Below are 57,671 nucleotides of genomic sequence, written 5' to 3'. Positions count from 1 at the left end.
AGTCTGACAAAAATGAGAACAAAGAGCTTTTCGAATACATGACGAACTTGTTGTCTGGCAAAGTATCCAATGTGAAAGCATCCAAACGGTTGAAAACACACCCGGTCTGCTTATCCACAGATGGCGATGTCACCATTGAGATGGAAAAAATATTAAATGCGATGCCAAACAATCCGAATGTAAAAGCCGAGAAAGTGCTCGAAATCAACGTTCATCATGAAGTGTTTGCTTCGCTGAAGGACGCTCTTGCCAAAGATAAAGAGAAGCTGAACCTCTATACGGCTCTTCTCTACAACCAAGCGCTCTTAATCGAAGGCTTGCCTTTGCAGGATCCCGTAGAATTTACGAACGATATTTGTAAAATCATGGTTTAAGCCTTGACTTAAATTTAGATCTATCAAGCACAAAAGAACCTTGGCTTCCATGTGAATGAACATGTGAATCAGGGTTCTTTTTTTACAATCCTCTTTTCACGGCCCATCACCCCTGAATATCGGGAGAAATATCCTTTTCATCGCAGCTTTTCATCGTTTCAGCATTTGCATAGACATAAGCCAATAGACGAACATGATCAATTCCGAGAAAATAAGCAACCTTAACAATGTCTAACTCATAAGAAATGCTTGGAATTTGATTGGACTTGACGGACATTTGCTTCAACCATCCTTCGAATAAATGTAATTAATGGATACGTGATCCGTAAATGTGATATAGTTTTGATACAAGCATGAATCGGTACGATAAAGGCAAAACCATTGAAAAGTGGTGACGCAAAGCTATAGGGACTAAATTGGCATTATCCAATGCTCAAAATGTCAGCCAGCTACCGGTATAGCCTCCGTCCGATTCATAGAGAAGCATTAGGAGGAGATAAAAGATGGTAGAAAAAATTATGGTAGATGGGACAATGAGTTTAGACGTTAAACAATTGATTGACAATTTACATCTTCCGGAAGACGATATTCTGAATATGTTCTCCTTTAAGTTTGATAACAACATTCTGTCACCCGAGGAAGCTATTCGATTTATTCATTTTCTGCGAAGCGAGTTGGACAATCGTACTCAATAAAAGAATTATGCATCAAAGCATACAAAAATACAGTCGGTTGATGTCTGATAAATTATTTTTTTTCAAACCTCGCTAACTCACGGAATGCCAGCATTTACAGGGCATAAACAAAAAAAGACAACGGAAAATCCGCTGTCTTTTTTTTATTTTCTGTCAAATTTCGTGATTATATGTACAAAACGTATGCCTCTCAGCGTATTCCGCTAATCGTTCTTTCCCAAGATTTGCGTAAGCTCTTTCAAAAACATATTAATGTCTTTGAACTGTCGATAGACGGAGGCGAAGCGAATGTACGCCACTTCATCGACGGGATACAATTGCTCCATTACGATTTCTCCAATGCCCAAACTTTCAACTTCGGCATGAGCTGTGGTGCGCAGCTGCATTTCGACTTCAGACACGACCATTTCCAGTCTCTCCATCGAAACAGGTCGCTTCTCACAAGCACGAATCAGGCCTCTCATGATCTTCTCTCGACTAAATTCTTCCCGACTTCCATCCTTTTTAATCACAATAAGCGGAGTTTCTTCCACCATCTCAAAAGTCGTGAATCTTCTTGCGCATTTCTCACACTCGCGACGCCGACGGATTGATTTATTTTCATTGGCTGAACGGGAATCAAGCACTTTCGTACCGGAATAGTCACAGAACGGACACTTCATTCGCTATCACTCCTTTCTCTTGGGTTTGCAGGATTACCATATGTTACAAGTTATGAAGTTTGAAGTTCTGCGCACAATACTAGTACCAACCGACAAGGAGGTGAACAGACATGAGCGCAGGACAATCCCGCAGCAGCAACACTTTAGTCGTTCCTCAAGCTAACGCAGCGTTGGATCAGTTAAAATACGAAGTAGCTCAAGAGCTAGGTATCTCTATCCCACAAGATGGATACTACGGTAATATGGCTACTCGTGACACTGGTGCCATCGGTGGTCACATTACTCGTCGCCTGGTACAAATCGCAGAACAATCTTTGGCTGGTCAATTCAAGTAATCTTGAAGATTAGCTTCTGAATCTGCCAAACAGGAAGTATTGGACTTTAGGCCCCCAAAAGGAGCTAGTCCAATGCTTCTTTGTTTTGTACGGATGCGGAGCCCTCTGTGCCCCATCGGTCAGAGTAGAGGTTCGTATATTTTTCGTAATAATATAAGACACGCGAAACGTAATGACGCGTTTCTCCGAATGGAATTTGATTAATATTCGCTTGGGAGCCATCCCAAATGTCATTTTGCTTCCACTTATTCACGTTACCTTGCCCCGCATTGTAAGCCGCAATCGTATAGAACAGATTTCCATTGTAATGCTTATTGAGCCAACTCAAATACCAAGATCCTAGATTGATGTTCACATCCACTTTAAGCAAATCTTCTTGCGCATGCGGCTCCAGATTCGTCGATTGCACAATCCAATCGGCCGTATCCGGCATAAGCTGCATAAGACCCAGAGCCCCTTTTTTGGACTCCAGATGATGCCTGTAGTTCGTTTCTACGCGGATGATAGCGGCAATAAGAAAAGGATCTACCTTATGTTTCGCCGCGCTCTGCTTGATTTCCTGCTCAAAGTAGATGGGATACAGCTTTCTTCCTATAAAAGAGCTATTCATAAAGAGGACGAGAAGAAAACCAATAAGCAAAAGGGCAAAAACACGTTTTTTGCGCAAAAACGTCATGAGAGCCCCTTCTCCTGCCAAAATCGCTCCACCTCGGCATTGGTTTCTTCCCAAGATCCGCTGTTGTCGACAACAATATTCGCCAAACTTCGCTTCTCTTCAATGGGCATTTGCGCATTAATCCTTTTGTTAGCTTCCAGCTCCGTTAGCCCGTCTCTTTGCATAAGCCGTTCCAGTTGGATGTGACGGGGCACATATACGACCAAGACCTCTTCAAACATATAGCTTAAATTAGATTCTATCAATAAAGGGACATCAACGACAACAAGCTTATTCGGAAATTGCTTCTCGTAGGCTTCCATCTGTTCCCGCATTTGCTTCCGGATAGGGGGGTGCAATAAACTTTCGAGCTGTTTCCGCGCTTCTGTCTGACCAAAGATGATCTCGCCTAGCTTCTTGCGATGAAGAGAACCATCTGGGTGTAGAACAGCTTGTCCAAAGTGGGCTGCAACCTGTTCAAGAACAGGGCTGCCGGGCTCGACAACATCGCGGGCAATTTGATCCGCATCTACCAATAGAGCGCCGCGGCTAACCAGCATGGCACTAACCGTGCTTTTGCCGCAAGCGATTCCTCCTGTTAACCCGATATTCATGACCATTCTCTCCTAATTCGACTATAACATTTTCAATAAGCCCATCAGAATAAGTACACATCCTGGGAGAATCGACAACTTCTTCATCCAATTCATCTCTGCATAACGAAATCCAACTCTTAAGCCTAAGGCAATAAAAGAACCGCTGGAGATAGAGATCACCGAAGCCGTCATGAGAGGGACAAAACCAATTAAAGCCGCGCCAATCCCGGCACCAAAGGCATCCAGTGAAAGAGCAAGCCCCAGCAGCGTCGCTTCTGAAGCCGAAATATTCCCGGATTTGTCGACATCTGCAATCGACGGTGTTCTCAAAATTTGAATAACGAGACCAAAGCGTTTCAATTCAATATTCAGAATCTCTTTTGTTCTTTGCAGTGTGTCCAACGCAATAAGCTCGGAAGCTTCAGCTGAATTTGCAGCTTGATGTGGTTGAATACTGCTCACAGATACTTGATCCAACGTCTTCCCGGCATCTTGCTGCTCCAAGGACTTCCGTTGTCTCATTTGGACTAACGCCCAGACGCCTATTCCAATCAAGATGAGCGCACCGATACGCTGAGCAACCATCGGTGACAGGAAAGAGGACATCAGCACGCCAATTTGCATTGAACAGTAAATAATGATACCAGACCATAGCGATATAATACCAATGGATAGGAACGGAATACGTATTTTGCGCAGCCCATACATCACACCAACACCGAAACCGTCCAACGAAACAGCAAAAGCCAAAATGAGCAAAGAAAGTACAGGAAGCATAATACCCCTCCTAAGAGTGTTACCCCGCAAACACAGCCGTGTTTATCTGGGCTAAGTACTCCTTATCATATGGAGAGGGTGCACTTCACGTGCCTACTTCTCTAACTTCTTTCGAATCCTCTGACGTTTGAGCGGCTGACAGACGGGGCAGATATGTGTGCCTCTGCCGCCAACAACCGTTTTGTAGATCTCTGTTCCGCATTTGTTGCAGGCTTGCGACTGTCGGCCGTAAATGTTCAACTGGTGCTGGAACATGCCAATTTCACCTTGTCCGTTCACATACGATTTAATCGAAGATCCTCCAACTTCCACGGAATCCGCTAGTGTCTTAATAATCGCAGCGTGAAGCAGCATGAGCTCCTTCTTGCTGAGCGACGAAGCTTCCCTTTCTGGATGAATGCCCGCCAGAAATAGAGACTCGTCTACATAAATATTCCCGATGCCAACAATATATTCTTGATTCAGCAGCAGCGGCTTAATCTTCGTGGACCGATGAGCAATCCGGTCACGGAAAGCTTCGAAGGTAAAGCCTTCATCCAGCGGCTCCAGGCCCAGCTTATGGAGCGGAGGCTGTGTAAGCTCTTCTCCTCTGGGGAATAGATGCATCGTTCCAAACTGGCGAACATCTTTGTAGCGGAGCTCGCTGTCGTCTGTGAATCGGAATAAGACATGGGTATGAAGCTCGAGCGGATCGCTCGTGTCATACACCCCATATCGGCCTTCCATACGCAAATGAGAGACCATAACATAATCGGTCAGGATGAATCGCAGAAACTTCCCGCGACGCTCAATGCTTTCAATCGTTTGTCCTTGCAGCAGCACTTCAAAAAGCTGGATATCATCCGGTTTCTGGATAATGCGCGGCAATCTGACCTGAACCTGCGCAATCGTTTTTCCGGTGATTAAATTGTTCAGCGTCCGTTTGACCGTTTCGACTTCGGGTAGTTCAGGCACGGATGTTCACCTCTTTTATGAGTTGGTTGTAAGCAGCTTACTTGGCATCATACCAAGTAAGGCCGAAATCAACGTCCGCACTAAGCGGAACGTCCAGCTGAAGGGCAGCCGCCATCACTTCAGGAACGATGCGGCGCATCGTCTCCAGCTCCTCTTCCGGAACTTCGAAGACGAGCTCATCGTGAACTTGCAGCAGCATGCGGCTCTTCAGCCCTTCTTGCTTCAAGCGGTCGGCCATCTGCACCATCGCAAGCTTGATAATGTCAGCCGCCGTCCCTTGAATCGGCGTATTCATCGCCGTGCGTTCTGCAAAGGAGCGCAGATTGAAGTTCGAAGCCGTAATCTCTGGAAGATAACGGCGGCGCTGCAGCAAGGTGGTGACATACCCATCTCGGCGAGCGTCCTTCACGATATCGTCCATATATTTGCGAACCCCTTGGAAGACAGCGAAATATTGTTCAATGAATTGCGCTGCGTCCTTGCGGGTAATATCTAAGTTCTGCGACAAGCCATAGTCGCTGATCCCGTAAACGATGCCGAAGTTAACGGCTTTGGCTTGACGGCGCATGTTGGCGTCAACAGCGCTCTCCGCCACGCCGAAGACGTCCATCGCCGTCTTCGTGTGGATGTCCATGTTCTGAAGGAACGCTTCCTTCAGCTTCTCATCCTGCGAGATGTGCGCAAGCACGCGCAGCTCGATCTGCGAGTAATCCGCAGCAAGAATGTACCATCCAGGCTCGGATGGAACGAAGACCTTGCGGATCTTCCGACCTTCCTCCAGACGAATCGGGATGTTCTGGAGGTTCGGGAACTGGCTGCTGAGCCGGCCTGTGGCGGCAATGGTCTGCCGGTAATAGGTGTGCACCTTGCCGGTCTCCGGCCGCACCTCTTTCAGCAGCCCCTCGACATATGTCGATTGCAGCTTCGCGAGCTGACGGTAGTGCAGGATCTGCCCTACGATTTCGTTGTAGGGCGCAAGACGCTCCAGCACCTCGGCATCGGTCGAGTAGCCGGTCTTGGTCTTCTTCCAAGCTGGCAGCCCCAGCTTCTCGAACAGGATCTCGCCGAGCTGCTTCGGCGAGTTGATGTTGAATTCGACGCCAGCCAGCTTGTAGATGCTGGTCATGATCGTGTCCAGCTGCTTCACAAGCTCGACACCAAGCGCTTTAAGGCCTTCGGCATCCACATGGATGCCGCGCAGCTCCATCTCCGCAAGCACGCCTGCAAGGGGCTGCTCAAGCTCGTAGAAGAGGCTTTGCATCTCACTCTTCTCGAGTTCATCGCGCAACACCGGTACGATGCGCGCAATCGCCATCGCTTTGCGGCCCAAGTGGTCGCTAAGCGCGGCAAGGTCAGGCAGGCGGAACTTCGCTCCTTTGCCGAATACTTCTTCGTCGGTCTTAACGCCAGGCAGCCCGTACTTGAAGGTCAGACCGCTCAAGCTGAGATTCGATTCCGTCGGATCGAGCAAATAAGCGGCCAAGAGTGCGTCGAAATCCACGCCCGCGAGCGTGATGCCTTGCCATGCCAACACTAACCGTGCACGGTGGAGGTCGAAGAGCTGCTTTTTCTTGGCTTCATCGCCAAGCCAAACGCGCAGCGGCTCCCCGGCAGCACTCTTGAGAAGCTCAGACGGTACATAGTAGGAGACATTCGCGGCGCCATCATCAACAAACCAGACCACACCGACAAGTGAGGCTTGATGCGGATTCTCGCCTACAGCCTCTACATGAATTGCAGCGCTATCCGTGAGTTTGGCGATCAGCTCTCCCAGATTCTCCTCTGAGACAGCTACAGCTTCCAGAGTCTCAACCTGTTCCTCGTTGACAGCCCCAGGACCGAAATCCATCTTCTCCAGCAGTGATTTAAATTCTAATTTGCGGAACATGCCTGACAAAGCTTGTCCATCAAAGCCGTCATAACGGAACGTATCCCACTGCGTTTCCATCGGTACTTCACGGAAAATTGTCGCGAGCTCTTTACTCATTATCGCGTCTTTCGCGTGCTCTTCGACCTTCTCCTTCATTTTGCCTTTCAGATTAGCCGAATTCGCCAGCACTTCTTCCACGGAACCATACTCGTGAAGCATTTTCAGTGCCGTTTTCTCCCCAACGCCAGGTATGCCCGGAATATTATCCGAGGTATCGCCCATTAACCCTTTAAGATCAATGATTTGCCCAGGGGTGAGGCCATATCTCTCTTTGATTTCTTGCGGATTGTACAGCTCAACCTCGCTAATCCCTTTGCGGGTAATCGCAACAGTGACATGGTCGGAAGCTAGCTGCAGCATATCCTTATCTCCGGAGACGAGCAGTACTTTCTCTCCCTTCTCATCAGCGGCTTTGGTCAAAGTCCCGATAATATCATCGGCTTCATAGCCCGAAAGCTCGAACTGCGGAATTTTGAAAGCCGTCAGAAGCTCTTTGATCAATGGAAACTGCTCGGAAAGCTCTGGCGGCGTTTTGGCGCGTCCACCTTTGTATTCGGCATATTCTTTATGTCTAAACGTAATTTTCCCCGCATCAAAAGCAACGAGAAAATGTGTCGGTTTTTCCTCTTCAATCAATTTGAGCAGCATCGTTGTAAAGCCATACACAGCATTCGTATGCAAGCCGTTGGAATTGCTGAGCAGCGGCAAGGCATAGAACGCTCGATTCGCAATAGAGTTACCATCAATAATAATAAGCTTATCCATAAGTTCGCACCCCGATTTTTGACATACTTCCTTCATCATAGCATACGAAATTAAAATAAAAAAACGGTTCCGCACATAAACATAAAAGGAAGGCATGATTCGATGGCCAGGACTTCAGAAGGAGGTTCTCCGTATGAGCCCTTTTTTCTCACCAGCACGCAAAAAGGTCATCTTTTTTGATATGAATAATACGATACTGGATCGTAGACAGTGCTTTGATTCGGCATTCCTGGAAGTTATGAACGACTACACGGCGAGGTGGGAGCCGGACGAATCGCTCTTCTCCGCTCAAGATGTGCTGCAAAGCTACAAGATGGAATGGAGCCGTCACCGAAAGGCACCGATTCGAAGCCCAATTTCACCGGATGAGCTGCGCCACATCTGCTTGCGCAAAGCACTCCATGCTTTGCCCGTAAGCGTTAATCCTGCTTTTACGCGCGCTTTTTTTGAACAGGTTGAAGAACAGGAGGATCACTTTGTCGCGCTCTTCCCCGGTGTGGAAGACACGCTGGATGCCCTGTCTCAAAACTATCAGCTTGCGATCATCAGTAATGGAAATCGAAGGCGGCTGCAAAACAATTTGGAGAAAATGAAACTAACCCCTTGGATTGACCAAGAGCGTTTATTCAGCTCAGAGAAGGATGGTCCGCGTAAACCGCACCCAGCGATCTTCGAACGTGCCTTGAAATCGATGAACGCGGTTCCTAACCAATGTGTGATGGTTGGCAATTCGTGGCGTAATGATGTGGTAGGGGCTGCCTCAAGCGGCATGGACGCGATCTGGATACATCCCGGGAATATCAAAAAAATATCCGAGCGCCGAATCGGAAAGCAGAAGGTCATTATTATTCGTTCTTTTAAACAGTTGGTGTACACTTTCTAAGTAAGTTTGCTAGCCAATATTTTGAAAATAATAAATACTGCCTTGATGCGCTTTGGCTTTCTTCTTAAGAAGCGCCGCTGTGTGTGAAATGTGTTCGAGTGAAATGGGAGATTCACAACTGCATACGACAAGCGAAAGGGACAATGTGACTCCCTCGCTCTTCACTTTATTCCCGCTCCGATCCCACACGTACTCCCATTCCTCCTCTTCATAGAACATCTGGACACCTTGTTCAAATCGGCGAATCATCTCCTTGCACAATTGCTCCGGTGCCTGCGTTCCAGAAATCGCGATAAAATCGTCGCCCCCCACATGCCCCACAAAATCATACGGCGTTCCGCAAACAGCGATGGCTTGCTGCATGACATCCGCTGTATATTGAATCAATTGATCCCCTTTTTGAAAACCAAACCGATCGTTGAACCATTTGAAGTAATCCAGATCCGCATACACCACATGGAATGGCTTGCTGTCGCTGATCCGTTTATTCAATTCCCGATTAATTTGCAGATTGCCCGGAAGTCCAGTCAGCGGGTTCGCTACACGCGCAGATTCCATCCGCACATTCGTAATGCTCTCAAGGATCGTCCGAATCGAAGCCGCGCCTGCCATTTTGCCATGGCTTGTAATGATCACAAGATCATACAAATGATGAATGGAGCGAGAAGTCGCCATCTGAGAAACCTGCTCGACATAGGTGAACTCGTCCACGATAAGCGGCGCTTCGTCCATGATCCCGTCGATCGTACGATTCCAGAACAAGGAAAACGCATATTGCCCGGCCAAGTGCTGAAATAGGCGTTCACGCATCACAAGACCCACCGGTACGTCCTCATCCACAATGACCACACCAACAGCTTCTTGATGTTTCTTGAAATGGTCCGCTACAACTGAAATCAGCACCCTCTTGTCAAATACTTGAACAGGGGTGCTCAAGTCTCCAATGTTCCATGTCATGCTGCCGCCTTGCACTTTGCGATGCTGCCAGATTAACATGCTCAAATTGTCCGCCAGCTTAGCAGCAGCTTCATTCGGTTTACCTAACAAAAACCCTTGCGCGTAATGGACACCGAGCCGGGTTAATTTAATCAGTTCATCCTCATGCTCGATGCCTTCAGCAATAAGAGAGATATTCATTTTCAGCGCAAACGTAACGAAGGTTTCGAGAATGTACTCTTTCACTTTGCTTTTATGTATATTTTCTATCAGCGACCTGTCGATTTTGATAAAATCAGGCTGCAGCTCGGCAATTGCTTGCAAAGAGGAATATCCCGCTCCTGCATCGTCAATGGCAATCCGGTATCCTTGTTTGCGGTAATGCTCGAGAATCTTCTTAGCCAGAGAGAAATCCTCAATCGAGCTTCTTTCCGTGATTTCAAAGACGACATTGTTCGGACTGAGACCGTGATTCTGCAATATTTCAAGAGTCTTACCGGGAACAAATCCAGGATCGTACAAGACTTGCGAAGAAATATTAATAAATAAGAGCTGCTTCGGATGCTCCAAAATAGATCCTTGAATAGCTTTCTCGCGCGCCAACTGTTCAAGTGTATAAAGTTCGCCTTGCTGCTCGGCAAATTGGAACATGGCTAGCGGGGAGTGAAACGGACTTTCCTTCGGGCCTCGAATTAAAGCTTCATACCCCATTACTTGACCATCCTGCAAGGAAACAATCGGTTGATAGACGGAATAAAGGAGCTGCTCCTTAATCATCTTATGATACTGTTCCAACACGTCTGACTGAGCACTCATGTCCATCATCCCTTGTTTGTTATTACGTATAACGCTAGTCTAACAAACCAAATAGCTTCCTTTATTAACCTTATGTAAAATCTTTGTAAAGACTTCAATAAAAAAAGAGGTAATTTCATCTTTTCCACGAAAAGAAAAGGGAGAATCGCTAGGTGCTTAGTCGGCATATGCCAGCACGGAAAGGATTTGAAATGGAACACCAGGTCAAAATCTTGGCGGTAGATGACCGCTACGAGAACTTACTGGCTCTAAGCAGTATTCTGGCTTCTTCGCACTATGAAGTTATTTGTTTACAATCCGGCGAGGAAGTCCTGCGCTATTTATTAAAGGAACCTGCCGATCATATTGCTGTGATTTTGATGGACGTACAGATGCCCGGGCTTAGCGGCTTTGAAACAGTCGAATTAATTAAGCAGCGCAAAGCTTGCCAAGATATTCCTATCATCTTTCTAACAGCGCTTAGCACGTCGATCGAGCATGTGTTGAAGGGCTACCATGTCGGATCCATCGACTACTTATTCAAGCCCGTCCATCCCGAAATGCTGCGCAAAAAAGTCGATGCCTTCGTCAATATGCACTTGAATCATCAGAAAATCAAAGCACAAAGCGAACTCTTACATAAGCGAACCTTAGATCTCGAAGAGACCAATCGCAAGCTGGCTGAAGCCGATGAGAAATTGAAGCAGCAGAATGTCCTTTTGGAGCAATGGGTAGAAGAACGCACCTCCGAATTGGTTGATGCCCACGAGAAACTGTTGAAATCTCAAGAACATTTCAAAAAAATGTTTATGCTCTCGCCTTCCTTAATGGCCATTCGGCGTCTGCCTGACCTCACGTATCTGGAAATTAACGAAAGCTGGAAACAATACACAGGATATGGCGATGAAATTCTGGGTACGAAGCTGAATCTCTTGCGAACAGAGCAAGGAGACTATGTCTCCAGCGATGAAGTGATCCATAATTGCAAAGTGAAATACGAAACGAAATCAAAAGAAGTTCGAACTGCCCTGCTTTCCACGGAAATCATCGATATCGAAAATGAAAGCTGCATGCTGCAAGTTGCCGTGGATATCACCGAAAGCTTACGATTCGAAACAGAAATGGCACGGCTTGCGCAATTGAACTTGGTAGGTGAAATGGCTGCTGGAATTGCCCATGAAATTCGCAACCCCATGACGACCATTCGCGGCTTCCTTCAGTTATTTCGTGAGAACGATCGAAATATGCAAAAACAATATATCCCTATCATGCTGGAAGAGTTGGACCGCGCTAACGAAATTATTACCGAATATTTATCACTCGCCAAAAATAAACAATCCCATCAACAAGCAGAAAATATTAATCGAATCATCGAAATGCTGCTGCCTCTCATCCAAGCGGAAGCCGTCATGTCCGGCAAGCATGTCCACTATGAATTCGCTCCCTGTCCAGATATTCAGCTTGATGACAAAGAGATGCGCCAGCTCATATTGAATATGTGCATGAACGGCTTGGAAGCTATGCATGTGGGTGGTAAATTGCACCTTCAAACCTACCAGGAACAAGACCATGTTGTCCTCCTCATCGGCGATGAAGGGACAGGCATTGATGAGCATCATCTGGAGAAGCTTGGCAGGCCCTTCTTCACGACCAAGGACGAAGGAACCGGGCTCGGCTTAGCCATCTGCTACAGCATCGCCGCGAGGCATCATGCTTCCATTGAAGTTCAAACCAGCTCGAGTGGGACAACCTTTTATATTCGTTTTCCGCTTCCGAATTCTCCGGAATGAAGTGCCCATAGACACAAAAACCTTCAAATCCAGATACGTGGATTTGAAGGTTTTTGTGCTAACTCGATGCAGCTGTTTTGCTGATGGAACTTAGGAACTTATGAAACTACACGTTCAAATCTTTACGTTTGCCTGTCACCATATAGATGACACCTTCACCGATATTGGTCGTATGATCTGCGACGCGCTCCAAGAAATGAGCTACAAACAACAAATGAGTCAATTGGCGGTTGCGGTTGTAATCCGAGCTCATCAGCCCCATTAACTCCTGCATCACCGTGCTGTAGAGCTTATCTACACGATCATCCTTCTCAGCCAGTGATGCTGCTCTGTGAACGTCGCGCTCTGTGTAGGACAGAAGGCTTTCATGCAGCATTTCGATGGCGATCTCCGCCATTTGTGGAATAACTTCCAGCGGCTTCACCAATTCTTCCCCCGCGAAGCGGATCGTAATCTTGGCGATATCTACGGCATGATCTGCGATGCGTTCCAGATCCGTAGCAATTTTCAGAGCTGTTCCAATGATTCGCAAATCACTTGCCATTGGCTGCTGCAAGGCAATTAAACGCAGGCATAATTCATCGATTGTCGTTAGATAATCATCAATCAGGTCATCCGTCTTGATCACTTGCAGTGCAGCCTTCTCATCCAGCTTAGCCAGAGACTCCACCGACTTGTAAATCAATTTCTCTACACTTTCCCCCATATCCTGCAGTTCTTTCTGTAAAAGTGTCAACGATTGATGAAACCCTGGTCTTGCGTCCATTTGCTTGTCCCCTTTCGATGTGGTTAGCCGAATCTTCCAGTAATGTAATCTTCCGTACGCTGATCATTCGGGTTTGTGAAAATTTTATCCGTTTTGTCAGTTTCGACTAAGTACCCATTCAAGAAGAAGGAGGTCATATCGGAAATTCTCGCTGCCTGCTGCATGTTGTGTGTCACGATAATGATCGTATATTTCTCTTTCAATGTTTGCGTCAATTCTTCCACCTTCAGTGTGGAAATGGGATCGAGTGCAGAGGTTGGCTCATCCATCAACAAGACGTCCGGTTCAACCGCAAGCAAACGCGCTATGCATAGACGCTGCTGCTGACCGCCGGATAGTCCGAGAGCAGATTTGTGCAAACGATCCTTGACTTCGTCCCAAAGCGCTGCTTGTACTAGGCTACGTTCTACGATTTCGTCTAGAACTGCTTTCTTCTTCGTGCCATGAATGCGCGGTCCGTAGGCGATATTGTCATAAATGCTCATCGGGAACGGATTCGGACGTTGGAAAACCATACCGACACGCTTGCGCAAGGATACGACATCGGAATCGGAGCCATAAATGTTATGACCGTCTACAGCCACATTGCCTGTGATACGCACGCTGTCAATCAAATCGTTCATACGGTTCAGCGTACGCAGAAAGGTCGATTTCCCACAACCGGAAGGACCAATCAATGCCGCGATGGTACCTGTTTCAATCGCCAGCTCGATATCATGCAGCGCGTGATTTTCTCCGTAAAATAAATTCAATTTATCTGCTTTAATTTTATGTTTAGTTGCCACGTTTATTTCCCCCCGGAAAGTCTTTTTTGTAGAATTCGGCTCGGTATGCTAACCAGCAAATTGAAAATTAATACGACGATCAGGAGCAGCGCGGCACTGCCTTTGGCTATTTCCTTAGCGTCCGGGACAAGAGCTTCAGCCCCTACGTACCAGAGATGGACAGATAACGTCTCCCCCATTTTGAGCGGGTTGAAATCCGGAAAGAAACGGGAAACCGATAGACCGGCTGTATAAATGAGAATCGCAGATTCCCCTAATGCGCGCCCTGCAATCAAGGTAATGCCTGTAATCAAGCTAGGCAGCGCCGCGGGAATCAGCACTTTGCGGATGGCTTGCCATTTCGTCGATCCAAGCGCCAAGCTTGCTTCCCAGTAAGACTCAGGTACTGTTCGTATGGACTCTTCAGTAACCCTAACCATGACGGGTAAATTGAGTAGAGCAACCGTTGCCGCTCCGCCGATAATGGAGAACTTCAAGCCAAGCAAATTGGCGAATAATAGAAATCCAAACAATCCGAAAACGATAGATGGCACAGAGGATAAAGCTTCTACGGAAATACGGACGAGATCCGTAAACCAATTCTTTTGGGCATAGATAGCTAAGTAGATACCTGAAAATAATCCGATCGGAATGGAAATTAATAACGACAAGAATAAGACATAGAAAGAGTTGAACAATTGCGGTCCTACACCGCCGCCTGCTTTGATCTCTTCGGACTTGCCGAAGATGAAATGCCAGGACAAATGCGGTACGCCTTCCCCTAATATACGAACAAGGAACCAGGCCAAGATAGCAATGATCAAAATACCTGCGGCCCAAAAGTAAAATGTCGCAATACGATCAGTTGTTTTACTTGTCATTTCAGTTCACTCCTTTTGGCCACGATACGAATAATGAGAATTAAGGATAAGGAGATCACCAGTAGGAGCAAAGCCATTAAATAGAGCGCGTTATTCCAAGCGGAGCCGTAATTGGTATTTCCCATATCTTTGACGATGGCTGTAGTTAACACAGTAGTGGAATCAAGCAAGGATTTCGGCATTTGCGGCGAGTTTCCGATCACCATGAACACGGCCATTGTCTCGCCGATTGCGCGGCCCATTCCAAGAATGATAGCCGTTAGAATTCCCGGTCTTGCTGCAGGCAGCAGTACGCGCCACATCGTTTGCCACCGTGTTGCTCCCAAAGCAAGGGAAGCTTCCTCTAAACGACTAGGAAGTGCTCGAATAGCATCTTCAGATATGGAGAGAATAGTCGGTAGAATCATAATCGCCAAGATAATAGAAGCTGGTAGAATCCCGTAACCGATTCCGCCTGTAAATTTGCCCAAAGCCGGAACGATAACCGTCATCCCGATCAAACCGTAGACGACCGATGGAATTCCAACAAATAAGTCTGTTGCAGGGCGCATGATTTCGCGCATCCATTTCGGTGCAATTTTGGCCATGAACAAGGCGCCGGATAAGGCTAATGGCACCGAGAACACGACGGAAACCAGCGTCATAAGCAATGTGCTATATAGAAAAGGGAAAGCTCCGAATTTATTTTGGCCAGGTGTCCAATCAGTGGAGAAGAAAAATTCTAATGGACTTACATCTTGAAAAGTCTTAATTCCCTGCATACCAACGAAGACAATAATGGAGAAAATAATCGCGGATACAAGCGCAGCGCTTATAACAAACACCCAACGCATGAGGCTGTCCTGTCTATGTTGTCCTTGAGTCCATTTGGTAACGAGTGGACGGCTCTTTTCCGAATTCGTGCTTGTTAGTTTGTCTGCTACTGAATTCAATGGGTTAATCCCCCTTCTATTAATAAACGCATGTCTTACATACCTTACTTCTAGGATAGGTTACGATTGTCATTGGATCGTTAATGAATTGTTAAGAGAATGTAAAAGTTTTATTTTTGTCGTAAAAAAAGAGCGCCCCATGTTGCGAGCGCTCTTGTTGGAAGTTTTTATTATTTTTTGAGCAAATCAGCAGGCAAGAATTTCAAATCACGAACTTGTTTGCCTTGGAATTCTTTGCTGGAGATGTAAGCGATGAAAGCTTTAGCTGGATCTTTAGCTTCGCCTTTTGTATACATGTGCTCAACACCAAACAATTTATAAGTACCGTTTTTGATGTTTTCTTCGGAGAAAGCTACACCATCAATTTTCAATGCTTTTACAGTATCATCGATATAAGGCGTATCCACATAACCAATGGAGCTGGATTGACCAACTACCGCTGTTTTCATAGCGCCACTGTTTTCTTGTGTGATACCGTCTTTTGTGAATTCTTTGCCATCAAGAATAATTTGTTTAACAAGTGTACGGGAACCTGAGCTGTCTGGACGGTGAACAAGAACGATTTTCGCGTCATTGCCGCCAACTTCTTTCCAGTTCGTGATTTTACCCATGTAGATGTCAGCTGCTTGTGCTTTAGTTACGTTGTCTACTTTCACGTCTTTATTAACGATGAATGCGAAAGGTGCGATTGCTACTTGGTGGTCAACAAGACCTTTATCTTTATATTCAGCAGCTGGCTCAACATCGGAGTTACCAATGTCAGAAGTACCGTCAGCTACGTTTTTAATTCCTGTACCGGATCCGCCTGCTGTAACGTTAATAGTTACTTTCGGGTTCTTTTCCATAAATTCCGTTGCCGCTTGTTTCACTAAAGGAAGAAGTGCACTGGAACCGGAAGCTGTTACCGTGCCGCTAAGTTCTGTTTTTGGAGCGTCTGTAGGTTTCGCAGAAGCTGAAGCTGCTGTGCTAGCAGCAGGTGTTGCGGAAGCTGCAGGTTTCGTCTCTGTTTTTGCGCCGCAACCGACCAATGACCCCATCATTAATACCGCGGAAAGTGATAATGTAATTCCTTTTTTCGACATGAACTTGAACATGGTTAGCATGTCCTCCTTTGATTTTATGTTACTGGTTATAGTTAGCTTTGCGCCGTTCTCTTCTGTCTGGCTCACTAACTTACTTCCCTATGGTAACAATCAAATGTAAATTCCAAACCCACGAAACGTAAACGTAATGTAAAACTTTTATTCTCATATCCTTCTGATAGAAATATGGGTAAATTTACATTTGATTTACACAATACAACGCTATAGTTAATAGAAGAGTCCTATATTAATAAGAAAAAACAAGAATTGAGTCGGTTCTTGTCTTATTAATGGAGGGATGACAATGCGTAAGATGTCCTTGTTCAATATGACCATGCGTTCCCGATTAATGGCTAGCTTTGGTGGAGTTCTCCTCATTTTTCTGGCAGTTGCTTTCTTCAACTTGCACCAGGTCAGTCAAATTAAACAACATATGAACGATCAGAATGACAAAGTTGAATTGAAGGTACTCGCTTTGGAATTAAAGGAAATGGTTCAAGAAATGAATATCATTGCTTCAGGCCTGGAGATTTCCAAAAAACCTGAGTTCATCTTGAAATATAACAGCAAGCGTCAACCTTATAATGATTTCATCAAAAAAATAGGCGACACCGCTACAACGCCTGATCAAATTAAATGGCGCAGCCAATTGATTCAAATTTCGGTAGACTACATTAATAACTTCGATTCTGCCGCCCAAATGATTCAAGGAAATGGTACAAGCCCAAAAGATCTAGAGATTAACCTTCTATATTTATATAATGAATCGCAAGAATTGAAGGATAAAATATTTGAGCTTGTTGATAAGTTTTATGTAACTTACGCGGATTCAGCTGATCAAGCTATCACAGATTCCACTCAAGCCCTTGATAGTACCAGCCAAGTCATGATAATTGCCGCAATTCTCGTACTGGTCGTGACGATCCTGATTGCCGTCCTGCTCATACGTTCCTTCATTAGACCTATCTCCCGATTGCAAAAAGCGGTAACGCAGATTGCCAGCGGTGATCTGACTCAAACGATTAACTCGGATTCCAAAGACGAGCTTGGCACTTTAAGCAACAGCTTCGACCATATGATTCTTCAAGTTCGTCATATGCTGAGTGCAACGAAGAACATCGCTTCTTCCTTGTCCGATCATTCACATGAATTTCATCGTTTCTCTCAAATAACTGCTACGGCGAACACGGATATATTGCGAGCCATCCATGAAATTTCGCACGGTGCCGACGAGCAAGCGATCAAGACCGAGCAAAGCTCGTTCATTATCGCTGAGCTGGAGGCGGAGATTCGTGATATTACCGCGTACACGTATGAAATGAAGCGCGCCAGCGACGAAGCCGCGGCAGGCACGCTGCAAGGCACAAGCTCCGTTCGGGCGCTGAAAGACTCGTCCGAGCATTCTCAGGCGCTGCTGAACAAGGTGGACGCAGCGATGCATACGTTGGCCGCTAGCTCGAAGCAAATTGGCGCCATCATTTACTCCATCACGGAGATTTCGACACAGACGAACGTGCTGGCCTTGAACGCCGCGATCGAAGCGGCAAGAGCCGGCGTCCACGGACGCGGCTTCTCCGTGATCGCAGATGAAGTTCGTCAGCTGTCCCAGCAGACGAACGAATCGTCCAAGACGATCAGCACGATCATCGGGGCGCTGCAGCAGCAAATCAAGGAGCTGCAAAGCTCCTTGTTCGAAGCCCGCGATTCAGCGCTGGCTCAGAGCAGCCGTGTCGCCGACACGCTGGGCTCTTTCGAGAGCATCGATCACTCGATGCAGGGCATGAAGGAGCAGATCGAGCATATCCATCTGAAGATCGAGCAAGCCCGCTCCAAGAACGAGGAGCTCGTGCATTCTGTGCAGTTCGTCGCAGCTATCGCACAGGAAACTGCCGCAGGCGTCGAGGAGGTCAACTCAACCTCCATCCAGCAAGATGCCTCGATTCGCCGCATTGCCGAAGAATCCGATGACATCCTTGAGCTCGCGCAGCAGTTGTTTGCAGAGATCAGCAAGTTCCGGACCGTCGATGAGTCGGACGTGTTAGCGAATGATTTGGAGCTTGAGAATGATGACGCATCTGCGTCTTCAGGTGACTCCCATGCAAATGACGAATCTGAATCAGAGATTGATTCAGGATCAGCAAACTCGCTGGATGCCGCTCCTTTGGTGGCAAGCACGAACTCTCCTGTATTGCCAAGCGAGAGTGCAGAAGTTAAAGCTTCAACAGAGGCTGACTCTTCTAAGGAGAAGGAAGCGGAGAAGAAAGAACCCGTGCTTGTCGGCTAGCCGTATTTACTTGGCTGCCATGTTGGGATAACGAAAGACCTGAGGCGAATGTGCCTCAGGTCTTTCGTTTACGTCTGGGATGAGGAGTTGCCTCGTGAGACTGCCTTTTTGGCAGGCTCGGGGGCGGTTTCCTCCTCTTCTACCCATGAGACTGCCATTTCGGCAGGCTCAAGGATGGTCCCCTGCTCTTCTACCCATGAGCCCGCCATTTCGGCAGGCTCAGCTGAGCATTTGCTCTGTTCCGCCGCTTTTCACGCCCGAGACTGCCTTTTTGGCAGGCTCAAAGATGGTTTCCTGCTCTTCTACCCGTGAGACTGCCATTTCGGCAGGCTCAGCTCAGATTTTGCTCAGTTCTGCTGCTTTTCACGCCCGAGACTGCCTTTTTGGCAGGCTCGGGGGCGCTTCCCTGCTCTTCTACCCATGAGACTGCCATTTCGGCAGGCTCATCGCTCAGCTCAGCCTTTGCTCAGTTCTGCCACTTTCCCCGCCCGAGACTGCCTTTTTGGCAAGCTCAAAGGCGGTTCCCTCCTCTTCTACCCATGAGACTGCCATTTCGGCAGGCTCAGCTGAGCTTTTGCTCAGTTCTGCCACTTTCCACGCCCGAGACTGCCTTTTTGGCAGGCTCAAAGGCGGTTCCCTGCTCTTCTACCCATGAGACTGCCATTTCGGCAGGCTCAGCTGAGCATTTGCTCTGTTCCGCCGCTTTTCACGCCCGAGACTGCCTTTTTGGCAGGCTCGGGGGCGCTTCCCTGCTCTTCTTCCCATGAGACTGCCATTCCGGCAGGCTCATCGCTCAGCTCAGCCTTTGCTCAGTTCTGCCACTTTCCACGCCCGAGACCACTTATCCCCACAGAACCTATTTATCTCAAAAAAAAGATCAAGAACCCATAGGCTCTTGATCTGATTCTTCGCTATTTTTTGTTTACTTGGCAATCGCATCCGTAGCCTTAATATTTCGGAGGATGCTCACTTCCACTCGGCGGTTTTTGGCTCTGCCTTCTGTTGTGTCATTTGTTGTAATTGGACGGTATTCGCCATACCCAACGGACGAATAGGAGGATGGATCAATCTTTCCGTTATTGAGCAAAATTTTCATGAAATTAACGGCTCGTTTGGAGCTTAAATCCCAGTTTGTTTCGAAGTCCGCACGGTGGATCGGAATATTATCCGTATGGCCTGCTACTTCTACCTGGTAGCCTGGGTAGCTGGCCAGCAGATTAGACATCGAAAGCGCCAAATTTTGAGAATCCTGTTTTATCGCAGCCGAGCCAGAGTCAAATAATGCGCGATCACTAATTGTAATCGTCAGCTTCTCACTATCGAGCTTCGTTGTTAACTGTTCGCTCATGCTGTTATCCTTGATGAAAGCATCCATGCTTTTCTTAAGCTCTTCAAGATCCTTCTCTTCTTTTTGCAGCTTTGCGGCGAGTTGACTGTCCGTTTTGCTCTCTACTTTAGATGGCGGGCTCTGATCCTTATTATTCGTCTTGGCTGAATTTGCCGGATCATCAATCGGAATCAAATTTGACATCGAGAATGGGGCTTCGCCGCCCGTGAAGGCCGTATTTAGAGACCTCATAATAGAATCATATTTCTTGGAATCCAACTCGCTGGATGCAAATAAAATGATAAAAAGGGCTAGAAGCAAAGTAAGCAAGTCCGCATAGGGAATGAGCCAGGATTCATCAACATGTTCTTCATGGTCCTCATGCTTCTTCTTTTTACTCACTGTGGAGTTGCCCCCTTCGATTCCTCATCGTACGCTGCGCGATCACTGTTGGCTACGAAGATCATCATTTTTTGCTTCACGGAATTCGCAGATACCCCAGACTGGATGGAGAGCAATCCTTCAACAACCATTAATTTGATTTCTACTTCTTTTTTGGATTTCTGCTTTAATTTGTTCGCAAATGGGTGAAACACAACATATCCCAGGAAAATCCCGAACATCGTCGCAACGAACGCCGCAGAAATCAGATGTCCAAGCTTCTCTACTTGACTCAAGTTTCCGAGGGCAGCGATAAGCCCTACTACGGCGCCAAGAACGCCAAGGGTTGGTGCATATGTACCAGCTTGTGTAAAAATGCCTGCATATTTTTTATGTCTGGTTTCCATTTCAGCGATATCTTCCAGCAGAACGTCGCGTACGAAATCGGCATCGTTGCCGTCAATAATAAGGCGCATGCCACTTTTCATAAAAGGATCCGAAAGTTCTTCCGCTTGTTTTTCCAAGGAAAGCAATCCTTCACGGCGTGTAATGGATACCCACTCAATGAAGGTTTCAATCAACTCTTTTTTGGGCATTAATTTTTGTTCTGTAAAAATAATTTTTAAAAGTGCTGGTATTTTCTTCATTTCTTCGAGCGAGAACGCGATAAACAAAGCGGAGGCTGTGCCCCCAAAGATGATTAACGCCGCTGCCGGATTCAACAAAGCTGCCAAGCTGGCGCCTTTCAGTACCATTCCCACACCGATGGATATAAAAGCTAAAACAATTCCAATAACTGATGATTTCTCCATATGTATGACACCTCTCCTATGGTCATTTCTTTTTAATTTTCATCTTGAATTGACGTTTTTCCTAAAGCCCGCAACAAGCTAACCAATACCTCTTGCTCTTCCCCTAGCTTTGCAAAAAAAATGTTTTCGGCTTCCATGACAATGTCGATCGCTTGGGCAACCAATTGCTCCCCATCCGGCGTTAAGGATATCGCTTTAGCTCGCGTATCTGTCGGATGCGCCTTACGCATCAGGTAGCCTTTCTTTTCCAAATGACGAAGCACTTGCGAGGCCATCATTGGATCCGTATGCGCATAGCTGGCGATCTGTACCTGCGTGACATCTTCCACGGGGGATTGGGCATTCAGCCATTGTGTGGCTACCAGCAAAATAAACTGGACATGCGTTAAATCCAAGTCATGCAGAGCAGAACGAAGATGTTTTTGCCATTGATTCGTAACCTGCCACAGATGAAATCCCGGGCTGTCATAAGGCTTTCCCTGTTCCGACATTTTACTAGTCCTCCATGAATTCGACGATAAGTTGTATATGTACATATAATAAGTTTATTTATTATAAATTACAATCACTTTTTGTCGAAAAGATAGGTCTAGAGTCATGAAGATTTGTTGAAGAAAGCAACCTTATGACGAATGCTGGCATCCATCTCTTACCTATTTTATACTTAGAGATGAGCAATTCCTGCTTATTCCGCTCTCAGCCGACAGAAGTCTTGATTTAACTTCATAAGCGTATGATGCGGGCTCCTTTTTGGCAAAGATAGGGAAGCGTTCGGAGAGTTACAGTAGCGATACATAAGGAGTGGATGACGTGGAAAAAAGACTTTTCGGTTCAACCGGGCAACAGTTTCCAATTCTGAGCTTTGGCGCTCAGCGCATCGTAGACGAACATAATTGCACGGAGGAAGAGGCCATTCAAATTGTGAATCGGGCAATTGACGAAGGGATCACTTATTTCGATACAGCACCGAGCTATTCGAATGGCCAATCGGAAGAACGGCTCGGCAAAGCGTTAGCGCTCCAGAACCGCAGGCACGAAGTCTGGATTGCCACCAAAACACACGATCGAACGCGCGATGGCTCTTTGAAGCTGCTCGAAGCAAGCTTGAAGCGTCTGCAAACCGATCATGTCGATGAATGGCGATTGCATAATATTATGACAATGGAAGAGCTGGACCAATGTTTCGCCAAAGGCGGTGCATTGGAGGCTCTTCTTGAAGCGAAGGAGCAAGGCTTAATCAAGCATATCTCGATTAGCGGACATACGAACCCGCGTGTTCAGCTCGAAGCCATAGAACGGTACGCCTTCGATAGCGCACTAGTCGCGCTCTCTGCCGCTGATCATCTCGTATACAGCTTCGCCCATGAGTTTCTGCCGAAGGCAATCGAAAAAGGCGTAGCGATCATCGGCATGAAGGTCATGGCGCTTGGCAAGCTGGCCCCATGGTACGCCAAAGCGTTGCAATACACGTTCTCCTTGCCGATTTCAACAGCTATTGTTGGAATGGAGTCCATGGCGCAGCTCGAGCAGAATTTAGCGATAGCGAAAAGCTTCAAACCGATGACCGATTTGGAGCAGCTGGCTTTTCTGAAAGAAATCATGCATTTGGCTAATCCGGATGTGCTCCGCTGGAAATCGACCGATTGGGTTTCCGGTGAATGGTACGTTCGGGAATAATTAAATAAGCCAGCAGGTCAATGCCCTTAACTCGCGGCACTGACTTGCTGGCTTATTATTTCGTATAAACTTCACTTATTCTTCAAATATATGCGTCAACAAGGCACCAAGCTCCTGCAGAGCTTGCTCCTCTTGCTCGCCATCCACTTCCAGCGTCACTTCGTCATTCTGTTGAATACCAAGTGTCAGCATGCTTAGCGAGCTTTTGCCGTTGACCTTCTTCTCGCCTTTCATCACACTGACCTTGCAGGGAAACGTGCCCACCTTCTGAACGAATACTTTGGTCGGACGGGCATGAAAGCCGGATGGATTCAGAACGGTAAAAGTTTGGGATATCATGTTAAATCGCTCCTTGTCTTATGCTCTACGAATTGTTTGATTTGGGCTTGGCTGCTCATCGCCAGAATCTGCTGCGTGTAGCCTGCCCATTCTTGTTGTGAGGTTTCTTTAATTAAAGCTCTTGCAGGTAAAATCGAGCCGGCACTCATGCTGAATTCATGAAGCCCCATGCCAAGCAGAATCGGAATCGCGACCTCGTCTCCAGCCATTTCTCCACACATGCCCACCCATTTGCCTTCCTTCTTGGCCGCTTGAATGACCATCTGGATCAACCGCAGGATGGAGGGATGACAAGGCTGATACAAGTAAGAAACCGTTTCATTCATCCGATCCGCTGCCATCGTATATTGAATCAAATCATTCGTTCCAATGCTGAAGAAATCGGCCTCTTTCGCCAAGAAATCTGCGGCTAACGCAGCTGCCGGCACTTCAATCATAATCCCTACCTCAATGTTATCGGCTACTTGGATGCCTTCTTGAACAAGCTTCTCTTTCTCTTCCTGCAGCAATTGTTTGGCGGCTAGGAGTTCATCCATCACAGCAATCATAGGGAACATGATTTTCAATTGTCCGTAGCTGCTTGCTCTCAGAAGGGCTCTTAGCTGCGTACGGAACAAATCTTTTTGACTCAAACACAGCCTTACCGCACGCAAGCCAAGGAATGGGTTGCTTTCTGTCGGAAGCTTCATATAGGGCAATTCTTTATCTCCGCCGATGTCCAGGGTGCGAATAACGACCGGCTTATTGTCCATTCGCTCCAATACATGCTTATAGACCTGAAATTGTTCCTCTTCGCTAGGCAACGAGCTGCGCCCCATATAGAGGAATTCAGTCCGGAATAAACCGATCCCTTCCGCTCCATTGGCCAGCACCTTCTGCAAATCTTCCACACTGCCGATGTTGGCAGCCAGCTCGACGTGATGCCCATCTGAGGAGAGAGTCGGCTCACCCAGCAGCTTGCGCAGCGCAGCTCTTCGCTCGTCATAGGCTGCTTTGCGAGCTTGATACGCCTCAATCTCTTGCTCAGTTGGCGCGATGAGCACAGTACCTTCGACGGCATCCAGAATAATCATCGTGCCCGTCACGATTTCAGCTGCGCCTTCGCCAGCACCAACAACCGCAGGCACCTCCAATGAGCGAGCCATGATGGCGGAATGCGACGTACGGCTGCCAACCTCCGTAACAAAACCAAGCACATAATCAAGGTTTAATTGCGCTGTATCGGAAGGCGTCAAATCTTCTGCAATCACAATACACGGCTCATTAATAGCTGCGATCGCGGCATACGATACACCGCGCAGCTTGCTCATAATACGTCCAGTAACGTCACGAACATCAGCCGCACGCTCCCGAAGCAGCTCATTATCCATCCTACTAAGCACTTCTATGAAGCTGCTCGCAACTTCATGCAGCTTATATTCAGCGTTCATGCTTTCAGCTTCAATACTTTCAATAATGGCATCTATATAATCAGGATCTTCCAGAAGCATTAGATGAGCCTCGAAAATTTCCGCTTTTGCCGAACCCATTCGTTGTTCCGTCAGTTCTTTAATTTCTTCTAATTCCTGTCTGGCTTCTTCCACCGCTTGACGAAAATGAAGTATCTCTAGATCCTTGTCGTCCACCTTCTCAGCCACAGGCTCGTAATGGTCATTCTGCAATCGAAAAGCTTGTGCCAGCGCAATGCCGGGGGAAGCAGCAATGCCGGTTAGCCGTTTGGTCATCATTTTAGCCATGAGGGAACTCCCCTTTCTTTAAGAAATTGCCGTTTGTTTGAATTGTTCGTAATGGGTCAGAATCAGTTGGTGAATCGGGTGTTCTTCGCGAATCGTCGTATACTTGGTAATCGTTTGAGTAATCCCAATATCTCGCAAATCAGCTTGAATTTCAACAGCCTCGGGATCTCCCTCATCTTCAAATAAAAAGGCAGCAGCCATCACCATAGCCAAATAAGTTGGGCTCATCCCAAGTTCATAAGCTTGCAAAGCTGGCCGAACCAACCGATCATTGACAGACAATTTACGAATCGGCGATCTTCCTACACGGGCGACTTCATCAATCAAATAAGGATTCTTAAATCGCTGTAAAATTTTATCCATATAAATCTCATGCTGTGCCAGATCAAAACCATGTTTTTGGATCAGCAAGGAGCCGGTCTCCTGCATAACATGCCGAACTAAGAAGGCAATCGGTGAATGAGCCATCGCTTCTTGAATCGTGGCGTAGCCTTGCAGATACCCAAGATACGCCGCGCTGCAGTGCCCTGTATTCACTGTAAACAGCTTGCGCTCAATGTAGGGCTCCAGATGTTTGACATAATGAATGCCAGCAATGCGAGGGAAGCCTTCCATCATCTGAGACTCATCTACAACCCATTCGTAGAACGGCTCCACCGTCACTTGAAGCGGATCTTCATTATGCTGTAAGGGAACGATTCGATCCACCGCAGCATCGGGAAAAGCAACCGCAGCCTCTGCTTTCGCACGTAATTCTTCTCCCAGCAAAGCGTACACGTGCTCTTTGAGCTGCGTGCTTCCGCCAATCGCATTCTCACATGCGATAATGTGCAGCGGCGCTGCTCCCCGTTCGATCCGCAGCTCGATCCCTTTGGCAATTCCGCCGGCAATATGCTTCAGGATATTAACGCCAACCGCTGTTGTAACCAGATCCGCTTGAGCAACGGCTTCAGCCACTTCTGCTACGAGCTTGCCATTGATGGCTGTAACACCTGAAACAGTGAAGGTCTCTTGCTCTTCATTCGCCAGACGCACTGTATAGGATTTTCTTTCCTGCAGCAGCTCAACCAAAGTATCATTCACATCCGAGAAAATCACTTCATACCCAGCCTGGGACAGAAGTAAGCCAATGAATCCTCTCCCGATGTTTCCAGCCCCGAAATGCAAAGCCTTCATGACTCCATACCACTTTCGAAGATTTTCACCATTTCCTCTGGCGTCGAGGCTTTCATAATCTGTTCAATATTCTCATCTTCCGAACAAATCATCGCCACATTGGTCAAAATGTCCAAATGATCATTGCCCGCGGCAGCAATCCCAATCACTAGGTTGGCCGTCTCGCCATCACCGAAGTCTACGCCGTCAGGAATTTGCACAATGGACAGTCCAGTTGATGCAATCAAGGACTTGGAATCCTGCGTACCGTGCGGAATAGCCAAACCATTGCCCATGAAAGTAGATAATGTTTGCTCTCTTTCGATCATTTTATCAATGTAAGCTGCTGATGCATGACCGGCGTCTACCAACAGTTGCCCCGCCATTCGAATGGCCTCGAATTTGTCTTTGGGCTTCGCATTCAGCATTACTTTATTGGGTGATAAGATACTCATAATAGATCTCTCCTCATATCCGATTTATTTTTTGTTGTCTAGAAAAGCAGCAAGCTCTTGGGATAAATAGTGTTTGATCTCCGACTGACTGCCCGATTTCAACAGGTCGATCATGTCTGGGATCAGCAGGAAGGAGCTTATTTCGCTCAGCACTTCCAAACTTTCTTTGGAAAGCTTCTTGGGACCCAGCATAAGCAGCAGGTGTCTCACATCGGATTGCGTTCCTCGCTCCAGCGGCAAATCAGCTGCTAATCGAAACAAGGTGAAAGAAGGTTTTTTGACCAGTTCGCTTCGAATATGAAAAAGCGCAAGCCCCGTATCGGGTATCACTTGACTGCTGAGCTGTTCCCTCGCAAGCAAAAGATCAACAATCGGCTCAACCTCAGCAATCACATCGGACGCTCTGACATAGCCGCATATGGCCAGCAGAGTCTCTTTTAAATCCTCATAGCTTTGCTCGACGTGATAAACCATAAACTGATCAATAATACTTACAATTTCATTAATGTACAGCTGGATGCGGTGTAAGCTATTTCTTGCGCCTGCCTCGGGCAGCACTGGAATCGGTTCGCCCGGGTCTTTTTGCAGCGTTACATTTTGAATAAAGAACCTTAGCCGCTCTGCTTCATCCTTCGTCAATAGCGGACTCAGCTTCATATATTGATCGGACTGGAGCGGCAAATCTACGGTCGATATAATCAAATCGTAGTCCTTCTCAGGAATACGCGCGGCTTCGAACCAGGATGCATGACCGATAATATCAATCTGCGGGAGTTCCTTCGTCAAGCGTACAGCGAGCATTTTGGAGGTTCCTATCCCACTCGTGCACACCAGTATCGCTCTGACATTACGCTTGAACTGCTTCTGTCTCTCGATGGAAGCGCCGAAATGCATAACCAGAAACCCGATTTCTTCATCCGGAAGGGCAATCTGCGTGATAGACACATTAACAGCTTGCCGTATTGCATGATAAAGAGCTTCATAATCTTTTTTAATTTGTGCCAAAAGCGGATTGCGAATCGTCGCTCCTGCCAGAAGCCGTTTAATCGCGGACTCCAAATGGCTCAGCAGCCCTTCTCGCAACGAACGATCATCGCTGAACGGCACTTCAAGACTGCTTTCCATTGCGCGGATCAGCTTCCATACCATTTGCATATAGCTTAACTCATCCATGGGAAGCAGCTGATTGGGATGCGGCACGGATTTCGATTCCAGCAGCTCAGCTATATACGATATTTCAGCAGCAGATAGTGCAATGGGGATTACTTTGGTCAGCTGATCTATCGTATGGGCAAGCAGTTTGCTTGGGCGGTGCGAATGATGTTCTAGCTGCTGCTCGATTGGTCTGCCCATCTGAATTCTAGCAATCGTAATCGAAAGTTGAATGAGTAAGTGGGTATACTCCTCTTCCGATATGCCACTCAAGCCTTCATCCTCGGCCAGCCAAAGAGCTTCTTCCACTTTCGTAAAGTTCACTTTGCCGATAAGCTTCAAAAGCCTATGCGCCACCGGCGAGTGAAGACTCTCGCTTTTTCCAAACAGATCGGATTCATCCAGCCCATTCATGGCAAGGCGAGCAATCATCTTGCGTTTATCTGCTTCTGAGCCGCTTAATTCAACGCCATAGCCTCTTTTGCGCACAAGGCTCAGATTCAGTTTCTTGATCCAGCTTTCCAGCTCATCCAGATCGTGGGTGATTGTTGGAACCGTTACGGCCAAGTCATGCGACAGCGTAAAAAGCTTAACAGGCTCATCTTCCTGAAGCAGCGTGCAGAGCAGCACTATCCTGCGATCTTCGGCTGAATACTCCACCGTCATCCGGCCATCTAGCAGGCTTCTAAAAGCCTCAAGCTGCTCAGGCGAGGCTTGGAGTTGAATGCCTTTGCCTGATTTTTTTTGCAATCCTAAGCCGTAAGCAGCCAAAATCGTCTCCAGCTCAGACAATTCTCGATGAACGGTCCTAGTGCTTACATTGATTTCGGCTGCGATTTCCCCTGCTGTAATATCATCCACTTGGTTCAATAACAGCTCAAGGATTTGACGATGCCTGTTGGAGAGGCTCATGATTATTCTCCTCACGAACAAAATGGAGATAACGCCGGCAAAATGCCAGCGTTAGATAGGTATATTTAGCTCAATCGTTTCACAAGCTCATCATATTCCGGGCTTTTCATGAAATTCTCAATAGAAATATGCTCGGCTTGCGGAGCTTTATTGCGTGCTCGATCCGTTAAGGATTTGTGCGTTATCACAATATCTGCATCGGCAGGAATCTCACTGATCGCCGTATTGATGACCGTGACATCGACAGCTGCTTCCTTCATTTTCTTTCTCAAAATGGAAGCTCCCATCGCACTTGATCCCATGCCTGCATCGCAGGAGAACACGATTTTCTCAACACTAACTGCTGGTTCCGATGCGGGAACAGCAATCTTCTCAGCAGCCGCAGCCGCTGGGGCTTGCTTCATTTCTTTCATTCTTGCTGTAGCCTGTTCCAAATCTTCGCTTTCTGACTGCTTCGTTGTTTTCAACAACAACGCACCAACCGCGAACGAGACAATGGTAGAGGTAATCACGCCGCTGAAAATCGGCAGCATACCGCCTTTTGGCGCCATAGCAATGTAAGCAAAAATACTTCCCGGCGACGGCGGAGCAACCAGACCTGCATTGAATAGAGAAAACGTGAACGTACCGGTCACGCCACCTGCAATTACAGCAAGAATGAGGCGAGGATTCATCAAAATATAAGGGAAATAGATTTCATGGATACCGCCAAAAAAGTGAATAATAGCAGAGCCTGGAGCGGAAAGCTTAGCTGCGCCGCGGCCCACCATCCAGTACGCAAGCAGAATGCCAAGTCCCGGTCCTGGATTGGACTCTAGCATGAACAAGATGGACTTGCCTGTTTTGGAAGCTTGATCAAGCGCAATCGGACTCAGTACGCCGTGATTAATCGCGTTGTTTAAGAACAGCACCTTCCCAGGTTCGATGAGAACGTTCGCCAGCGGAAGCAACCCGGCATTAACCAGCGCCTGAACTCCAGAAGCGAGACCCTTGCTCACGATCTGAACCGCAGGGCCAACAACCGTGTAGGCCAGAACAGCTAGAATCGCCCCAATGATACCTGACGAGAAATTGTTAACGAGCATTTCGAAGCCTGATTTAATTTTACCCTCAATCGACCTATCGAACTGCTTGAGCACCCACGCAGCGAACGGCCCTACGATCATGGCTCCCATAAACATGGGAATGTCCGTTCCGATGACCACACCCATCGTCGTTACGGCACCGATGACACCGCCGCGCGTTCCGTGAATCATCGTCCCACCCGTATATCCAATCAAGAGCGGAAGCAGATAAGTTATCATTGGACCTACGAGCTTAGCCAAATATTCATTTGGAATCCAGCCTGTCGGAATAAATAAAGCCGTAATCAATCCCCAAGCGATAAATGCGCCGATATTCGGCATCACCATACCGCTCAAGAAACGACCGAAATTCTGTACTTTCACCCGGAATCCACCGGAGGATGCTTGCTTTTGTGCAGCGATCGCACTCATTAGGATAACCTCCCTTTGTATGTTTCATGTCCTTATCGTAATGCAAAAGCGCTTACATGTTCAATCAAATCAAAATCCCTTTTCGTCATCAATGATGTTGACAACATTTTAACCTCGTTCGTGATTATGCATTCATTGCAAGCGAAATAATCGGCTTACCGTCGAACAACTCTAGCGATTTGCCATGTAATCAAATGCACCACCATAGGCTGAATCCGCGTTATAGAACGCATAACCTTATAGGCCGAACCGGCGTTAGCGAACGCATAACCCTATGGCTGAACTAGCGTTAGCGAACGCTTAACCCTATAAGCTGAACCAGCGTTAGCGATCGCATAACCTTATAAGCTGAACTAGCGGCTCACCGATTTCGAAATGCCTGCAATAGTGCAGGCTTTTTCGATCAAATCGCATGAAAACAAGAGAAAGCCTGCGATTATGCAGGCTTTCTCTGCTTTTCCATCCTGGAATCGAAAAATGGTCTAAAAAGGATGCATAATCGCAGGCTTTTCCCTATTTCCCCCATTTACATGACGAAAAGGATGCATAATTGCAGGAATTATCCGAAATAGTCGGACGGGCCTGAGGCAATCTGCCAGTATGAGCAAACTCAAGCGAATCAAGCCAATCCACCATGGAAGTGTGTATTAACAGAAAGGCAGGTAGAACCCTGCTGCCAACTATCTTCTCCCACAAGAGTATCCGTGCATGGACGAGTCCCAAGCAACAAGAAAAACGCCTCCAAACCACAGCGCAAGTGTGGAAGGAGGCGTTTTGGGATAGGAAACTTCCTATCCGAGTGATGCTTTATAAATCCAAAATGATTTCTGGGACAGCTCCTGCATCACTCAATAATCAAGGCATAAACGATGCCCGGGCCATGTACGCCAATGGTCAAATCGTTCTCGATATCCGCCGAGCGGCTCGGTCCCGAGATGAAGTGAATGCCAGCCGGCCTGTCTTTAAGCTCGTAAGCATCAAAAGGGCGCAGCACTTCGCCCAGCTTCGTCCGCAAGCGATCCGCAGGGATGATCGCGATGAACGTCGTCGGCAGCAGGCTGACGCTGCGGCCTCGCGCAGCATCTGACGTGACGACGAGCGAGCCTGTGTAGGCCACGGCATGCTCGACGGCCACGATGCCGATATCTGCGCCTGCCGCCTTGGCGACCAGCTCATCCTTCGCGGCAGCATCGACACCGCCGGCATTCCACACGGTGATGTCGGTTTCTGTCTCCGCAGCAAGCCCCGACCGCAGCTCTGCCAGCTCCGGCTGATCCTGCATGATCAGATGCTTCGCCTGCGTTTTGCCGATGAAGTCGGCAATGAAAGCTTGCGCCTCTGCCATCCCTTTGAGACGCTGCGTATGGCCGCCTGCCTTCTGCCAGTTCGTCATGAATAGCTGGATGCGCTGCTCCAGCGGAAGATCCACCTGCTCCCAGAAGGCGGGAGCCCCTTTCATGCTGCGCGCAGGAGCGCTTCTCATTGGCTTGGATCTTCCCAGCCTGGTAGAAATATTAGCAAAGAAGGCCTCCTGATCTTGGAGAGCTTCCTGATGCAGCTTTTGGAGAAATGCCGGATCTGATTTAGCCATGATGATGTCCTCCTCCGCCTTCTTTGCGATCTGCGACAAGCTTTTCCATGCGGGCTTTCATCGCGGCATCCAGCTCAGGGAATGTTCCTTCCAATCCCTGCTCGATGTCCTTCCACGATTCACGGAACGTCTTTTTCGCTAAACTCGGTGCAAAACGATGCGAATTCCAGCCTTTAAGCGGCCCTACTTTCGCCTTAATATGACCGTCACGAACGAGCAGCTTCTGCCCGATGCGGCCTATTTTAATTAATGCCTTCACACGTTTCGCATCCGACATTAAGAAATTAAACCCTTTCATTCCCATCTTCTCGCCAAAATCGGTCGAACCCCGCTCAACTTTGCGTTGACGCAGATAGACAAGCATATCATGCAGCGGTATTTTCACCGGACAAGCCTCATAGCAAGCTCCGCACAAGCTCGATGCGCTGGCAATGTCGTCCCACTGGTCTACATTTTTGTTCAAAGCTGGCGTCAGCACAGCGCCAATCGGCCCGCTGTACACGCCGCCATACGCATGACCGCCAATATGGCGATACACCGGACAGGCGTTCAGACACGCACCGCAGCGAATACAGTTCAGGAGTTCCTGGAATTGCGGATCTCCGAGCTGAAGGGAGCGGCCATTATCCAGGATAATGACGTGCATTTCTTCAGGGCCATCGCCGTCCTGCTCCCGCTGCGGTCCGGAGATAACAGACATGTAGACAGTCAGCTTCTGACCTGTAGCAGAACGTGGGAGCAATGTCGCCATCACTTCCAGATCGTCCAACGTCGGAATAATGCGCTCCATCCCCATGAACGTAATTTGTGTCTTCGGAATCGTGCTAACCATCCGCGCGTTGCCTTCATTTTCAAATAAAACGATCGATCCCGTCTCGGCAATGGCGAAATTACAGCCCGTCATCCCAATATCGGCTTCCAGGAATTTCTCGCGCAATTTTCTTCGTACATAACCAGCCAAAATGCCCGTATCCGGCTCCAGCTTCTCGCCCGCGTCCTCGGACAGCAGATCCGCGATCTGATAGCGATTTTTGTGGATCGCCGGAATAATGATATGCGAAGGTGTTTCGCCGGCCAGCTGAATGATATATTCGCCAAGGTCCGTCTCAATCGCCTCGACACCAATCTGTTCCAGCGCATGGTTAATATGCAATTCTTCCGACACCATGGACTTGGACTTCACGACGCTTTTGGCTTTTTTGTGCTCGGCGATCTGCATAGTCAAGCGAACCGCATCGGCCGCATCCGCTGCAAAATGGACATGCACGCCTTGCGCTCTAGCATTTTCCACAAATTTGCCCAAATAGTAGTCTAAGTGTGCGATCGTATGAAGGCGAATTTCGCGCCCCCGTTCACGCCACTCTTCCCAGTTCCCAATCTCTTCTGCCGCGGCAAGCTTGCCGTTCTTCAAACGTTCTGTCGTGAACTTGACGGCATTTCGCAGGAAATCATTGTTCAAGGCAACCTTGGATCTTTCCTTTACCGTACCGCTTGGCTTATGCTCGCTCATGGGCTAGTTTCACTCCCTCAGCCAGTAATTCCGCTAGATGCATGACCTTCACAGGTGTCCCGCGGTATGATAAATTACCGGCAATATTCATTAAGCAGCCCATATCGAGTCCGACAAGCACTTCGGCATCGGTTTCAAGCACGTGATCGGATTTCTCGGCAACCATCGCCCCGGAAATATCGCACATTTTCACCGCAAAAGTCCCCCCGAAGCCGCAGCAATCCTCAGCATGAGGGAGAGGCACAAGCTCCAAGCCGCGGATATTCTGCATCAGCTGCATCGGTTCAGCTTTGACGCCAAGCAGCCTGCTGCCGTGGCAGGACGGATGGTAGGTAACTTTGTGCGGGAAAACCGCGCCTAAATCCGTAACGCCCATGACTTGGACGAGGAATTGCGTAAACTCATATGTTTTTTCAACAAGCCGATTGGCTTTTGCAAGATTGATAGGATCATTTTCAAATAGTTTTGGATAATAGTGATGAATCATGCTCGTACAGGAACCTGAAGGGGATATGACAAAATCACTATCCTCGAACGCTTCGAGGAGTGTCAACGCCGCACCTCTTGCCTCATCCCAATATCCGCTGTTGAAGGCCGGTTGGCCGCAGCATGTTTGCTTGGCAGGGAAGTCTAGCTTAACGCCATATTTGGCTAGTAACTGAACGATAGACTCGCCAACCTTTGGATACACAAGATCGCTCAAGCACGTTATGAACATAGATACTTTCATGATTGCAGCTAACTCCCTTCCCTAATTGTCCCCATCAAAGATGTATTTGGCTATACAAAAAACCATCCTCAGTACGCAAGAAACATACTGGAGATGGAAGGAACAATGATTCTAACCTTTATCTAATTGAAGCACGTTCACACCGATGTCGCGAATGCGGTTCACGTCTTCTCTGCTCGTTTGTCCATCTGTAATCACATGTTTAATTTCAGACCATCCAGCAACTTGCGTCAAGGATTGCATCCCGAATTTACTATGATCGGCCAGCAGATAGGTTTCATCGGCAATGCTGATCATTTTGCTTTTGATAAGCGCCTGCAGCTCATTCGATTCACTGATTCCGCGCTGGATGTGAACCCCTTTGCAGGATAGAAAACATTTGTGAACATGATACATATCCAGCGATCGTTCAGCTAGTGGTCCTACATAAGACAACGATTTGGGCGAAAGCAGCCCGCCGGTGGATATGACCTGAATCTTTTCTTTCGTGCTGAGCTCCAAAGCCACTTTCATCGAGTTCGTAATGATCGTTAGCGGCATATCGGGTATCCATCTGGCCATGTACCAAGCTGTTGTACTTGCATCCAAAATAATCCGATCATGCTCGCGGATATGCGTTATCGCTTCCTTCGCAATGCTGTTCTTGAAGTCAGATTGTGCCGTCTCCCTCTCCATAAAAGGGACTTCCGTCTGAGCTTCCTTCACGCTAACTGCTCCGCCATGGCTGCGCATCAGCTTGCCTTCGCTTTCGAGCCGATCCAAATCTCGCCGTATCGTTTCTTCCGTCACTTGACACAGCTCGCTGAGCTCTGTCACGCGAATACTTCCTCTTTCGTTAACTACCTGAACGATTCTCTGCCATCTTTCCGCTACCAGCATCGTCTACCCTCATTTCACCGTCGATCGGGACGCCACCTGACAAAATGTTATATACGCCGCCTGCCAACCCGCTCCATCCTCAGGGATGTACGTTTTGACCGGAAACGAATTCCGAATCAGCTTTCTGGCTTCGCGCAAATTCGCGATATACCCTAGTGCTATCCATTGTACTACAAGGTTTCCTAAGGCACTACCCTCAACAGGACCTGCCCACACCTCTCGCTGGATCGCATTTGCTGTGAATTGACAGAGAAGTTCATTCTGGATGCCGCCGCCTACGATGTGCAAGCCTTGATACGTTATGCCAGAGAGTTGTTCCGTACGTTCCAGAATAAATCGGTATTTCAGCGCTAAGCTTTCCAGAATACAGCGAACGATCTCTCCCTCGGTTTGCGGAACGAATTGGTTGGTATCTCGGCAATATTGCTGGATTTGCTTCGGCATATGCGCAGGATTCAAGAACATGTCATCATCCGGGTCAATGAAGGATTGGAACGGCTTGACAGGTTCAGCCAGCTTGACTAGCTCAGCGAAACCAATGTTTTGGCCTTCTTTATCCCATGTGCGCTTGCACTCCTGAATCAGCCATAGCCCCATGATGTTCTTGAGCAAACGGTTCGTGCCATACACGCCGCCTTCATTCGTGAAATTCCAAGCTAGGGCTTGGTCACTTAAAACGGGGGCGCTCGTTTCCGTTCCCAAGAGCGACCATGTGCCGCAGCTGAGGAAAGCAAAATTTTCATCCAACGCTGGAACAGCAACTACGGCGGAAGCGGTATCATGCTCGCCAACGGCGATGACGGGAATTGAAGCAACATCAAGCTCGCTGCACAAATCTTCCGTCAAGGCACCAACACGTGTGCCCGAGGCAACCGGTTGCAAGAAGATGTCGCCAGGCAGGCCTAATTGCTGCACAAGCTCTGCATCCCATGCGCCTGTTGTTGCATTCAGCAGCTGTGTAGTCGAGGCATTGGTGAATTCGCTATGTTTCTCGCCTGTCAGGAAATATCGCAGCAAATCCGGTATCATTAAGAACGTTTTTGCCCGCTCAAGCAGTTCCGGATTTCTTTCTTTGATGGCGGCTAATTGAAAAATAGAGTTGAATTGCAGGAACTGGAGCCCTGTTATGGCATACAGCTTTTCACGGCCGACCACTGCAATCACTTTGTCCATAACGGAGTCCGTTTGGTGGTCCCTATAGTGGTACGGATTTCCAAGGAGCTCGCCATTTGCTGCAAGCAGCCCAAAATCTACCGCCCAGGAATCAATCGCCAGACTTTCAATATCCGTATAACCCAGATGCTTGGTTTGTAAAATACCTTGTTTCAATTCATGAAACAAGCGCAAAATGTCCCAATGAAGGTGGTTGCCCACCTGCACCGGATCATTCGAAAAGCGGTGAATCTCCTCGATCGTTACACGGCCCGCTTCAGAATCAAGGCGTCCGACGATCGCTCTGCCGCTGCTTGCTCCCAAATCAAAGGCCAGAACGCTCGAAAGCTTACTCACCAGCTGGCACCGCCTTTGCCTCTTGCATTAATGCTCTCATCGTAGCCGCTTTCCAAATATGCTTTCATCGGGTCCACCGGCACGCCGATTTCTTCACGAACCGCATGCAGCAGCGGTGTTACATCGAATTCAAATGCTTTGCGAACCGCATCTTCCGCACCAAGAACGTCTTGACGAGCTTGCGCGTCTCTGACTTCATCCAAGTTGATCAGCAATGCTTTGGCATATTGGGTTTGCACGTTGAGAACGGAGCGCAGCATCGCTGGAATTTTACGCTCAATATTGTGACTTTGATCGATCAGATAAGCAATATTGTCAGATGCCTGACGAATTTGCGGGTTTTTATCGTTAGCGGCATCAATGATTTGGTAGAAAATCAAGAAAAGCTCATACGGGTTCACAGAACCAACGATCAAATCATCGTCTCCATATTTACGGGAATTGAAGTGGAAGCCGCCAAGTTTTTTTTCGTCCAACAGGTACGTCACGATGTGCTCGATGTTCGTTCCTTGCGGGTGATGTCCAGTATCTACAAGCACTTCAGCTTGCGGACCCAATTTGTTCGCCAAATTGAACGCCATTCCCCAGTCAGCCAAATCTGTATGGTAAAAAGCAGGCTCATAGAATTTATATTCGATCAGCATTCTCATGCTCGGCGTCATCGCCTCGTACATTTCCTTAAGCGCTTCGTACATCCAAGTTTTGCGGGCACGAATGTCTACTTGACCTGGATAGTTCGAGCCATCCGCGAACCAAAGGCTGAATACATCAGAGCCAACAGTCTTCGCGATATCTACACACTCCAGCAAATGATCCGTTGCTTTGCGGCGAATCGCTGCATTGGAGTTCGTCACGCTGCCGAAGATATAGTCATCTTCTTGGAACAGGTTCGGGTTCACCGCACCGATGGATACGCCGAGATCAGTGGCGTGCTGCTTGAGCTTCGCATAATCATCCACCTTGTCCCACGGGATGTGGATCGCAACCGACGGGCAAGCCCCCGTCAATTTGTGTACCTGCGCAGCATCCTCGAATTTCTCGAAAGGATTGCGTGGAACACCATTTTGCTTATACACCTTGAAACGGGTACCTGAATCGCCGTAACCCCAGGAAGGGGTTTCGACTTTCAGCGCTTTGATTCTGGCCTTAACGGCTGCCAAATCAATACCTCTATTAGCTTGCTGCTCTTCAAACCATGCATATGCTTTATCGCTCATTGGATTCGTATCCTCCTATTAGGTGAATTAACGCGTGAAGGCTGCTGGAACGCCGCCGTCAACTGTGATCATGCAGCCTGTTGTTTTCTCTGCTTTGGAAGAGGAGAAGTAGACGATAGCTTCTGCAACGTCTTTCGGGAAAATGTTAACGAGCAGCGTCGTTCTTTTGCGATAGTGCTCTTCCAGCTGATCCGGTTCAATCCCGTAAGCTGCTGCACGCTCATTGCGCCAGCCGGAGTTCCAGATCGCGGAACCTTGGAGAATGGCATCCGGCAATACGGAGTTTACGCGAATGCCGAATTCGCCTCCTTCAGCTGCAATACAACGCGCCAAGTGAATCTCAGCTGCTTTAGCCGTCGAATAAGCAGAAGCATTTTTACCGGCAAATACGGAATTCTTGGATCCGACGAATACCATGCTGCCGCCGATGCTTTGTTTTTTCATAATTTTAAATGCTTCTCTAGCTACCAGGAAGTAACCTGTTGAAAGCACGTTCATGTTCAAGTTCCACTCTTTGAGCGAAGTTTCATCAAAAGGGCTCGAAGTCGCAAGACCCGCGTTATTCACGATGATATCTATCCCGCCGTAGCTCAAGATCACCTCGCGGTAAGCTGCTTCTACTTCTTCTTCTTTCGTTACATCCATTTTAACGGCAATTGCTCTGTTTTCGCCATATTGTTCGTTCAGTTCGGCTGCAAGTTTCTGCGCGCCTTCCAGGTTAAGGTCGGCCAGGACAACATGCGCGCCGTCTCTGAGGAATTGACGGGCTGTTACACTTCCGATTCCGCCTGCTCCGCCTGTGATGAAAGCAATCTTACGGGAGAATTCCGCTTCCGCAGGAGCAAGTGTCAATTTGTAAAGCTCAAGAGGCCAGTACTCCACATTATAGGACTCATTTTCGCTCAAAGAAACGAATGTTCCGAGTGCTGTTGCGCCTCTCATAACGGAAATCGCACGGTGGTAAAGCGCGCCACTTACCTGCGCCATCGCCCAGCTCTTGCCCGTATTGATCATTCCGATACCCGGAATCAAAATAACGCGCGGAGCCGTTTCGAAAATAACGTCGCCTTCATTTTTGTTGCGGTCGAAGTAAGCTTGGTATTCTTCTTTATAAGCGGCAATCCCCGCGTTCAATGCTTCAATCAAAGAAGCGGCGTCACGGGAATTTGGATTCCAGTCAATGTAAAGCGGCTTCATTTTCGTATGAACCAAGTGATCCGGGCAAGCTGCGCCAACTTGGGAAAGAACACCCGCATCTTTGCTGTTTACGAATTTCAAAACATCATCTGCACTGTCAGTCGTCAGAATCATTTTCTTTTCTTTGCTTACTGCTCCGCGAACGATTGGCAGCACCTGCGCCAAAATATCGTTACGATCGGATTCGGAAAGAGACTCGTATTTGGAGCCGCCATACAAGTTGTCTTCATTCACGCGAGCTTCAATAAAGCTTTCAGCTTCTTGAATGATAGCCAGTGTCTTGAGGTAGCTCTCCTCGGACGTTTCGCCCCAAGTTACCAAACCATGTTTCTCCATCAAGACTAGCTCAGCTTTTGGATTATTTCTGACGCCTTCGGCGATCATTTTGGAAAGTGTAAAACCAGGACGCACATAAGGAACCCATACGAAACGGTCGCCGTAAATTTCTTTGGCCAGCTCGCGGCCATTGTGGGCGCAGCATAGACCGATAATCGCATCCGGATGCGTGTGATCCACGTGTTTGAATGGCAGAAAGGCATGTAAAAGCGTCTCAATAGAAGCACGCGGGTGTTTGCTGTCGATCATACAGTTCACAAGGTACGCAACCATTTCGGCATCTGGCATTTCGTCTTTTTCGAACAAAGGACGGATATCATCCATACGAAGACCTGTGAAATTCTTTGCTTTCATTGTCGCAAGGTCGGAACCGCTTCCTTTTACCCACATCACTTCTACATCACGACCGCGGAAATCCTTCTCAATCGTTTTGTAAGAAGTGTTGCCGCCGCCCCAGTTAGCTACTGCGCGGTCTGTTCCCAATAAATTAGAACGGTAAACCAATTCCTCTACACCTTTTGATACAGCATTCGCTTTTGACGCTTCCCACAAATTCGCAACCATAAGTATCCTCCTAATGTTTACTTCCCATGAATATGTGTTTGTTTTTGATGGATTCATCATATCATATATTTGTTTATTTTTGAATAAATATTTTTGTTTTTGTTATTATTTGAATATATACAGACAAACGAAGAGATTAGCAACATTGCATTGTTCCGCGATAATCACAGCAACATACAAAAAAAGCGGCTAAACACTCGGGTATCCTTGTGTTCAGCCGCTTAATCATTCGAGCCTGAGAAATCAATTACCTACGCATCGCTGCCAGTTTTTCACTCTACCGCTATTGAATAGTCACACTTACATTAGTATTATTTGCAGCTGGAGCATTGGCTGTAAAGAGTACATTCGCATCACTTGCAGCAACATTCCAACCTGTAATCGATGTGCCAAATATTTGAGCAATTTTCGTCGCTACACTTGTGGCTGTCTCTGTTCCTGTTAGAGATATATCTACTGATACAGGTGTTATACCGTCTGTAAACGTTACACGAAGTGTTCCTGCTGCTGTTGCACCCTTGCTTATTATTAATGTTGCAACTTGCGCGACACCTGCAGTTGTTTCAACCCCAGCTGTGGTAATCGCACTACTCGGCGTCCCTACTCCTGTTAACACTTCCTCAACAGTTGCTGCTACATCCATATTATTTGTCGCTGGTATTTGAGCAGTGAAATGAACATTCGTGCCATTTGCGGTTACATTCCAGCCAGTAATCGATGTGCTGAATGCGGCTGCAATTCCCGCCGCTACAGCAGAAGCGGAATCCATCCCTGCTGTGTATACATTTGCAGACACGGACGTCGTTCCGTCTGTAAATTTCGCCATAATCGTTCCTGCCGCTGTTGTTCCATTAGCTATCGCCAATGTTGCAACTTGCGCAATACCCCCAGTTGAAACAGAGCCCGCGGTAGTAATCGTACTATCTGGCATTCCTATTCCTGTCGCAGCTCCCGATAGCCTTGCTGCTGCCTTCGTGTTATTCGCTGCTGGAAAATTGGCTGTAAAAAGTACTCTCGTACTATCTGTTGATACATTCCAACCCGGAATAGAATTGCCGAATGCGGCTGCAATTTTCACCGCCAACTGAGTTCCTGTTTCTGGAAAATCCAGCATCAATACATTTACAGAAACAGATGTTACTCCATCTGTGAACTTCACTCCAATAGGTCCTCCGCTTGCTTCAGAACCGGGAAGTGTCAATGTAACAACTTGTGCCGTGTTAGTGCCTAAATTTCCCGGAGTAGTAATTGTACTGTTTGGAGCTCCTACTCCCGACGCCTCCAATACACTTATTGCAACACTTGTATTATTTATCGCTGGTGTTTGGGCTGTGAAATGAACATTCGTGCCATTTGCGGTTACATTCCAGCCATTTAATGATGTGCCGAATGCGGCTGCAATTCCCATCGCTACATCAGCAGCAGTTTCTGTCCCAGCTATGGATACATCTACAGACACAGGCGGCCTCGTTCCATCGTTAAATTTTGCAACAATCCATCCAGCCGCTGTTGCTCCGTTAGAAATCGCTAATGTTGCGACTTGCGCAATACCTGTAAGTGCTGCAGTTCCTGGAGTAGTAATCGTACTGCTTGGCGTTCCCACTCCTATCCCAACACTTTCAATATGAACTGAAACATTCGTATTATTCGCTGCTGGAGCATTGGCTGTAAAAAGCACATTCGCACCACTTACAGTCACGTTCCATCCTGTAATCATAGTTCCGAATGCTGAAACAATTTTCGCTGCTACATTAGCAGCAGACTCTGTTCCTGCTAATGATACGTATACAGCAACAGGTGTTGTTCCATCCGTGAACGTCACATGAATTGTTCCTGCTGCTGTTGCACCCAGACTTATTGGTAATGTTGCAACTTGCGCTACACCCATAGTTGTAATAGCCCCTGCTGTAGTAGTAGATGCGGTTCCGATCACCCCAGTAGTAATCGGATGCGATGGCGAAGACGATTCATGACCATCATTCCCGTTTCCGCTTTGATCCGAAGTTGACACTGGCACTGGCACTGGTATCGGCTTTGGCTCTGGTGTGACTTTTATATCTGTAGGCGTCTTCTCAGCCATTAAGGTTTTCGCATTGTCCAACATCACAACAGCCTCTGCGCGAGTAATGTTTGCTTGCGGTTTGAAAGTATAGTCTTCATAGCCTGCTATAATGTTTTTAGATACTATAGCGCCAATTGCGCCTTTGCTCCAAAATGCCATTGTTAATGCATCTTTAAATACATTAGCAGCATTCTCATCGTTAGCCAAATTCAATAGATGTGCTATGATAACTGCCGCTTCTTGGCGACTTAGGAGTTCGGAACTGCGAATTGTCTGATCTTCATAGCCTTGTATGTAACCTACTTTTACTGCTTTCTGTACATCTACATATTCCCAATTGGACTCTATCAAATCAATGAAACTTATACTAGTTGTTGTATTGAATTGAAACAAACGGTTAACTAAAACCATGAACTCCCCACGCGTAATTTCATTGTTCGGTTTGAGAGAACCGTCTGTATAACCCTTAATTAAATCTTGGGAGATCCAGCTTCTTAGTTGTTTTTCTGCCCAGTGTCCTTCGATGTCCGAATAAATGGTTTGACCATTTACAACTCCGATTGAGGTGAACATCAAACACATCATCAGAACGATCGAAAGTACTTTCCGAGTAATTTGTCTAGCAATCATATGAAACCTCCACTTAGATCTAGTTATTCTGTGCTTGTCGGGTTTAGCTGAACATTTCTTAAAGATAATGGCTATCAAAAACATACGATAAAAGCTGATTGTTGTGACTCTGTATTTACTAGCATTTTGCACCTTACTGAAATTATGACCACTTCCTTCAAGAAACGAGATTCCATTCCATCCATATATCGGGTTTTACCAACCATTTTTTAACAAGGAAAAATTATCCTCCATTTAAGCAATCTTGAAACAACTGTTATTGCAAAATAAATTCCGACTGTTGCCAGGAGTTGAGAGCGAGAGAAAGAAGTTCTCAATTTGCAAAGAAAAGACGCGCATAGGGGAGGATTTAGCTTTAAATTCTTAACCAAAATAGGCAGGTACTGAATTAAAAGAGTACCTGCCGAACAGCAAAAAGGCCCTCCCGATAGGTTGAAAACCTTTGAGAACAGCCTCTTTGTTCAGATCTGGAGTGAATTTTCAGCTAGTTCAAGAGGAAGAGCAAGTGACCTCCTTATGGGCATCCACCTTTGGAGACTCCCAATTCACCAAAAAGATGCCCAAGCAAATAAAAGCCCCGCCCGCCGAAACATACCAGGCGATTCGTTCGCCCAGCAGCAGCCAACTGGAAAGGACGCCAAACAACGGAACAAGAAACAAAAAGGCGCTCGTCTTGGCCGGGTCCCCGTTCTTAAGCAAATAAAACCAGAGCGAAAATTGCACGATGGAGCCCAAAATAACGAGCCATAGCACGACTAAAACAGATGCACCCGTAAATGTAAAGTAGGCATGTTCTGTGAACGCACTTAATAGAAGTAAAACAATTCCTCCAGCAAGCATTTGATAAGCTGCAAGGACCGTCATGTCGAACTCAGCACCCCAACGCTTGATGAGAAGGGTAGCTAAAGCGAAGCAAACCGCACCTGCGAAACCAATGAAAGTGCCGATTTGGATGTTCATTTGGAGCCCGAAGGTCATCGCGACACCAACAAAACCAATCGCAACACCAAGCCATTGACGGCCGCGATACTTGGCTCCAGTCAAGAAAGTCCCGAGAACGATGACGATCAGCGGGTTCGTACAAGTAATAATCGAAGATTCGCTTGAGGTGATCCAATGCATGCTGTAGTAGGCACAGCCCATCACACCCGCGGATTGAAAGAGGCCGATTACAGCTGATTTCAGCCACTGTCTGCCACCTCGCGGACGTGGCTTTTTGGCAACCAACAGAGCCAGCAAGCCTCCTGCGAGCACGAAGCGGATCCCCATCAGAAAGAAAGGCGTCGCGTACAGCATGCCGATTTTCCCTACCGGAAACGCAACTCCCATAACAAAGGTGGTAATTAGAATAAGGCAGATATATTTGAATTTATTCATCAAAAAAACCCTCCATTTCCTAGCAGTAAGCTAATTGTAAGGGAAGGCTTCTATTATGTATAATGATTGTTAATGATACTGGATATCACAATGAATGATACCAAAAATCTACAAGGGGGTTGCGAGATGGAAAGCCCAGATTTGCGCGTTTTTCAAATGGTCGCCCGTGAAGGCTCCGTCACCAAGGCCGCTCAGCGGCTCGGCTATGTGCAATCCAACATCACAGCTCGGATCAGACAGCTTGAATCGGAACTGCAAACCGTACTTTTTTACCGACATAACCGTGGCATGTCATTAACTTCAAGCGGCAAAACATTACTTGCCTATGCAGATAAAATTGTCGGATTGCTGGATGAAGCATTCCTCGCCCTTTCGTCCTCAGGGAAACCTAGCGGCCCGCTTCTGATTGGATCTACGCAGACTGCCGCAGCCGTTCGATTGCCTAAACTGCTCGCTTGCTACTACGAGCAGCATTCGAATGTCCAGCTCTCTCTAACAACAGGCCACTCGCAATTTTTAATTGAAAAAGTACTCCATTATGAATTGGATGGCGCCTTCATTGGCTGCTCGTGCACACATCCCGAGCTGGTATCCATTCCTGCCTTTGAAGAGGAATTAGTCATTGCAGCTGGCCCTAATGTGGCCGATCTTACAGAAGCTTTGGCGAAGCCCATCCTTGTTTTCAGTTCAGGCTGCTCCTATCGGGATGTGTTGGAACAGTGGCTTCAATCCATCGGTAACACGCAGCCCATCATGATGGAATTCGGTATGCTGGAAGCTATTATTGGCGGGGTATCTGCGGGGCTAGGTATCTCCCTAATGCCCAAAGCTGTTGTTCGTAAGCATGAGGCGGAAGGTTTGATTCGTACTTTTGAAATACCCCATCGCTATCGTCGTATCCATACGGAATTCATTACCCGAAAAGATGCCTTCGTGAGCAGCTCACTCAGCACCTTCATGGCTATGCTGCCTGAATCAAGCGGAGCCATCAACTAGCTGGCTGCCGCTCAGCCAATTTCCCATCTTCACTGGCTGTACGCCGCTTGATTTCTCATAAACAAGATTCCCATTGCTCCATGTGGCTGCGACTTTGCAGGAAAAGGTCTTCCCCGCATAAGGGCTTTGCTTATGCCGATCGAGAAGCTGCTCATCTGTCAATTCATAAGCCTTATTCAGCTGGATCATGACGAGATCGGCATCAGCCCCTATGCGAATTTCGCCTTTGCGCGGATGCAGCCCGAATCGTTTGGCCGGTGCGTAAGACAGCATTTCGGTCAGTTGTGTTAGCGGGATTTTGCGCTTCAGATGACCTTCATCCAGCATCAATTCCAGTGAGCTTTGCGCCTCAGCTATGCCTCCCCATGTTTCCAAATAGTTGTCTGACAATTTCAAATCTCCCAGGCAGGGGGAATGATCCGACGATATCATATCAATATAACCTAACCGAAGCACATGCCAGAGCATATCCTGCTCTTGCTTGCTTTGCTGCGGAGGCGCGCATTTGGCTTTCGGACCAAACTTCTCCAAATTAACCCTAGTTAAGGCCAAATAATGCGGACACGTTTCCACAGTCACATTAACGCCTCTTTCTTTGGCTTTGGCAATGACCATAATGGCTGCCGGACTGCTAATATGAACGAAATGCAACGGGCATCCGGTCTGCTCGGCATAAAACAAAGCGCGATTCACAGCCTCCAACTCGGCCAGGATCGGTCTTGAAGACGAGTAATCCTTGGCGGAAACCGTTCCTTCTACTTGGCGAATTCTTCCTAATTGCGAGACCAGCGATTCGCTTTCGGCGTGAATGGCAAGCACACGATTCAAGCGAGCAATCCGCTTCATCCCTTCCCATAAGGTACGATCGTCCTCCTCGGAGAAAGCTTCCTCCCCCGGCTCGCCAGGTGAAGACATGAACGCTTTGAATCCGACAACCCCCGCTTCATTCAGGGCTTCCAAGTCATCCAAGTGGCCTGGAACGAGGCCGCCCCATAGTGCATAATCCACGTGAGACTGCGCTTCAGCTGTTGCCAGCTTTTGCTGCATGGCCGCAAGCGTAACGGTTGGTGGGACACCGTTTAGAGGCATATCCATGTAGGTCGTACATCCTCCCGCCGCCAAAGCTGCCGAGCCCGAAGCGAAGCCTTCCCAAATCCCAAGTCCTGGTTCATTCAAATGAACATGAACATCTATCATTCCTGCCATCATCGTCATGCCTCGCGCATCCACGATCGTCTCGGCATCCTCTCCAATCTGTTCACCCAATGCCACGATCTTGCCGCTCTTAACACCTATATCCAGCATGCGAACTTCATCTCTAAGAACGATGGAGCCTCCGCGAATGATCAAGTCAAAGTGGTTAGCCATTCCGTTCACCCCTGTTGTCTTAAGAAATCTTACTTGAATTCAGCTTCTATCAACGAAGGATCGTCGCTTTCTCCGCCGCTCATAATCTCCTTGATCGTGTTGTTTTTACCCTGATCGTAATCCCTATTCGTCATGAACGTCAATATATCTAACATGAATCAGCATGATATTTGTATATCGAAACAAATTCTCACCTTAAATTTGTTTTGAGGAATAAACTAGTCGCACCCAAGATTAATCCCCCTCATTTAACGTAATGTTATATAACATCTCATTCGGCACACATACTTCTTGGAATAAATGCAAATAATGTCACTACTTCTCATTAGGAGGCCACACTTATGAATAATCAGCGCGCCCAAGAAATTGCCACCTCGTCAACGATGGCACATGTGACTTTCAACGGAGTCCCGATCTACATCCAACATGTTGATACGAACACGGAAACTGCTAGAATCTACCCTTTGGATCAACCTCATGACGAAAAGGAAGTCCCCTTGCACAATCTCGTGGAAGTTTCCGAATTGTATGGAACAGAGAATGCCCATATGGTGTGTCCTGCCCCGCAGGATTAAGAAACGCCGTCAGGGAACATCGCGGCCTCTGAAAAGTCCGAGGCCGCCTCAAAAGCGAAAAAGCGCCTAACCCGCTTCGAGCCCGCCAAAATGGCAGGCTCAAAAGCAAAAAAGCAGCCGACCCTCTCCGAGCCTGCCGAAAAAGCAGGCTCAACCACCAAAGCAGGCTGCATCCCTGCTTTTGTTAGACGAGACTGCCAAAACGGCAGGCTCAAAAGCAAAAAAGCACCTAACCCACTCTGAGCCTGCCGAAAAGGCAGGCTCAACCACCAAAAAAGGCTGCATCCCTGCTTTTGTTAGCCGAGACTGCCAAAATGGCAGGCTCAGAAGCAAAAAAGCTGCCCAACCACTCTGAGCCTGCCGAAAAAGCAGGCTCAACCAACGAAGAAGGCTGCATCCCTGCTTTTGTTAGACGAGACTGCCAAAATGGCAGGCTCAGAACAAGAAATGCCTAACACGCAAGGGGGATCGGCCATATTTCTTTTCTCATCCCATCCTGCGACGCATTTTAATGGAATAAATCCATTCATACATAATAGGGACAACGACGAGCGTGAGCAGTGTCGAGGTGCTTAAGCCTCCAATAACAACGACGGCCAAGCCTTTCGATACGATCGTCCCCTTTGATAGACCAAGAGCTAATGGCATCAAAGCCATAATGGTCGCACCTGCGGTCATAATGATCGGCCTCAAGCGTGTCATCCCCGCTTCAACCAACGATTGGCGCAGCGGATGCCCCTGCTGAGCTAGTTGCTGGACCCTGTCGATAAGAACAATGGCATTCGTCACGACGATGCCGATTAGCATTAGAAACCCAATCAAAGAAGTGACGTTGAGTGATTCCCCGGTAACGAAGAGGCCCATTAAACCCCCGATTGCCAAATGAATCAACATGGTCAACACCTTTAATGCCCTCTAGTCCAGGTAAAATCATATCTTTGAAAGCCTGATCGAGCTCCGTTTGATTCGTTCCCTCTTCAGCATAAAGCGCCAAATGATAGATAGGTTCAGAAGCGAACCCCGCCGTTAATACCCTAGGCTTTTCTGCGCCCTGCGGAAGCCGCACATTCGCAATCAAACTTTCCACATCTTTTTTAACATCCTCAGGTTTCTTGCCTTGTTCTAGTCGGATAACAATTTGCGAGTAATTATCCTGCGAACGGGAGCTTACATTCTGGAGCCCTTGCATTCCCGCCACTGCTTTCTCCAACGGTTTGGTAACCAACTCCATGACATCTTTTGGAGGAGCTGTATAATCAGTCGAAATAATAACAATCGGATAGGCAATATCCGGCATACTCTCTACCTTCAAGTTCGCAGCAGCGTAGCATCCCCCAGCAATCAACAGCCAAATCACAATACATACAGCCGCAACATTCTTCATCGAAAACTCGGTTAATTTCGTCAATTTCTCTACTCCTCCCCTCACTGGACGCCTAAAAAATCGCATGACAATAAAGCCGATTCTACCTTAGGGGCAATAATCGGCTGTGTGTGCATATGCGGGATGCTAACCTTTTTTTACTACAAGTATCGTGTCCTCCTTACCATTCCATTTGATTTGAAGTTTAAAGCTATCTTCCTCAACATAAGGCGTTTCTTTGATAGACTTTCCGGTTATTTTCAAATTTTTCGAGTTCGATTCACTATTGCCGCTTTGATTAAAATTCCCACTATCCATAAAAGAGTAACTGACATTTTTAACTGACTGACTGTCTTTTCCAATATACGTGATCGCATATTCTTTGACATTTCCGGATGGATTTACTGTGCATTCCACCCGCCAATCTTCCGTTTTCCCGGTAAATTCGATAGGTTTTGAGCAGCCTATCATTCCTAATAAGCTTACTAGCATCAGGCATACCATCCATCGTCTCATAGCAAAGCCCCTTTAGACGTTGTTTTCCTAATTCCATTACACAAGCTTTAATTTCACGAAAAAATGAATCTGTCCGCCGCTTTGCTCGGCCCAAATAGCGCCTTCGTGCGACTCCACAATACTTTTGGCGATGGCGAGCCCCAGGCCCGACCCTCCTGTATTGGAAGAACGCGAAGCGTCGACCCGATAGAATCGATCAAATAATTGATGCAAGGCGTCATCGCTAAGCCATTCTGCTCGATTGCTAACTTGCAGGGTGACATACCGATAATCATGGCGCAAGCTGACAGTGATCTCTCCCGGCTTCAAGCTGTACTTGAGCGAATTTCCCAGAAGATTCTCAAAGACACGAATCATCTTATCCACGTCGATACGAACCAACAGCTTCTCCTTCGGAATCGTGCGGATGATCGTTAGCTGCTGCTCCTCAGCCGGCGTGACATACTCCTCAAGCAATTGGTCTAACAGTTCGTTGATTGCAACCCCTTCTTTGTAAAGAGGCTCATCGCGATTGGATAACTTCGTGTACTCGAACAAGTCATCAATGAGCAGCTTCAGCTTTTCAGACTTATGATAAGCAATACTAATATAGCCAGACGCTTGCTCAGGTGTCTCGTAGCCCTTATCGTGCAGCAGCCGCAAGTAACCCATGATAAGCGTCAGAGGCGTGCGTAAATCATGAGAAACATTCGTAATCAACTCACGCTTCAAACGTTCGCTCCTTCTTTCCTCCTCAATCCTTTTCTGCAAATCCTCTACCATGAAGTTCAGATCCCGAGCTAGGGAACCAAGCTCATCTTGACTGCGTTCAACGACGCGATAATCCAAATTCCCCGTCGCAATGATGCGCAGACCACCAGCCAGTTCCTCAATGTGGCGCATTTTCTTTTGTGTCATGAAGTAGAACAAAAGGATAAAAACAGCCACAGCGCTCAGCAAGGACAACGGGCTTTCCCCCTTCTGATACGTAATGTGTGGTTCCGGGATGCCGGAGACAATCAGATAAGATTTTTGGCCCAGATAGTTGACAGGGTAAAAACTGGAAAATTCTTTACGGCCATAATCCAGGTCCGTACGGGCGTTCATCGCGTTGCCAATCACATTGTGAATTTCGACATTCGTTTCCGCAGCGTTTGGGCTTCGAAAGACGACTCGACCTTCCAGATCCGTTATTAGAACCTTGAATTTCTGGTCATTCATTCGGTTCACATGATTTTCGAAAAACTCCGGCCTCCCTCCCCAACTTCCGCCACCGGACAGATCTCGTTGGTTTTGTAGGGATGATAATTCATTAACCAAGCTGCGGGCTTCACTATCTATTCGTTCAATCCCGAACTTATAGTCAATAACAGCCGCCCGTCGCATTTCTCCAAACAGTTTGGAAGAGAGGCCATACGTCAGTGATCCCGCCAACAAACAGATGGCAAAGGTAAGCATCAACTGCATCCGCACGCTTCGATTCACATGACCTATGCTAATCTTATACAACGTCCGAACCAAAATAATCAGCTTCCGAAGCAGGGTAAAAGGGAAAAGGCTAAATGGAAATCGGTTCAGTTTAGAGTAAGGATCGAGATCGTATCGTTTATTCAACTTTGTAGCCAACCCCCCAAACTGTTTTTATGAATCTCGGGTTTCGTGGATTTGGTTCAATTTTTTCACGAATTTTGCGGATATGGACCATAACCGTATTGTCGGAGTCATAATAAGCTTCCTTCCAGATAGTTTCATACATTTTTTCCGAGCTCCATACCATCCCCCGGTTGCGGACCAGCAGTTCAAGAATGGCGAATTCCCTCGGGGTTAGCTTGATTTCTTTGCCTTCCAGCTTGACTTCATGCGTCTGTGTGTTGATCGTCAGCTCATCCACTTCGAGCTCGTGATCCTTGTTCACATGCGGCACATTAAGCCTAGTGTAACGGCGCAGTTGAGATTTAATTCGAGCGATAAGCTCCAAAGGATTAAATGGTTTGCTCATGTAATCGTCAGCGCCTGAGCTTAAGCCCCAGATTTTATCCATATCCTGACTCTTGGCAGAGAGCATGATGATGGGCATATTTTTTTGCTCGCGGATTTTAAAGCAAGCCTCGATCCCATCCATTTTCGGCATCATGATGTCGAGTACGATCAGATCTACCTCTTCCTTCTGAAGAACCTCAAGGGCTTCCATGCCATCAGACGCTCGAAGCAGCTGATAGCCTTCATTTTTCAAATAAATGGCCAGCATATCTATAATTTCTTTCTCGTCGTCAACAAGGAGTATTGTTGGTATTGCCATCCAGAGGAATCCTCCTTTACATTTGTGTGTAAGTAAAAGCTAGTTATAACCCTATGTACTGTGTTTTGTGGATATCCATAAACGTATCAAGTTGATCTGACAAATACAATCAAAATGTTGATAGCTATCATGAGACTTAGTATAGGCACTGAATCTTAACAGATTGTGGGGACAATTCTTAAGATTTTCTTAACGCACTAGTCTTAAAAAAAAAGCCAAGTCCGCATGGGACCTGGCTTTCCATATTAGATTTCCTCGAAATCTGTATTATCCTTATACGTATCTGGATCTTCCCATTGATCTCCGCTCAAGTCTTCTTCGCCGTGCTGCTCCCCTTGTTCGTCTTCTGCTATATTTTGCAAATCATACGCATTGATGGTCAAGATTGGATAAGCGTGGTTGGCTGCCAATTGCGCAGCTTGCTGTTTCATGAATCTAGGAGAGCCTTCTGTATCTTCATCATAGACTAGCAAGATGCCATCCGAGTTGCGAAGCAGAAACTTATCCCGTTCCTTAAACTGCCAAGGACCTTCATATTTGGTCTTCGTTATGCTGTTCACATAATTAGCACGCTCAATCACACTCGTATAGCAATTCTTCTTATCGTCGCTCCATTTCTCTTCCTGTTCCAGAAAAGGCGTAATAATCGCTAATTTCAGCTCTGGGCATGTACTCGCTCTAAGTTCAAGCACGGCCTCGGCCGCCCACAACTCTACACCCCAACCCCCACTAACGACAACCCATTCCAATCCTTCCTCGACAAGAGCAATAAGCTTCTTCTGGATCGCTTTTTTTATAATCGGAATTCCCGGATGCTTTAATGAAAAAATGCCTAATTCAGATGCTTTGTACCCTGTAATCAAAATCCGTTTCAAAAAATGACCACCGCCTTGTTGACACTTCTTACAGATTAACATAGTTAGCCCCCTATAGAAAGGAACGAAACGAGCTATAAACTGCATGATTAGTTCAATTTGCGTTATGTTAATGTTCGAAAACATGACACAATAATTTATAATTGATTGAAAATTCCAAAATAATGATTGAATTCTTTTATATTTTAAGCTAATCTGAATTCAATGTAAGAATATATAACATAATTAAAGGGGTGGAGAGTAAATGAATATCGCATTGGTTGCTCATGACATTCACAAAAACTTAATCGTAGACTTCGTTATTGCTTACAAACATATCTTTCAGAAGCATAACCTTTTTGCAACAGGAACGACAGGGAGAAGAATCAGTGAGGCTGCCAAACTAGAGGTGACCGGCTTGCGCTCAGGGCCACTTGGAGGAGATCAACAAATCGGAGCTATGATTGCGATGGATGATATTGATTTACTGATTTTTTTTCGCGACCCGCTGTCTGCGCTTGGACACGAACCGGATATTTCCGCCTTGCTTCGCCTATGTGATGTTCAGAGGATTCCTCTTGCTACGAATGTCGCGACCGCAGAAATGCTGATCCGCGCCATGGAGAGCGGATTTCTCTCCTGGCGTGAAGAAATCCGCAAGTATGACACCTTAAAACTAAACGGAACAGACAACAGTATCTAACATCATGCCTGTCTGGAAGCCTCTGCAAGCTTCTCAACCAACCAAGGATAAGCCTGGCTCCCATCGACTTCATGAACTCCATCATAGAGATGAACATGCAATCGATCTTCCGCACCACTTTGTATATACAATTTCCTTAAATACGCAACAGCAACTTCTACCGTTTCTACAGGAAAAATGGGATCTTGTTTGCCAGATGCGATAAACAAGGGACGAGGAGCTATCAAACCAATTAATTCAGGCAGCTCTGCGTATGCCAGAACGCCCGGCAAATAATTGTCGATGCAATGGCGAATAGGCATAATGCTGCCTTTGAATGTATTCGCAAAGGCGCACAGGACTGTCGCTTTCACCCGCTCATCAATAGCTGCTGTATAGGCGGCGATAAGTCCGCCTCCTGAGAAACCAAAGCAGCCGACGCTGCTGCTGTCCACATCATCCCGAGACAATACGTAGTCAAGCGCTCGCCTCGCTTCCTGCACGCGCAATGCCGCTAACGATATCCCGTATAACAGCAAATGCGAAGCCAGGGTTTGGCAGGAGGAGTTCCCTACTTTCCCCTCCTTCTGATCCTCAGCTAGCCTTCGATCCCCGAAGCCGATAATCTCAGGAGCAATCACGATGAAGCCGCGCCTAACGAGCTCCAGCGCATAATTGCCATGAATGTCCGGCTCACCTGTATGCTCAGTGCCATCCGCATTCAATCCTACGATCTGCCTGCTCCCGAACCCATGACCATGCAAGGTTAGTACAGCAGCTCGCTTTTCCTTCAAGCCTAGTGGAATCAATACATAAGCAGGCACTCGAAAGCCCATGTAGGTTCCAAATTCAATTCGCTCACGAATATGATCACTGAGCTCAATACGTTCAAGAAGGACAGGATGTAGATCATCCTGTCCTTCTTGAAGCGTCAGCGAGCCAGTCAATTGCTCCTTTAACCGCAGCTTATACGAATCAGCCGTTTCATGTTCTTGCTCTTGAAGCCGCTTGCCGGCATAAGTGTTATAAAGGTTCTCCATGATAGCATCTGGATTCCACATGCCGCTCGCCTCCAACCTTTATTAGAAAGTGACCAATTTATCTACCGCAACAGGCTGTCCCGTACGTAATGAAATGTTCCCTGCTATGCCAGTCAGAATGGACATCGCACCATCCACATGAGAGGCTGCTCTGGCAAAGCGGTCGTCGGAAGCCTTATCAAAAATGTCTCGCAGCAAGATCGGATCACCGCCGCCATGTCCCCCGGCAAGCTCTTCAATTTCCACTTCGTATGGAGCCGCGAACATCGGGAATACCTTGATTGATTTGGTCTTTAATGCACCTTCGTCCGCTTTGTCCCCACCGGAATTCACGTACGATTTCTCAACTACCCGGAGTTCAATACGGCCCTTGCTGCCATTGATCATGACATTGAAGCCTTCCCATGGCATGTAGGCATTCAAAGAATACGTAAGAATGGCTTTATTTTTGTAGCGAACCATAACCCCCATCGTATCTTCAATGCTGATCCCATCGCCAAAAACGCTCTGATCGCGTTGGTAACCGTCTTCGTGTTCCGCATCCAAATACATCCCTTTTAGATGCTTATTCGTATCCAAATGCAGTGCGAACGGATCATCCTTGGCATTCTCATTCCCCGTAGCTCGTTGATAGAACTTCGTTTCACCGCGTTTTTCTGCATTTTCTCTGCCATAGAACATGAGGCCGCCCATCGCAAATACCGTATCAGGACGCGTACCGAGCCAGAAATTAACAAGATCGAAATGATGCGTCGATTTGTGCACCAGCAGCCCGCCGCCATTGCGCTTATCGCGGTGCCATCTGCGGAAATAATCAGCGCCATGCTCGGTGTTCAGCAGCCACTCGAAATGTACCGAATGAACATCCCCAACGGCTCCGTCCATAATCAGCTCGCGAATTTTCGTATTGTGCGGAGCATAACGGTAATTGAACGTCACGCGAAGCTGGCGTCCCGTACGTTTAGTTGCATCGAGAATTTCTTGACATTTCTCTTCATCTACCGTCATTGGTTTTTCGGAGATGACATCACAACCAAGCTCCATTGCTTTGATAATGTAAGTATGATGTGTCCGATCCACAGATGTCACAATGACATAATCAGGCTTTTCGTTGCGAATCATTTCCTCGAATTGATCTGCTTTATAAGTTGGAACCGCATTGTACTCATATTTATCAACCAGTAGTTGGTTGGTATAATTCATTCTCGTTTGGTTAATGTCGCAAATCGCAACCAATTCGGACGTCTCTTGAAAATCTTTCACAATCGCTCCATAGAAAAATTCTGCTCTTCCACCTGTACCGACTACTGCATAACGTTTTTTCATTCCGTTTGTACCCCTCTCGAATGTGGATATGTCCTACCTCAAGAGTAATACAATATTTGCTGCGTTTCTATTCAAATATTACCTTTATAGTTTCTTTCCTTGCATATCTTGCTATAATAAAAAGAACATATTTGATTGAGATAAGAGGTGGTTAGCCTTGCAGCCATTCGCGATTGAACGACTTCGCAGAGATCATGCTTTCTCCATGAACGTGAACCATTTCCATGATACCTATGAAATTTATTATTTACTCAGTGGGAAACGCCACTATTTTATACAAGACCGTTCTTATTACATTCAAGAGGGCGGCCTCGTTTGCATCGATAAAAACGTGCTTCACAAAACTCGAAATGTCGATGCAGCACCGCACGAACGTATTTTACTAAGCTTTGATGATCGCTTTATTCGATCCATTGGCGAAGATGCCGCTGAGCAGCTGCTCGTGCTCTTTCAGCAAAACCATCATGTCTTCTCCCTTTCGGGCGCGAATCGCACTGTTGTAGAGAATTTGCTCTTTCATATTTTGCGAGAACAGCAGCAAGAGCAAAGCGGTTGGCAGCTTAACAGCAAAGCATTATTTACACAATTGCTGATTATCTGCTCGCGGCTCACAGACAAACTAAATACGGTGGACGAACAGCCCCAGCCGCACAATCCCAAAATGTACGAAATTGTCTCCTACATCAATGAGGAATTTCGCAATCGGCTGACACTCGCCTCGATTTCCGAAACCTTTTATATCAGCCCAAGCTACTTCTGCCGCTCGTTCAAAGAAACAACTGGCTTCTCGTTCGTTGAATACTTGAACAACGTGCGCATTCGCGAAGCCCAGCGTCTGCTGCGTGAAACAAAGCTCAAAGTCATTCACATCGCCGAGCAATCCGGCTTCGACAGCGTCGCCCACTTCGGCCGTGTGTTCAAGCAAGTCACCTCGCAGACGCCTCTTGAGTGCCGGAAGCTGATGCGGCACGTGCTGTGAGGTGACGGGGAAGGACTACGCGGCGTATGTCGAAGGCTGATGCGTCATATGCCGTGAGATGACGGCGAAGAGGTAGGCGATGGGATGCTGCCGCCCCGTCCCGCCCCGCCAATTAGCGGATCATAGTTCCTTTTTACACTACGTTCTGCGTTATCGCATAGCCCAAAGGGAACTATGGTCCGCTATATGGCTGAAAACCGCCTAAATTCACTCCAAAGCATTCCTGTAGATGCTAATATTTTGGTTTTGCAAAAAACAAGCACCCTCTGTACATTAAGATCATATCACCGGCCAGTGACTAACATGATCTAATAACAGGAGAGTGCTCACTATGAAGTTTAAACAAAGACATTCGGAAAATCAACGGATCGAACGAATTACCACGAATCATCTTATCGTTGGTGTAGATATTGCCAAAGAAAAACACGTTGCTCGGGCTGTCAATTTCCGTGGGATCGAAATCGGACGACCTATTTCGTTTGAAAACGGAAGGGAGGGTTTCGAAAAATTATTTCGCTGGATTCAAAACTTACTAGTCCAAAAAAATCTCACTTCGTTCCTCATTGGACTCGAACCAACGGGGCACTACTGGTTTAATCTTACTGACTGGCTAACGCAAAACAACTATGAAGTCGTTCTGGTCAATCCCTTAACCACATATAGAAACAAAGAGAATCGAGACAACAGTCAGTCCAAAAACGATTTCAAAGATGCTTTGGTTATCGCAGATGCGGTCAGCCGGGGATTTTACTTTCCTTATCATCAGCATGGGGACGTTTACCAGCGTATACGTATGGTCATGAATGACCGCGAATACTGGGTGAAACAGCAAACAAGTCTAAAAAACCGCATCTTCCGCTTACTTGACATCCACTTTCCCGAGTACTGCCGTGTTTTTGAGGATTGGACAACCGTCCGTTCCCTGGCCTCACTCAAGATCTTTCCGTTACCTGCAGATGTAGGACTATTAACGCCGCTGGAGATGGTATCTTTATGGAGGGAAAAAGGCGGAATGAAGCGAGCTGGGGGCAGAACAGGCATGGAGATCGCTGCCAGACTCATCGCAGCAGCCCGCAATTCCGTCGGCAGTAAAGTAGGGTACGTGGAAGCGCGGAATGATCTGAAAAGGCTTCTTGAGGACTATGAGCGCTTGGCTGAACGACTGCGAGAGTTCGAACAAGAGCTGGAAAGGCTGCTTGAACCACTACCGGAGGTCCCCTTACTACGGAGCTTGAAGGGTTTGAGCACGTTGATGATCTCGGCATTGTTGGCAGGGTGCGGGGACCTAAGCAAGTATGCGCACGGTCAACAAATCCTCTCGCAAGCCGGAATGAACCTCGTGAATCAGAGTTCAGGCAAGCATCAAGGTAAAGTGACCCTTTCAAAGCGTGGAAGGCCCCAATTGCGAAAATATTTGTATTTAGCGGTACTCACACTTGTCAACAATCATCCGAGTTTTCAGCAGTGGCATATCCACAATGTACAGGTCATGAAGATGAAAAAGCACCGCTCTATTTTTAAATTAATCGGTAAATTAGCACGTATAATCATCGGTATGGTAAAACGGCAAGAAGAATTCAAATCGGACATGGAGCAGCAACAAGCTGCTTAGTTTATCCTAGTCATTGTTTATTGTGCTCCGCTGGAGTGTCAGAAAGTTGAAGGAAGCAACGCTTTTTAACTAGGGGCGTATGTTGGCCCATTCGTAGGATCACGCATGACGAAAAGCACGGAAGTACCGAGTAGTAGTTCCCAAAGGGCACAGACCCGTTACTAGAGCATCTCGGCCTCCAC

53 protein-coding genes, 3 pseudogenes and 1 riboswitch (1 of these 57 running past the window's edge) are annotated in these 57,671 nt (G+C 47.2%); of the genes and pseudogenes, 12 read left to right on the top strand and 44 right to left on the bottom strand.

Features of this window, described 5'->3' with window-relative positions; all coding sequences use genetic code 11:
- Window positions 1-374, top strand: the 3' portion of a protein-coding gene (gene htpG / locus BC351_RS21875; protein ID WP_079414923.1) for a molecular chaperone HtpG. The gene continues 1,507 nt to the left of window position 1, outside the view; 374 of the gene's 1,881 nt are visible here — the last part of the coding sequence; its start codon lies beyond the left edge, outside the window; its stop codon occupies window positions 372-374.
- A gap of 106 nt (window positions 375-480) precedes the next feature.
- Here the strand turns inward: htpG and BC351_RS42360 are convergent, their stop codons facing one another.
- Window positions 481-651 carry a hypothetical protein gene (locus BC351_RS42360; protein WP_158082187.1) on the bottom strand — a complete coding sequence of 57 codons (171 nt, stop codon included), beginning with the start codon at window positions 649-651 and terminating at the stop codon, window positions 481-483.
- A gap of 84 nt (window positions 652-735) precedes the next feature.
- A riboswitch (cyclic di-GMP riboswitch) is annotated at window positions 736-831 on the top strand.
- Window positions 832-877: 46 nt separating this feature from the next.
- On the opposite strand from BC351_RS42360, the gene BC351_RS21870 reads away from it, so the two are divergent.
- Entirely contained in the window at window positions 878-1,069 is a 192-nt protein-coding gene (locus BC351_RS21870; protein WP_079414922.1) for a hypothetical protein, read from the top strand.
- A gap of 203 nt (window positions 1,070-1,272) precedes the next feature.
- On the opposite strand, the gene nrdR is transcribed toward BC351_RS21870, so the two are convergent.
- A complete protein-coding gene (gene nrdR / locus BC351_RS21865) occupies window positions 1,273-1,731 on the bottom strand; it encodes a transcriptional regulator NrdR (RefSeq protein WP_079414921.1) in 459 nt (152 codons plus the stop codon).
- Between the two features lie 110 nt (window positions 1,732-1,841).
- Here nrdR and BC351_RS21860 point away from each other — a divergent pair, with 110 nt between their 5' ends.
- Window positions 1,842-2,066, top strand: coding sequence for an alpha/beta-type small acid-soluble spore protein (locus tag BC351_RS21860; RefSeq protein ID WP_079414920.1), 225 nt, complete (start codon window positions 1,842-1,844; stop codon window positions 2,064-2,066).
- 64 nt (window positions 2,067-2,130) lie between these two features.
- On the opposite strand, the gene BC351_RS21855 is transcribed toward BC351_RS21860, so the two are convergent.
- The 5 genes from BC351_RS21855 to polA form a co-directional block, all read right to left on the bottom strand.
- A complete protein-coding gene (locus BC351_RS21855) occupies window positions 2,131-2,742 on the bottom strand; it encodes a lytic transglycosylase domain-containing protein (RefSeq protein WP_079414919.1) in 612 nt (203 codons plus the stop codon).
- Window positions 2,739-3,335: a dephospho-CoA kinase gene (gene coaE, locus BC351_RS21850; RefSeq protein ID WP_079414918.1), complete on the bottom strand. Its 597-nt coding sequence runs from the start codon at window positions 3,333-3,335 to the stop codon at window positions 2,739-2,741. Before coaE ends, BC351_RS21855 begins: the two co-directional genes overlap by 4 nt.
- 21 nt (window positions 3,336-3,356) lie before the next feature.
- The gene (locus BC351_RS21845; protein ID WP_079414917.1) at window positions 3,357-4,094 is read right to left on the bottom strand and encodes an MntP/YtaF family protein; all 738 of its coding nucleotides are present in this window, start codon (window positions 4,092-4,094) and stop codon (window positions 3,357-3,359) included.
- Window positions 4,095-4,187: 93 nt separating this feature from the next.
- The gene (mutM, locus tag BC351_RS21840) at window positions 4,188-5,048 is read right to left on the bottom strand and encodes a DNA-formamidopyrimidine glycosylase (protein WP_079414916.1); all 861 of its coding nucleotides are present in this window, start codon (window positions 5,046-5,048) and stop codon (window positions 4,188-4,190) included.
- Between the two features lie 37 nt (window positions 5,049-5,085).
- Window positions 5,086-7,743 (bottom strand): DNA polymerase I, encoded by a 2,658-nt coding sequence (gene polA / locus BC351_RS21835; protein WP_079415002.1) that lies wholly within the window; start codon window positions 7,741-7,743, stop codon window positions 5,086-5,088.
- A 133-nt stretch (window positions 7,744-7,876) separates the two neighbouring features.
- Here polA and BC351_RS21830 point away from each other — a divergent pair, with 133 nt between their 5' ends.
- A complete protein-coding gene (locus BC351_RS21830; RefSeq protein WP_079414915.1) occupies window positions 7,877-8,626 on the top strand; it encodes an HAD family hydrolase in 750 nt (249 codons plus the stop codon).
- A gap of 9 nt (window positions 8,627-8,635) precedes the next feature.
- Here BC351_RS21830 and BC351_RS21825 read toward each other — a convergent pair whose 3' ends face one another.
- Window positions 8,636-10,378 carry a GGDEF domain-containing protein gene (locus BC351_RS21825; RefSeq protein WP_158082186.1) on the bottom strand — a complete coding sequence of 581 codons (1,743 nt, stop codon included), beginning with the start codon at window positions 10,376-10,378 and terminating at the stop codon, window positions 8,636-8,638.
- Between the two features lie 167 nt (window positions 10,379-10,545).
- Here BC351_RS21825 and BC351_RS21820 point away from each other — a divergent pair, with 167 nt between their 5' ends.
- On the top strand, window positions 10,546-12,147 hold the full coding sequence (locus BC351_RS21820; protein ID WP_244209134.1) for a response regulator: 1,602 nt from the start codon (window positions 10,546-10,548) through the stop codon (window positions 12,145-12,147).
- Window positions 12,148-12,253: 106 nt separating this feature from the next.
- Here BC351_RS21820 and phoU read toward each other — a convergent pair whose 3' ends face one another.
- The 5 genes from phoU to BC351_RS21795 form a co-directional block, all read right to left on the bottom strand.
- Window positions 12,254-12,913, bottom strand: coding sequence for a phosphate signaling complex protein PhoU (gene phoU / locus BC351_RS21815; protein WP_079414913.1), 660 nt, complete (start codon window positions 12,911-12,913; stop codon window positions 12,254-12,256).
- A gap of 23 nt (window positions 12,914-12,936) precedes the next feature.
- On the bottom strand, window positions 12,937-13,704 hold the full coding sequence (pstB, locus tag BC351_RS21810) for a phosphate ABC transporter ATP-binding protein PstB (RefSeq protein ID WP_079414912.1): 768 nt from the start codon (window positions 13,702-13,704) through the stop codon (window positions 12,937-12,939).
- A complete protein-coding gene (pstA, locus tag BC351_RS21805) occupies window positions 13,701-14,558 on the bottom strand; it encodes a phosphate ABC transporter permease PstA (protein WP_079414911.1) in 858 nt (285 codons plus the stop codon). The genes pstB and pstA overlap by 4 nt, the downstream gene beginning before the upstream one ends.
- On the bottom strand, window positions 14,555-15,490 hold the full coding sequence (pstC, locus tag BC351_RS21800; protein WP_079414910.1) for a phosphate ABC transporter permease subunit PstC: 936 nt from the start codon (window positions 15,488-15,490) through the stop codon (window positions 14,555-14,557). The genes pstA and pstC overlap by 4 nt, the downstream gene beginning before the upstream one ends.
- 170 nt (window positions 15,491-15,660) lie before the next feature.
- Window positions 15,661-16,584 (bottom strand): phosphate ABC transporter substrate-binding protein, encoded by a 924-nt coding sequence (locus BC351_RS21795; RefSeq protein ID WP_079414909.1) that lies wholly within the window; start codon window positions 16,582-16,584, stop codon window positions 15,661-15,663.
- A gap of 292 nt (window positions 16,585-16,876) precedes the next feature.
- On the opposite strand from BC351_RS21795, the gene BC351_RS21790 reads away from it, so the two are divergent.
- Window positions 16,877-18,856, top strand: coding sequence for a methyl-accepting chemotaxis protein (locus BC351_RS21790; protein ID WP_244209133.1), 1,980 nt, complete (start codon window positions 16,877-16,879; stop codon window positions 18,854-18,856).
- A 68-nt stretch (window positions 18,857-18,924) separates the two neighbouring features.
- Here the strand turns inward: BC351_RS21790 and BC351_RS42355 are convergent, their stop codons facing one another.
- The 5 genes from BC351_RS42355 to BC351_RS21775 all read right to left on the bottom strand — a co-directional run bounded on the left by BC351_RS42355 (window position 18,925) and on the right by BC351_RS21775 (window position 21,867).
- Complete coding sequence (locus tag BC351_RS42355) at window positions 18,925-19,065, bottom strand: hypothetical protein (RefSeq protein WP_158082185.1); 141 nt, start codon at window positions 19,063-19,065, stop codon at window positions 18,925-18,927.
- A 241-nt stretch (window positions 19,066-19,306) separates the two neighbouring features.
- Window positions 19,307-19,483 carry a hypothetical protein gene (locus tag BC351_RS42350; protein WP_158082184.1) on the bottom strand — a complete coding sequence of 59 codons (177 nt, stop codon included), beginning with the start codon at window positions 19,481-19,483 and terminating at the stop codon, window positions 19,307-19,309.
- Window positions 19,484-19,778: 295 nt separating this feature from the next.
- Window positions 19,779-20,585, bottom strand: coding sequence for a flagellar motor protein MotB (motB, locus tag BC351_RS21785; protein WP_079414908.1), 807 nt, complete (start codon window positions 20,583-20,585; stop codon window positions 19,779-19,781).
- On the bottom strand, window positions 20,582-21,376 hold the full coding sequence (gene motA / locus BC351_RS21780; protein ID WP_079414907.1) for a flagellar motor stator protein MotA: 795 nt from the start codon (window positions 21,374-21,376) through the stop codon (window positions 20,582-20,584). The genes motB and motA overlap by 4 nt, the downstream gene beginning before the upstream one ends.
- A 32-nt stretch (window positions 21,377-21,408) precedes the next feature.
- Window positions 21,409-21,867, bottom strand: a complete 459-nt coding sequence (locus tag BC351_RS21775; RefSeq protein ID WP_079414906.1) for a MarR family winged helix-turn-helix transcriptional regulator — start codon at window positions 21,865-21,867, stop codon at window positions 21,409-21,411.
- Window positions 21,868-22,186: 319 nt separating this feature from the next.
- Between BC351_RS21775 and BC351_RS21770 the strand changes: the two genes are divergently transcribed.
- Window positions 22,187-23,053: an aldo/keto reductase gene (locus BC351_RS21770; protein ID WP_079414905.1), complete on the top strand. Its 867-nt coding sequence runs from the start codon at window positions 22,187-22,189 to the stop codon at window positions 23,051-23,053.
- A gap of 75 nt (window positions 23,054-23,128) precedes the next feature.
- Here the strand turns inward: BC351_RS21770 and BC351_RS21765 are convergent, their stop codons facing one another.
- From BC351_RS21765 to BC351_RS21695, 15 genes are all read right to left on the bottom strand, one after another.
- Window positions 23,129-23,392, bottom strand: a complete 264-nt coding sequence (locus BC351_RS21765) for an HPr family phosphocarrier protein (protein WP_079414904.1) — start codon at window positions 23,390-23,392, stop codon at window positions 23,129-23,131.
- Entirely contained in the window at window positions 23,389-25,116 is a 1,728-nt protein-coding gene (gene ptsP / locus BC351_RS21760; RefSeq protein WP_079414996.1) for a phosphoenolpyruvate--protein phosphotransferase, read from the bottom strand. The genes BC351_RS21765 and ptsP overlap by 4 nt, the downstream gene beginning before the upstream one ends.
- A gap of 30 nt (window positions 25,117-25,146) precedes the next feature.
- Complete coding sequence (locus BC351_RS21755) at window positions 25,147-26,304, bottom strand: mannitol-1-phosphate 5-dehydrogenase (RefSeq protein WP_079414903.1); 1,158 nt, start codon at window positions 26,302-26,304, stop codon at window positions 25,147-25,149.
- Window positions 26,301-26,738, bottom strand: coding sequence for a PTS mannitol transporter subunit IIA (locus tag BC351_RS21750; RefSeq protein ID WP_079414902.1), 438 nt, complete (start codon window positions 26,736-26,738; stop codon window positions 26,301-26,303). Before BC351_RS21750 ends, BC351_RS21755 begins: the two co-directional genes overlap by 4 nt.
- A 24-nt stretch (window positions 26,739-26,762) precedes the next feature.
- Window positions 26,763-28,802 (bottom strand): BglG family transcription antiterminator, encoded by a 2,040-nt coding sequence (locus BC351_RS21745; protein ID WP_079414901.1) that lies wholly within the window; start codon window positions 28,800-28,802, stop codon window positions 26,763-26,765.
- Between the two features lie 65 nt (window positions 28,803-28,867).
- Window positions 28,868-30,298, bottom strand: coding sequence for a PTS mannitol transporter subunit IIBC (locus tag BC351_RS21740; protein WP_079414900.1), 1,431 nt, complete (start codon window positions 30,296-30,298; stop codon window positions 28,868-28,870).
- Window positions 30,299-31,142: 844 nt separating this feature from the next.
- Window positions 31,143-31,889 carry a LutC/YkgG family protein gene (locus BC351_RS21735; protein WP_079414899.1) on the bottom strand — a complete coding sequence of 249 codons (747 nt, stop codon included), beginning with the start codon at window positions 31,887-31,889 and terminating at the stop codon, window positions 31,143-31,145.
- Window positions 31,882-33,399 carry a LutB/LldF family L-lactate oxidation iron-sulfur protein gene (locus BC351_RS21730; RefSeq protein WP_079414898.1) on the bottom strand — a complete coding sequence of 506 codons (1,518 nt, stop codon included), beginning with the start codon at window positions 33,397-33,399 and terminating at the stop codon, window positions 31,882-31,884. The genes BC351_RS21735 and BC351_RS21730 overlap by 8 nt, the downstream gene beginning before the upstream one ends.
- The gene (locus tag BC351_RS21725; protein ID WP_079414897.1) at window positions 33,386-34,129 is read right to left on the bottom strand and encodes a (Fe-S)-binding protein; all 744 of its coding nucleotides are present in this window, start codon (window positions 34,127-34,129) and stop codon (window positions 33,386-33,388) included. The genes BC351_RS21730 and BC351_RS21725 overlap by 14 nt, the downstream gene beginning before the upstream one ends.
- 111 nt (window positions 34,130-34,240) lie before the next feature.
- Window positions 34,241-35,008, bottom strand: a complete 768-nt coding sequence (locus tag BC351_RS21720; protein WP_079414896.1) for a DeoR/GlpR family DNA-binding transcription regulator — start codon at window positions 35,006-35,008, stop codon at window positions 34,241-34,243.
- A gap of 9 nt (window positions 35,009-35,017) precedes the next feature.
- Window positions 35,018-36,520 carry a rhamnulokinase gene (gene rhaB / locus BC351_RS21715; RefSeq protein ID WP_079414895.1) on the bottom strand — a complete coding sequence of 501 codons (1,503 nt, stop codon included), beginning with the start codon at window positions 36,518-36,520 and terminating at the stop codon, window positions 35,018-35,020.
- Window positions 36,514-37,734: an L-rhamnose isomerase gene (gene rhaI / locus BC351_RS21710; protein ID WP_079414894.1), complete on the bottom strand. Its 1,221-nt coding sequence runs from the start codon at window positions 37,732-37,734 to the stop codon at window positions 36,514-36,516. Before rhaI ends, rhaB begins: the two co-directional genes overlap by 7 nt.
- Before the next feature lie 27 nt (window positions 37,735-37,761).
- Window positions 37,762-39,831 carry a bifunctional aldolase/short-chain dehydrogenase gene (locus BC351_RS21705; protein WP_079414893.1) on the bottom strand — a complete coding sequence of 690 codons (2,070 nt, stop codon included), beginning with the start codon at window positions 39,829-39,831 and terminating at the stop codon, window positions 37,762-37,764.
- A gap of 283 nt (window positions 39,832-40,114) precedes the next feature.
- Window positions 40,115-42,523 carry an S-layer homology domain-containing protein gene (locus BC351_RS21700; protein ID WP_158082183.1) on the bottom strand — a complete coding sequence of 803 codons (2,409 nt, stop codon included), beginning with the start codon at window positions 42,521-42,523 and terminating at the stop codon, window positions 40,115-40,117.
- Between the two features lie 489 nt (window positions 42,524-43,012).
- Window positions 43,013-43,900, bottom strand: a complete 888-nt coding sequence (locus BC351_RS21695) for a DMT family transporter (protein WP_079414891.1) — start codon at window positions 43,898-43,900, stop codon at window positions 43,013-43,015.
- Window positions 43,901-44,026: 126 nt separating this feature from the next.
- On the opposite strand from BC351_RS21695, the gene BC351_RS21690 reads away from it, so the two are divergent.
- Window positions 44,027-44,896 carry a LysR family transcriptional regulator gene (locus BC351_RS21690; RefSeq protein ID WP_079414890.1) on the top strand — a complete coding sequence of 290 codons (870 nt, stop codon included), beginning with the start codon at window positions 44,027-44,029 and terminating at the stop codon, window positions 44,894-44,896.
- On the opposite strand, the gene allB is transcribed toward BC351_RS21690, so the two are convergent.
- Together allB and BC351_RS43965 are read right to left on the bottom strand one after the other, a co-directional pair.
- Complete coding sequence (gene allB, locus BC351_RS21685; RefSeq protein WP_079414889.1) at window positions 44,876-46,264, bottom strand: allantoinase AllB; 1,389 nt, start codon at window positions 46,262-46,264, stop codon at window positions 44,876-44,878. The two genes, BC351_RS21690 and allB, sit on opposite strands and share 21 nt — an antisense overlap.
- Window positions 46,265-46,293: 29 nt before the next feature.
- Window positions 46,294-46,419: a hypothetical protein gene (locus BC351_RS43965; protein WP_279628357.1), complete on the bottom strand. Its 126-nt coding sequence runs from the start codon at window positions 46,417-46,419 to the stop codon at window positions 46,294-46,296.
- A 186-nt stretch (window positions 46,420-46,605) separates the two neighbouring features.
- On the opposite strand from BC351_RS43965, the pseudogene BC351_RS21680 reads away from it, so the two are divergent.
- A pseudogene (locus BC351_RS21680) lies at window positions 46,606-46,779 on the top strand (small acid-soluble spore protein H); the annotation flags it as partial.
- A 56-nt stretch (window positions 46,780-46,835) separates the two neighbouring features.
- Here the strand turns inward: BC351_RS21680 and BC351_RS21675 are convergent.
- From BC351_RS21675 to BC351_RS21645, 7 genes and pseudogenes are all read right to left on the bottom strand, one after another.
- Entirely contained in the window at window positions 46,836-47,054 is a 219-nt protein-coding gene (locus tag BC351_RS21675) for a hypothetical protein (RefSeq protein WP_144028490.1), read from the bottom strand.
- A gap of 271 nt (window positions 47,055-47,325) precedes the next feature.
- Window positions 47,326-47,724 (bottom strand): annotated as a pseudogene (locus BC351_RS41705) (efflux RND transporter permease subunit); the annotation flags it as partial.
- Between the two features lie 84 nt (window positions 47,725-47,808).
- Window positions 47,809-48,223 (bottom strand): annotated as a pseudogene (locus tag BC351_RS21665) (efflux RND transporter permease subunit); the annotation flags it as partial.
- A gap of 126 nt (window positions 48,224-48,349) precedes the next feature.
- Window positions 48,350-48,718, bottom strand: a complete 369-nt coding sequence (locus BC351_RS21660) for a hypothetical protein (protein WP_079414884.1) — start codon at window positions 48,716-48,718, stop codon at window positions 48,350-48,352.
- A 36-nt stretch (window positions 48,719-48,754) separates the two neighbouring features.
- Window positions 48,755-50,311: a sensor histidine kinase gene (locus BC351_RS21655; RefSeq protein ID WP_079414883.1), complete on the bottom strand. Its 1,557-nt coding sequence runs from the start codon at window positions 50,309-50,311 to the stop codon at window positions 48,755-48,757.
- Entirely contained in the window at window positions 50,304-50,996 is a 693-nt protein-coding gene (locus BC351_RS21650) for a response regulator transcription factor (RefSeq protein ID WP_079414882.1), read from the bottom strand. Before BC351_RS21650 ends, BC351_RS21655 begins: the two co-directional genes overlap by 8 nt.
- 245 nt (window positions 50,997-51,241) lie before the next feature.
- Entirely contained in the window at window positions 51,242-51,913 is a 672-nt protein-coding gene (locus tag BC351_RS21645) for an SLOG family protein (RefSeq protein WP_167388040.1), read from the bottom strand.
- 202 nt (window positions 51,914-52,115) lie between these two features.
- Here BC351_RS21645 and BC351_RS21640 point away from each other — a divergent pair, with 202 nt between their 5' ends.
- The gene (locus BC351_RS21640; RefSeq protein WP_079414881.1) at window positions 52,116-52,553 is read left to right on the top strand and encodes a methylglyoxal synthase; all 438 of its coding nucleotides are present in this window, start codon (window positions 52,116-52,118) and stop codon (window positions 52,551-52,553) included.
- 2 nt (window positions 52,554-52,555) lie between these two features.
- On the opposite strand, the gene BC351_RS21635 is transcribed toward BC351_RS21640, so the two are convergent.
- Both BC351_RS21635 and BC351_RS21630 read right to left on the bottom strand, forming a co-directional pair.
- A complete protein-coding gene (locus BC351_RS21635) occupies window positions 52,556-53,593 on the bottom strand; it encodes a dienelactone hydrolase family protein (RefSeq protein WP_079414880.1) in 1,038 nt (345 codons plus the stop codon).
- 21 nt (window positions 53,594-53,614) lie between these two features.
- Window positions 53,615-54,898 carry a Gfo/Idh/MocA family protein gene (locus BC351_RS21630; protein ID WP_079414879.1) on the bottom strand — a complete coding sequence of 428 codons (1,284 nt, stop codon included), beginning with the start codon at window positions 54,896-54,898 and terminating at the stop codon, window positions 53,615-53,617.
- 157 nt (window positions 54,899-55,055) lie between these two features.
- Between BC351_RS21630 and BC351_RS21625 the strand changes: the two genes are divergently transcribed.
- Together BC351_RS21625 and BC351_RS21620 are read left to right on the top strand one after the other, a co-directional pair.
- Entirely contained in the window at window positions 55,056-55,877 is an 822-nt protein-coding gene (locus BC351_RS21625) for an AraC family transcriptional regulator (protein WP_079414878.1), read from the top strand.
- A 331-nt stretch (window positions 55,878-56,208) separates the two neighbouring features.
- A complete protein-coding gene (locus BC351_RS21620; protein ID WP_079414877.1) occupies window positions 56,209-57,489 on the top strand; it encodes an IS110 family RNA-guided transposase in 1,281 nt (426 codons plus the stop codon).
- The last annotated feature ends 182 nt before the right edge of the window (window positions 57,490-57,671 follow it).

The organism is Paenibacillus ferrarius (assembly GCF_002027705.1).
Classification (GTDB): domain Bacteria; phylum Bacillota; class Bacilli; order Paenibacillales; family NBRC-103111; genus Paenibacillus_E; species Paenibacillus_E ferrarius.
This window is presented reverse-complemented; position numbering and strand designations above follow the sequence as displayed.

What these genes read in the sequence shown, in the direction of transcription:
- BC351_RS42360 (WP_158082187.1), bottom strand. Translation starts at nt 651, where the DNA reads ATGTCCGTCAAGTCCAATCAAATTCCAAGCATTTCTTATGAGTTAGAC.
- BC351_RS21870 (WP_079414922.1), top strand. Translation starts at nt 878, where the DNA reads ATGGTAGAAAAAATTATGGTAGATGGGACAATGAGTTTAGACGTTAAA.
- nrdR (WP_079414921.1), bottom strand. Translation starts at nt 1,731, where the DNA reads ATGAAGTGTCCGTTCTGTGACTATTCCGGTACGAAAGTGCTTGATTCC.
- BC351_RS21860 (WP_079414920.1), top strand. Translation starts at nt 1,842, where the DNA reads ATGAGCGCAGGACAATCCCGCAGCAGCAACACTTTAGTCGTTCCTCAA.
- BC351_RS21855 (WP_079414919.1), bottom strand. Translation starts at nt 2,742, where the DNA reads ATGACGTTTTTGCGCAAAAAACGTGTTTTTGCCCTTTTGCTTATTGGT.
- coaE (WP_079414918.1), bottom strand. Translation starts at nt 3,335, where the DNA reads ATGAATATCGGGTTAACAGGAGGAATCGCTTGCGGCAAAAGCACGGTT.
- BC351_RS21845 (WP_079414917.1), bottom strand. Translation starts at nt 4,094, where the DNA reads ATGCTTCCTGTACTTTCTTTGCTCATTTTGGCTTTTGCTGTTTCGTTG.
- polA (WP_079415002.1), bottom strand. Translation starts at nt 7,743, where the DNA reads ATGGATAAGCTTATTATTATTGATGGTAACTCTATTGCGAATCGAGCG.
- BC351_RS21830 (WP_079414915.1), top strand. Translation starts at nt 7,877, where the DNA reads ATGAGCCCTTTTTTCTCACCAGCACGCAAAAAGGTCATCTTTTTTGAT.
- BC351_RS21825 (WP_158082186.1), bottom strand. Translation starts at nt 10,378, where the DNA reads ATGAGTGCTCAGTCAGACGTGTTGGAACAGTATCATAAGATGATTAAG.
- BC351_RS21820 (WP_244209134.1), top strand. Translation starts at nt 10,546, where the DNA reads ATGCCAGCACGGAAAGGATTTGAAATGGAACACCAGGTCAAAATCTTG.
- phoU (WP_079414913.1), bottom strand. Translation starts at nt 12,913, where the DNA reads ATGGACGCAAGACCAGGGTTTCATCAATCGTTGACACTTTTACAGAAA.
- pstA (WP_079414911.1), bottom strand. Translation starts at nt 14,558, where the DNA reads ATGACAAGTAAAACAACTGATCGTATTGCGACATTTTACTTTTGGGCC.
- BC351_RS21795 (WP_079414909.1), bottom strand. Translation starts at nt 16,584, where the DNA reads ATGTTCAAGTTCATGTCGAAAAAAGGAATTACATTATCACTTTCCGCG.
- BC351_RS21790 (WP_244209133.1), top strand. Translation starts at nt 16,877, where the DNA reads ATGCGTAAGATGTCCTTGTTCAATATGACCATGCGTTCCCGATTAATG.
- BC351_RS42355 (WP_158082185.1), bottom strand. Translation starts at nt 19,065, where the DNA reads ATGGCGGGCTCATGGGTAGAAGAGCAGGGGACCATCCTTGAGCCTGCC.
- motA (WP_079414907.1), bottom strand. Translation starts at nt 21,376, where the DNA reads ATGGAGAAATCATCAGTTATTGGAATTGTTTTAGCTTTTATATCCATC.
- BC351_RS21775 (WP_079414906.1), bottom strand. Translation starts at nt 21,867, where the DNA reads ATGTCGGAACAGGGAAAGCCTTATGACAGCCCGGGATTTCATCTGTGG.
- BC351_RS21765 (WP_079414904.1), bottom strand. Translation starts at nt 23,392, where the DNA reads ATGATATCCCAAACTTTTACCGTTCTGAATCCATCCGGCTTTCATGCC.
- ptsP (WP_079414996.1), bottom strand. Translation starts at nt 25,116, where the DNA reads ATGACCAAACGGCTAACCGGCATTGCTGCTTCCCCCGGCATTGCGCTG.
- BC351_RS21755 (WP_079414903.1), bottom strand. Translation starts at nt 26,304, where the DNA reads ATGAAGGCTTTGCATTTCGGGGCTGGAAACATCGGGAGAGGATTCATT.
- BC351_RS21750 (WP_079414902.1), bottom strand. Translation starts at nt 26,738, where the DNA reads ATGAGTATCTTATCACCCAATAAAGTAATGCTGAATGCGAAGCCCAAA.
- BC351_RS21745 (WP_079414901.1), bottom strand. Translation starts at nt 28,802, where the DNA reads ATGAGCCTCTCCAACAGGCATCGTCAAATCCTTGAGCTGTTATTGAAC.
- BC351_RS21740 (WP_079414900.1), bottom strand. Translation starts at nt 30,298, where the DNA reads ATGAGTGCGATCGCTGCACAAAAGCAAGCATCCTCCGGTGGATTCCGG.
- BC351_RS21735 (WP_079414899.1), bottom strand. Translation starts at nt 31,889, where the DNA reads ATGGCTAAATCAGATCCGGCATTTCTCCAAAAGCTGCATCAGGAAGCT.
- BC351_RS21730 (WP_079414898.1), bottom strand. Translation starts at nt 33,399, where the DNA reads ATGAGCGAGCATAAGCCAAGCGGTACGGTAAAGGAAAGATCCAAGGTT.
- BC351_RS21725 (WP_079414897.1), bottom strand. Translation starts at nt 34,129, where the DNA reads ATGAAAGTATCTATGTTCATAACGTGCTTGAGCGATCTTGTGTATCCA.
- BC351_RS21720 (WP_079414896.1), bottom strand. Translation starts at nt 35,008, where the DNA reads ATGCTGGTAGCGGAAAGATGGCAGAGAATCGTTCAGGTAGTTAACGAA.
- rhaI (WP_079414894.1), bottom strand. Translation starts at nt 37,734, where the DNA reads ATGAGCGATAAAGCATATGCATGGTTTGAAGAGCAGCAAGCTAATAGA.
- BC351_RS21705 (WP_079414893.1), bottom strand. Translation starts at nt 39,831, where the DNA reads ATGGTTGCGAATTTGTGGGAAGCGTCAAAAGCGAATGCTGTATCAAAA.
- BC351_RS21700 (WP_158082183.1), bottom strand. Translation starts at nt 42,523, where the DNA reads ATGATTGCTAGACAAATTACTCGGAAAGTACTTTCGATCGTTCTGATG.
- BC351_RS21695 (WP_079414891.1), bottom strand. Translation starts at nt 43,900, where the DNA reads ATGAATAAATTCAAATATATCTGCCTTATTCTAATTACCACCTTTGTT.
- BC351_RS21690 (WP_079414890.1), top strand. Translation starts at nt 44,027, where the DNA reads ATGGAAAGCCCAGATTTGCGCGTTTTTCAAATGGTCGCCCGTGAAGGC.
- allB (WP_079414889.1), bottom strand. Translation starts at nt 46,264, where the DNA reads ATGGCTAACCACTTTGACTTGATCATTCGCGGAGGCTCCATCGTTCTT.
- BC351_RS43965 (WP_279628357.1), bottom strand. Translation starts at nt 46,419, where the DNA reads ATGTTAGATATATTGACGTTCATGACGAATAGGGATTACGATCAGGGT.
- BC351_RS21660 (WP_079414884.1), bottom strand. Translation starts at nt 48,718, where the DNA reads ATGAGACGATGGATGGTATGCCTGATGCTAGTAAGCTTATTAGGAATG.
- BC351_RS21650 (WP_079414882.1), bottom strand. Translation starts at nt 50,996, where the DNA reads ATGGCAATACCAACAATACTCCTTGTTGACGACGAGAAAGAAATTATA.
- BC351_RS21645 (WP_167388040.1), bottom strand. Translation starts at nt 51,913, where the DNA reads ATGTTAATCTGTAAGAAGTGTCAACAAGGCGGTGGTCATTTTTTGAAA.
- BC351_RS21640 (WP_079414881.1), top strand. Translation starts at nt 52,116, where the DNA reads ATGAATATCGCATTGGTTGCTCATGACATTCACAAAAACTTAATCGTA.
- BC351_RS21635 (WP_079414880.1), bottom strand. Translation starts at nt 53,593, where the DNA reads ATGTGGAATCCAGATGCTATCATGGAGAACCTTTATAACACTTATGCC.
- BC351_RS21630 (WP_079414879.1), bottom strand. Translation starts at nt 54,898, where the DNA reads ATGAAAAAACGTTATGCAGTAGTCGGTACAGGTGGAAGAGCAGAATTT.
- BC351_RS21620 (WP_079414877.1), top strand. Translation starts at nt 56,209, where the DNA reads ATGAAGTTTAAACAAAGACATTCGGAAAATCAACGGATCGAACGAATT.